Source organism: Agromyces intestinalis, assembly GCF_008365295.1.
Classification (GTDB): Bacteria; Actinomycetota; Actinomycetes; order Actinomycetales; family Microbacteriaceae; genus Agromyces; species Agromyces intestinalis.
In genome coordinates this window covers 1,307,208-1,363,492 of the sequence record NZ_CP043505.1, presented here as the reverse complement: position 1 = coordinate 1,363,492, position 56,285 = coordinate 1,307,208, and the positions used below count along the sequence as shown (strand labels likewise).

52 protein-coding genes (2 of these 52 cut by a window edge) are annotated in these 56,285 nt (G+C 72.6%); 28 read left to right on the top strand and 24 right to left on the bottom strand.

Annotation, left to right across the window (positions count from 1 at the left end; all coding sequences use genetic code 11):
• Positions 1-1,308, bottom strand: partial view of a heparinase II/III domain-containing protein gene (locus tag FLP10_RS06325; protein WP_149160103.1) — the 5' portion only. It extends 684 nt beyond the left edge of the window; only the first 1,308 of its 1,992 coding nucleotides appear in the window; its start codon is at positions 1,306-1,308; its stop codon lies off the left edge, out of view.
• A gap of 159 nt (positions 1,309-1,467) precedes the next feature.
• On the opposite strand from FLP10_RS06325, the gene FLP10_RS06320 reads away from it, so the two are divergent.
• From FLP10_RS06320 to FLP10_RS06270, 11 genes are all read left to right on the top strand, one after another.
• Positions 1,468-3,468, top strand: a complete 2,001-nt coding sequence (locus FLP10_RS06320; RefSeq protein WP_149160102.1) for a DUF2264 domain-containing protein — start codon at positions 1,468-1,470, stop codon at positions 3,466-3,468.
• A gap of 54 nt (positions 3,469-3,522) precedes the next feature.
• A complete protein-coding gene (locus FLP10_RS06315) occupies positions 3,523-4,782 on the top strand; it encodes an ABC transporter substrate-binding protein (protein WP_149160101.1) in 1,260 nt (419 codons plus the stop codon).
• A 76-nt stretch (positions 4,783-4,858) separates the two neighbouring features.
• On the top strand, positions 4,859-5,791 hold the full coding sequence (locus tag FLP10_RS06310; RefSeq protein ID WP_149160100.1) for a carbohydrate ABC transporter permease: 933 nt from the start codon (positions 4,859-4,861) through the stop codon (positions 5,789-5,791).
• The gene (locus FLP10_RS06305; protein ID WP_149160099.1) at positions 5,791-6,699 is read left to right on the top strand and encodes a carbohydrate ABC transporter permease; all 909 of its coding nucleotides are present in this window, start codon (positions 5,791-5,793) and stop codon (positions 6,697-6,699) included. The genes FLP10_RS06310 and FLP10_RS06305 overlap by 1 nt, the downstream gene beginning before the upstream one ends.
• A gap of 3 nt (positions 6,700-6,702) precedes the next feature.
• Positions 6,703-7,356: a DUF624 domain-containing protein gene (locus FLP10_RS06300; protein ID WP_149160098.1), complete on the top strand. Its 654-nt coding sequence runs from the start codon at positions 6,703-6,705 to the stop codon at positions 7,354-7,356.
• 36 nt (positions 7,357-7,392) lie between these two features.
• Positions 7,393-8,571 (top strand): glycoside hydrolase family 88 protein, encoded by a 1,179-nt coding sequence (locus FLP10_RS06295; RefSeq protein WP_149160097.1) that lies wholly within the window; start codon positions 7,393-7,395, stop codon positions 8,569-8,571.
• Positions 8,568-9,443: a fumarylacetoacetate hydrolase family protein gene (locus tag FLP10_RS06290; protein ID WP_149160096.1), complete on the top strand. Its 876-nt coding sequence runs from the start codon at positions 8,568-8,570 to the stop codon at positions 9,441-9,443. The genes FLP10_RS06295 and FLP10_RS06290 overlap by 4 nt, the downstream gene beginning before the upstream one ends.
• Positions 9,440-10,204, top strand: a complete 765-nt coding sequence (gene kduD, locus FLP10_RS06285) for a 2-dehydro-3-deoxy-D-gluconate 5-dehydrogenase KduD (protein WP_149160095.1) — start codon at positions 9,440-9,442, stop codon at positions 10,202-10,204. The genes FLP10_RS06290 and kduD overlap by 4 nt, the downstream gene beginning before the upstream one ends.
• On the top strand, positions 10,201-11,076 hold the full coding sequence (gene kduI, locus FLP10_RS06280; protein WP_342780559.1) for a 5-dehydro-4-deoxy-D-glucuronate isomerase: 876 nt from the start codon (positions 10,201-10,203) through the stop codon (positions 11,074-11,076). The genes kduD and kduI overlap by 4 nt, the downstream gene beginning before the upstream one ends.
• A gap of 8 nt (positions 11,077-11,084) precedes the next feature.
• Positions 11,085-12,077, top strand: a complete 993-nt coding sequence (locus FLP10_RS06275) for a sugar kinase (RefSeq protein WP_246150225.1) — start codon at positions 11,085-11,087, stop codon at positions 12,075-12,077.
• Positions 12,074-12,706 carry a bifunctional 4-hydroxy-2-oxoglutarate aldolase/2-dehydro-3-deoxy-phosphogluconate aldolase gene (locus FLP10_RS06270; RefSeq protein ID WP_149160093.1) on the top strand — a complete coding sequence of 211 codons (633 nt, stop codon included), beginning with the start codon at positions 12,074-12,076 and terminating at the stop codon, positions 12,704-12,706. The genes FLP10_RS06275 and FLP10_RS06270 overlap by 4 nt, the downstream gene beginning before the upstream one ends.
• A 10-nt stretch (positions 12,707-12,716) precedes the next feature.
• Here FLP10_RS06270 and FLP10_RS06265 read toward each other — a convergent pair whose 3' ends face one another.
• From FLP10_RS06265 to FLP10_RS06255, 3 genes are read right to left on the bottom strand one after another with little or no spacing between them, the layout of a single operon-like run.
• Complete coding sequence (locus FLP10_RS06265) at positions 12,717-13,310, bottom strand: TetR/AcrR family transcriptional regulator (RefSeq protein WP_149160092.1); 594 nt, start codon at positions 13,308-13,310, stop codon at positions 12,717-12,719.
• Entirely contained in the window at positions 13,307-15,304 is a 1,998-nt protein-coding gene (locus FLP10_RS17680; RefSeq protein WP_168209116.1) for an ATP-binding cassette domain-containing protein, read from the bottom strand. The genes FLP10_RS06265 and FLP10_RS17680 overlap by 4 nt, the downstream gene beginning before the upstream one ends.
• 11 nt (positions 15,305-15,315) lie before the next feature.
• Complete coding sequence (locus tag FLP10_RS06255; protein ID WP_210418486.1) at positions 15,316-16,458, bottom strand: ABC transporter permease; 1,143 nt, start codon at positions 16,456-16,458, stop codon at positions 15,316-15,318.
• 219 nt (positions 16,459-16,677) lie between these two features.
• On the opposite strand from FLP10_RS06255, the gene FLP10_RS06250 reads away from it, so the two are divergent.
• The 4 genes from FLP10_RS06250 to FLP10_RS06235 all read left to right on the top strand — a co-directional run bounded on the left by FLP10_RS06250 (position 16,678) and on the right by FLP10_RS06235 (position 20,550).
• Positions 16,678-18,117, top strand: coding sequence for an NtaA/DmoA family FMN-dependent monooxygenase (locus tag FLP10_RS06250; RefSeq protein WP_149160090.1), 1,440 nt, complete (start codon positions 16,678-16,680; stop codon positions 18,115-18,117).
• Positions 18,118-18,300: 183 nt separating this feature from the next.
• Complete coding sequence (locus tag FLP10_RS06245; RefSeq protein ID WP_149160089.1) at positions 18,301-19,620, top strand: aminotransferase class V-fold PLP-dependent enzyme; 1,320 nt, start codon at positions 18,301-18,303, stop codon at positions 19,618-19,620.
• Positions 19,621-19,804: 184 nt separating this feature from the next.
• Entirely contained in the window at positions 19,805-20,299 is a 495-nt protein-coding gene (locus tag FLP10_RS06240) for an FBP domain-containing protein (RefSeq protein WP_149160088.1), read from the top strand.
• A 44-nt stretch (positions 20,300-20,343) separates the two neighbouring features.
• Complete coding sequence (locus tag FLP10_RS06235; RefSeq protein ID WP_149160087.1) at positions 20,344-20,550, top strand: hypothetical protein; 207 nt, start codon at positions 20,344-20,346, stop codon at positions 20,548-20,550.
• A 65-nt stretch (positions 20,551-20,615) separates the two neighbouring features.
• Here the strand turns inward: FLP10_RS06235 and FLP10_RS06230 are convergent, their stop codons facing one another.
• The 3 genes from FLP10_RS06230 to FLP10_RS06220 form a co-directional block, all read right to left on the bottom strand.
• On the bottom strand, positions 20,616-21,374 hold the full coding sequence (locus FLP10_RS06230; protein WP_149160086.1) for an SGNH/GDSL hydrolase family protein: 759 nt from the start codon (positions 21,372-21,374) through the stop codon (positions 20,616-20,618).
• Positions 21,375-21,414: 40 nt separating this feature from the next.
• Positions 21,415-21,606 carry a DUF1918 domain-containing protein gene (locus tag FLP10_RS06225; protein WP_149160085.1) on the bottom strand — a complete coding sequence of 64 codons (192 nt, stop codon included), beginning with the start codon at positions 21,604-21,606 and terminating at the stop codon, positions 21,415-21,417.
• A gap of 82 nt (positions 21,607-21,688) precedes the next feature.
• Positions 21,689-22,150, bottom strand: coding sequence for an SgcJ/EcaC family oxidoreductase (locus tag FLP10_RS06220; RefSeq protein ID WP_149160084.1), 462 nt, complete (start codon positions 22,148-22,150; stop codon positions 21,689-21,691).
• Positions 22,151-22,250: 100 nt separating this feature from the next.
• Between FLP10_RS06220 and FLP10_RS06215 the strand changes: the two genes are divergently transcribed.
• Complete coding sequence (locus FLP10_RS06215) at positions 22,251-22,838, top strand: PadR family transcriptional regulator (protein ID WP_210418485.1); 588 nt, start codon at positions 22,251-22,253, stop codon at positions 22,836-22,838.
• A 576-nt stretch (positions 22,839-23,414) separates the two neighbouring features.
• Here FLP10_RS06215 and FLP10_RS06210 read toward each other — a convergent pair.
• Entirely contained in the window at positions 23,415-24,953 is a 1,539-nt protein-coding gene (locus FLP10_RS06210) for a PucR family transcriptional regulator (RefSeq protein WP_246150223.1), read from the bottom strand.
• 198 nt (positions 24,954-25,151) lie between these two features.
• Between FLP10_RS06210 and gabT the strand changes: the two genes are divergently transcribed.
• From gabT to FLP10_RS06195, 3 genes are all read left to right on the top strand, one after another.
• Positions 25,152-26,519 carry a 4-aminobutyrate--2-oxoglutarate transaminase gene (gabT, locus tag FLP10_RS06205; RefSeq protein WP_149160082.1) on the top strand — a complete coding sequence of 456 codons (1,368 nt, stop codon included), beginning with the start codon at positions 25,152-25,154 and terminating at the stop codon, positions 26,517-26,519.
• A gap of 113 nt (positions 26,520-26,632) precedes the next feature.
• On the top strand, positions 26,633-28,102 hold the full coding sequence (locus tag FLP10_RS06200) for an NAD-dependent succinate-semialdehyde dehydrogenase (protein ID WP_149160081.1): 1,470 nt from the start codon (positions 26,633-26,635) through the stop codon (positions 28,100-28,102).
• A 207-nt stretch (positions 28,103-28,309) separates the two neighbouring features.
• On the top strand, positions 28,310-29,302 hold the full coding sequence (locus tag FLP10_RS06195) for a calcium/sodium antiporter (RefSeq protein WP_149160080.1): 993 nt from the start codon (positions 28,310-28,312) through the stop codon (positions 29,300-29,302).
• Here FLP10_RS06195 and FLP10_RS06190 read toward each other — a convergent pair.
• Both FLP10_RS06190 and FLP10_RS06185 read right to left on the bottom strand, forming a co-directional pair.
• Entirely contained in the window at positions 29,228-29,689 is a 462-nt protein-coding gene (locus FLP10_RS06190) for a hypothetical protein (protein WP_149160079.1), read from the bottom strand. The genes FLP10_RS06195 and FLP10_RS06190 overlap by 75 nt on opposite strands.
• A 1-nt stretch (position 29,690) precedes the next feature.
• Positions 29,691-31,448 (bottom strand): PspC domain-containing protein, encoded by a 1,758-nt coding sequence (locus FLP10_RS06185; protein WP_149160078.1) that lies wholly within the window; start codon positions 31,446-31,448, stop codon positions 29,691-29,693.
• Between the two features lie 114 nt (positions 31,449-31,562).
• On the opposite strand from FLP10_RS06185, the gene FLP10_RS06180 reads away from it, so the two are divergent.
• The 5 genes from FLP10_RS06180 (at position 31,563) to FLP10_RS06160 (ending at position 35,759) form a co-directional block, all read left to right on the top strand.
• On the top strand, positions 31,563-32,762 hold the full coding sequence (locus tag FLP10_RS06180; protein ID WP_149160077.1) for an ATP-binding protein: 1,200 nt from the start codon (positions 31,563-31,565) through the stop codon (positions 32,760-32,762).
• Positions 32,755-33,444, top strand: coding sequence for a LuxR C-terminal-related transcriptional regulator (locus FLP10_RS06175; protein ID WP_149160076.1), 690 nt, complete (start codon positions 32,755-32,757; stop codon positions 33,442-33,444). Before FLP10_RS06180 ends, FLP10_RS06175 begins: the two co-directional genes overlap by 8 nt.
• 197 nt (positions 33,445-33,641) lie before the next feature.
• Entirely contained in the window at positions 33,642-34,088 is a 447-nt protein-coding gene (locus FLP10_RS06170) for a MaoC family dehydratase N-terminal domain-containing protein (RefSeq protein WP_149160075.1), read from the top strand.
• Positions 34,088-34,537, top strand: coding sequence for a MaoC family dehydratase (locus tag FLP10_RS06165; RefSeq protein ID WP_168209115.1), 450 nt, complete (start codon positions 34,088-34,090; stop codon positions 34,535-34,537). The genes FLP10_RS06170 and FLP10_RS06165 overlap by 1 nt, the downstream gene beginning before the upstream one ends.
• Before the next feature lies 1 nt (position 34,538).
• On the top strand, positions 34,539-35,759 hold the full coding sequence (locus FLP10_RS06160; RefSeq protein WP_149160074.1) for a UDP-N-acetylmuramate dehydrogenase: 1,221 nt from the start codon (positions 34,539-34,541) through the stop codon (positions 35,757-35,759).
• A 172-nt stretch (positions 35,760-35,931) separates the two neighbouring features.
• On the opposite strand, the gene FLP10_RS06155 is transcribed toward FLP10_RS06160, so the two are convergent.
• Positions 35,932-36,585, bottom strand: coding sequence for an ABC transporter ATP-binding protein (locus tag FLP10_RS06155; protein WP_149160073.1), 654 nt, complete (start codon positions 36,583-36,585; stop codon positions 35,932-35,934).
• The gene (locus FLP10_RS06150; RefSeq protein ID WP_149160072.1) at positions 36,582-39,578 is read right to left on the bottom strand and encodes a hypothetical protein; all 2,997 of its coding nucleotides are present in this window, start codon (positions 39,576-39,578) and stop codon (positions 36,582-36,584) included. Before FLP10_RS06150 ends, FLP10_RS06155 begins: the two co-directional genes overlap by 4 nt.
• 171 nt (positions 39,579-39,749) lie before the next feature.
• On the opposite strand from FLP10_RS06150, the gene FLP10_RS06145 reads away from it, so the two are divergent.
• Entirely contained in the window at positions 39,750-42,446 is a 2,697-nt protein-coding gene (locus FLP10_RS06145; protein WP_149160071.1) for a phosphoenolpyruvate carboxylase, read from the top strand.
• A 120-nt stretch (positions 42,447-42,566) separates the two neighbouring features.
• Here the strand turns inward: FLP10_RS06145 and FLP10_RS06140 are convergent, their stop codons facing one another.
• The 8 genes from FLP10_RS06140 to lysE form a co-directional block, all read right to left on the bottom strand.
• On the bottom strand, positions 42,567-43,226 hold the full coding sequence (locus tag FLP10_RS06140; protein ID WP_149160070.1) for a response regulator: 660 nt from the start codon (positions 43,224-43,226) through the stop codon (positions 42,567-42,569).
• Positions 43,223-44,653, bottom strand: coding sequence for a sensor histidine kinase (locus FLP10_RS06135; protein ID WP_149160069.1), 1,431 nt, complete (start codon positions 44,651-44,653; stop codon positions 43,223-43,225). Before FLP10_RS06135 ends, FLP10_RS06140 begins: the two co-directional genes overlap by 4 nt.
• A 68-nt stretch (positions 44,654-44,721) precedes the next feature.
• Positions 44,722-45,585, bottom strand: a complete 864-nt coding sequence (locus FLP10_RS06130) for an ABC transporter permease (RefSeq protein ID WP_149160068.1) — start codon at positions 45,583-45,585, stop codon at positions 44,722-44,724.
• Positions 45,582-46,568 carry an ABC transporter ATP-binding protein gene (locus tag FLP10_RS06125; RefSeq protein WP_149160067.1) on the bottom strand — a complete coding sequence of 329 codons (987 nt, stop codon included), beginning with the start codon at positions 46,566-46,568 and terminating at the stop codon, positions 45,582-45,584. The genes FLP10_RS06130 and FLP10_RS06125 overlap by 4 nt, the downstream gene beginning before the upstream one ends.
• 121 nt (positions 46,569-46,689) lie before the next feature.
• Positions 46,690-48,060, bottom strand: a complete 1,371-nt coding sequence (locus FLP10_RS06120) for an RNA polymerase sigma factor (protein ID WP_149160066.1) — start codon at positions 48,058-48,060, stop codon at positions 46,690-46,692.
• Between the two features lie 22 nt (positions 48,061-48,082).
• Positions 48,083-48,934, bottom strand: a complete 852-nt coding sequence (locus FLP10_RS17880; RefSeq protein ID WP_342780558.1) for a YciI family protein — start codon at positions 48,932-48,934, stop codon at positions 48,083-48,085.
• 196 nt (positions 48,935-49,130) lie between these two features.
• On the bottom strand, positions 49,131-50,135 hold the full coding sequence (locus FLP10_RS06105; RefSeq protein WP_149160065.1) for an isopenicillin N synthase family dioxygenase: 1,005 nt from the start codon (positions 50,133-50,135) through the stop codon (positions 49,131-49,133).
• Positions 50,136-50,409: 274 nt separating this feature from the next.
• Complete coding sequence (lysE, locus tag FLP10_RS06100) at positions 50,410-51,174, bottom strand: L-lysine exporter (RefSeq protein WP_210418484.1); 765 nt, start codon at positions 51,172-51,174, stop codon at positions 50,410-50,412.
• Between the two features lie 70 nt (positions 51,175-51,244).
• Here lysE and FLP10_RS06095 point away from each other — a divergent pair, with 70 nt between their 5' ends.
• Positions 51,245-52,141 (top strand): LysR family transcriptional regulator ArgP, encoded by an 897-nt coding sequence (locus FLP10_RS06095; RefSeq protein WP_149160064.1) that lies wholly within the window; start codon positions 51,245-51,247, stop codon positions 52,139-52,141.
• A gap of 169 nt (positions 52,142-52,310) precedes the next feature.
• Positions 52,311-52,484: a CsbD family protein gene (locus FLP10_RS06090; RefSeq protein WP_149160063.1), complete on the top strand. Its 174-nt coding sequence runs from the start codon at positions 52,311-52,313 to the stop codon at positions 52,482-52,484.
• Between the two features lie 108 nt (positions 52,485-52,592).
• On the opposite strand, the gene FLP10_RS06085 is transcribed toward FLP10_RS06090, so the two are convergent.
• The 3 genes from FLP10_RS06085 to FLP10_RS06075 all read right to left on the bottom strand — a co-directional run bounded on the left by FLP10_RS06085 (position 52,593) and on the right by FLP10_RS06075 (position 55,709).
• A complete protein-coding gene (locus FLP10_RS06085) occupies positions 52,593-53,639 on the bottom strand; it encodes a zinc-binding dehydrogenase (protein WP_149160062.1) in 1,047 nt (348 codons plus the stop codon).
• A gap of 118 nt (positions 53,640-53,757) precedes the next feature.
• Positions 53,758-54,486, bottom strand: a complete 729-nt coding sequence (locus tag FLP10_RS06080) for a hypothetical protein (RefSeq protein ID WP_210418483.1) — start codon at positions 54,484-54,486, stop codon at positions 53,758-53,760.
• Positions 54,483-55,709: a pyridoxal phosphate-dependent aminotransferase gene (locus tag FLP10_RS06075; RefSeq protein WP_149160061.1), complete on the bottom strand. Its 1,227-nt coding sequence runs from the start codon at positions 55,707-55,709 to the stop codon at positions 54,483-54,485. The genes FLP10_RS06080 and FLP10_RS06075 overlap by 4 nt, the downstream gene beginning before the upstream one ends.
• Before the next feature lie 87 nt (positions 55,710-55,796).
• Here FLP10_RS06075 and FLP10_RS06070 point away from each other — a divergent pair, with 87 nt between their 5' ends.
• Positions 55,797-56,186 (top strand): hypothetical protein, encoded by a 390-nt coding sequence (locus FLP10_RS06070; protein WP_149160060.1) that lies wholly within the window; start codon positions 55,797-55,799, stop codon positions 56,184-56,186.
• 7 nt (positions 56,187-56,193) lie between these two features.
• Here FLP10_RS06070 and FLP10_RS06065 read toward each other — a convergent pair whose 3' ends face one another.
• A protein-coding gene (locus FLP10_RS06065; RefSeq protein WP_149160059.1) for a type II toxin-antitoxin system VapC family toxin crosses the window boundary here: on the bottom strand, positions 56,194-56,285 show its 3' portion. Its footprint extends 325 nt past the window's final position; only the last 92 of its 417 coding nucleotides appear in the window; its start codon lies off the right edge, out of view — the gene reads right to left on this strand; the stop codon is at positions 56,194-56,196.

Genomic DNA, 56,285 nt, shown 5'->3' with positions numbered 1-56,285 from the left:
GGTCAGGCCGTCGACCCGGCCCGCCGCGACGCGCGCGACGAGCACCTCGATCGACGGCAGCCACACGTCGCGCACGAGGGGCGGGCTGCCGGGCCGGGCGGCCAGCCACGCGGCATCCGTCACCCCTCGCAGCAGTCGGCCGAGCTCCTGGCCGGGAGTCGCAGCCGGTTCGCCCGGGATGCGGTGCGATGCGGCGTGCGCCTGCGCGGCGGCGTCGCCGACCGCGCGGGCGGCGCGGTGCAGCGCGTGCCAGGGCAGGGCGTCGGCCGGTCGGGCTTGGCCGTCGGCGAGGTTCAGGTACCAGCCGCCGCCGAGGTGCATGCGATGCGGGAACGCGACCGTTGCACGCAACGAGGGGATGTCGCGGGTCGCGTCGAGCACGCCGCCGGTGGCGTGCGCGAGCACGTCGAGCGCCTCGAGCGCCCGGCAGGCGCCGTTCCACCAGTACCCGTAGCCCTCGTCGACGGCGCCGTCGTCGGGCAGCGCGGCGACGTAGCGGTCGAGGCCCTCGATCGCGAGGGCGACGAGCTCGGCGCGTCGGTCGCGGTCGCCGTCGCCATCGAGCAGGCGCAGCGCGCCGACGAGCACGTTGCCGTGGATCCACGGGTTCCAGTTGTGCACGTCGCCGTCGAGGCCGATCCAGTGCCAGTCGCGTCGGCGGCGGAACGGGTCGAAGACGCGCACGCGGGCCTCGTGCCGGATGCGGGTCCGCAGGCCGGGGTAGCGTCGGTCGAGCTGCGCCCCGAGCAGGTGGTCGACCCAGGCGAGTTGGGCGAGGACATCGCCGGCACCGAGGTCGAGGTACGGGTCGGTCACGTCGGCGAGTACCGAGCCGTGCACGGCGAACGCGTCGTCGTGGGCCGGCCAGCACCAGGACGACTGCTCGCAGAGCAGTTGCACGCCGTCGGCGACCTCGTCGACGAGCCGGTCATCGAGGGTGGCCGCCGCGGCGATCGCCGCGACGCTCAGCCGGTGCTGCCGCCCGAACGCGGCCGCCTCCCAGACGGTGCGGTCGCCGTCGCGGTGCAGGCGCGCGGCTGCGCTCGCGAGGGGCTGCGGCCAGGGCTCGATCGCGCCGGCCTCGGCGTCGCGGAGCGCGGCCCGCAGGGCGGGGCGGTCGGCGGCGCCGCGTTCGAGGTCCCAGGTGTCGCGATCGAGCGCGGATGCCACTGGCAGTGCCGAGTCGGGGGCGATGAGGACTCGCACGAGCTCGTCGCGAAGGTCGTCGCGGTGGATGCCGGCTCGCCGTTCGAGCGCTGCCGCGAGCGGACCCCGAAACGGGGGATGCGCATCTGGTGCGGCGTCCATAGCGGTGTCCTTCCGGTCGGGCGTTCGTTCATTCTGGCACAACTCGATCAAAAACGATCATCGAATCCCCGAGATTCAGGCTTGAAGTGAGCGAAAACGATTGCTAATCTTCGGATGCGGTCGATATGACCGATTGCCCTCGCCCTTCGAAGGAGAAGCGTGTCGCCCCACTCCAGCACCCCGCCCCCCGCGCGGCGTCACGGCGATCGCACCCGCGCTGAGTGGGTCGCGTACGCCGATCGGCTCCTCGGGGGTGCTGCGAAATGGGCCTCACCCGGAAACGCGCTGATCACGCCCCCAGGCGCCGAAGGCGGCTACGGCCGCGCGGTCGACGGCCTCGAAGGCTTCGCACGCACGTTCCTGCTCGCCGGCTTCCGTATCGCCGGCGACGAGGGGCGAGGGCTCACCGAACTGATCGAGTTCTACTCCCGCGGCATCCGCACCGGCGTCGACCCCGACGCGCCCGACCGCTGGGTGCGTCTCGACGAGCATCCCCAGGCCAAGGTCGAGGCCGCCTCGATCGCGCTCATGCTCGACCTCACCCGGCCGTGGATCTGGGAGCAGTTCGACGAGACCACCCGCGCCCGCGTCATCGACTACCTCGCACCCGCCGTCGGCGATCAGACCTATCCGCGCACGAACTGGCTCTGGTTCCGGCTCGTGGTGCAGACGTTCCTGCGGTCGGTCGGCGGGCCGTGGTCGCCCGACGATGTCGCCGCCGACCTCGCCCTGCACGACTCGTTCGCGCGTGCCGACGGATGGATGTCCGACGGTCATGAGCGCTCCTACGACCACTACGTCGGGTGGGCGCTGCACCTCTACCCCGTGCTGTGGTCGCGGATGGCGGGCGCCGCCGAGCTTGCGGGCGGTCGCACCGAGCACGATGTCGTGGCGCTCGACCGCTACCTCCAGGACGCGATCGCGCTGGTCGGCGCCGACGGTTCGCCGCTCATCCAGGGCCGCAGCCTCATCTACCGGTTCGCCGCCGCGGCGCCGTTCTGGGTCGGAGCGCTCGCCGAGGTGCCCTCCCTCTCACCAGGAGCGCTGCGCCATGCAGCCGACCGCATCGTGCAGCATTTCGACGATCACGGGGTGCCCGACCGCGCCGGCCTGCTGACGATGGGCTGGCACGGCGAGTGGCGCGGTCTCGCGCAGTCGTACTCGGGCCCGGCATCGCCGTACTGGGCGGCCAAGGGCCTGCTCGGCATCGCGCTGCCGGCTGACCACCCCGTGTGGAGCGCGCCTGCCGAGCCGCTCCCCGTCGAGTCCGGTGACTTCGTGCGCGTCGTGCGCGCCGCCGGCTGGGCGATCTCCGGCACCCGTGCCGACGGCATCGTGCGCATCGCGAACCACGGCACCGACCACGCGGCGGCCGGCGACCTCGTCGGCGACTCGCCGCTCTATGCGCGCATCGGCTACTCGACCGCGACCGCGCCGCTGCTCGACGACCGCGCGTGGGTGGATCCGCTCGACCAGTCGGTTGCACTGGTCGACGCCGACGGCGAGGCGACGCACCGCGCCGGCATGGAGCTCACCGAGGTGCGGCTCGACGATGACGGGCACTCGCCCGTCGCCGTCGCCGCATCGACGTCGGTGGCGCACCTCGTGCGCCCCGACCACGAGCTGCCCCGCCACGGCTCGGGCCTCGGCGGGGAGGCGGTGCCGCTCGGCCGCATCAACGTGCAGTCGATCGTGCGCGGCCCGTGGGAGGTGCGCCTCGTGAGCGTCGATGCACTCGAAGACGGCGTCTCGCCCGAGTCGCTGCGGCTGCGCATCGGCGGATGGCCCGTGGCCGGCGACGCCCCGGTCGCGGGCGTCACCGACCACGGCTTCGCGCACGCAGCGGTCGGTGGGCGCGTGAGCGCGATTCATCCGCTCCGCGGCGATGCGTCCGGCCGCATCGAGGTCCGCCGTGGCGCGAGCATCCTCGGCGCGACCGCGGTCGTGCCCGTGCTCGAGTACCCCGTCGTTCCCGGCGAGCGCATCGCGGTGCTCGTCGAACTCGGCGGCGCGACGGTCGACGCGGCCACGGCGAAGCCCGCGCAACTCGAACTCATCGACGCCGACGCCGAGTCCGTCGTCGACATCACCTGGCCGGACGGCCGGCGCACCGCCAGCCGCCTCAGCGACCCCCGGCCCGCCACGACGGCGCGCCGGTAGCACCAAGGACCCTTCCGGGTCACCCCCACTGGAATCGCAAAGGAGCACCCACAGATGAAGCGCAAGTACGCAGTCGCGGCCAGCGTGGTCGTCGCTGCCTCGCTGACGCTCGCCGCGTGCAGCGGCAGCCCCGAGGAGGAGCCCGCAGAGAGCAGCGGCCCCGTCACCCTCACCCTGTCCGGCTGGAGCCTCGACATCACCCCCGAGTTCCAGGTCCTCGCCGACGGGTTCAAGGCGGCCACGGGCAACACCGTCGAGCTCGTCGAGTACGACCCGGCCGAGTACAACACCCTCCTGACCGCCGACCTCGGCGCGGGCGCCGGCCCCGACATCATCACCCAGAAGGAGGTCAAGTACGTTCCCGTCTTCGTCGACGGCGAGCAGCTTCTCGACGTCTCCGACGTCGAGATCCCCGACGCGGTCAGCGGCGCCTCGTCCTACGAGGTCGACGGCGCGCAGTACGCGGTGCCCTACCGCCAGGACTCGTGGGTGCTGTTCTACAACAAGGACATCTTCGACGCCGCGGGCGTGGAGTACCCCGACGGCTCGTGGACCTGGGACGACTACGACGCGGCCGCTGCGGCGCTGACGACGGCCGAGCACTTCGGCACGTACGAGCACCGTTGGCAGTCGACGACGCAGGGCTTCGCCAACGCGCAGTTCGACGGCGACATCTTCTCGGGCGACTACGAGTACATGACCGACCTGTACGAGCGACGTCTCGCCCGCGAGGCCGCCGGCTACCAGATCGACTTCGCCACCTCGAGCGCCAACAGCCCGACCTACCAGGGCGAGTTCGGCAAGCAGCACGCCGCGATGCTCCCCATGGGCACCTGGTACGTCGCGAGCCTCATCTCGCAGCAGACGTCGGGTGAGGCCGACACCTTCAACTGGGGCTTCGCTCCGATCCCGCAGGTCGACGACTCGACCGTCGACAAGCCGGTGACCTTCGGCGACCCGACGGGCTTCGGCATCAACGCGGCGATCGACCCGGCGAAGGTCGACGCGGCGAAGGCGTTCCTCGAGTACTCGATGAGCGACGAGGCGGCCTCGCTGCTCGCGGGCATCGGCATCACCCCGGCGAACACGTCGGACGCGGTCGTCGACGCCTACTTCGCTGTCGAGGGCGTCCCGACCGACGACGTGTCGAAGTTCGCGTGGTCGACGCACGAGACGCTGCCTGAGAACCCGACCGACGCCAACACCTCGGCGGTTCAGACGATCCTCGGTACCCTGCACACCGAGATCCTGACGAAGGCGAAGACCATCGAGCAGGCGATCGCCGACGCGGGCGCGGCCGTCGCGGCACTCTGAGTCACCCCTCCCGGCGCCGGACGCGTCAGCGTCCGGCGCCGGGAACCATCCCGCCCCACATGTTCCAGGAGATGTCATGACGAGCGCCGTTGCCGACGGGATCGGCACCCCATCCCCGCGCCGCCGCTCGAAGCTCGTGCTGCGCAACACCCTCCTCGGCTGGAGCTTCATCCTGCCGAACTTCATCGGCTTCGCGCTCATCACGCTCGTGCCGGTGGTGTCCCTGTTCTACGTGTCGCTCACCGACTACAACGTGTTCGGCAAGGGCGAGTTCATCGGCTTCGAGAACTTCCAGAAGCTCGTCGCCGACCCGCTCTTCCACCGCTCGTTCATCAACACCCTGTACTTCGCGGTACTGCATGTGCCGCTGACCATCGTGGTGTCGCTCGGCCTCGCGCTGCTGCTGAACACGAAGCTGCGCGGCGTCGCGTTCTTCCGCACGGCGGCGTTCTTCCCCTACATCACCTCGATCGTCGCGATCGCGCTGGTCTGGAACCTGCTCTTCAGCCCCGACTTCGGCCCGATCAACCAGTTCCTCCGTTTCCTCGGCATCGAGAACCCGCCCGGCTGGCTCACTTCCCAAGACTGGGCGATGCCCGCGATCGTGATCATCAGCACCTGGCGCGACATGGGGTACTACATGATCCTGTTCCTCGCCGGACTGCAGACCGTTCCCCGTGAACTGTACGAGGCCGCGCGCGTCGACGGCGCGAACGCCCTCCAGCGGTTCTGGAACGTCACGCTCCCCGGCATCCGCCCCACGATGTTCCTCGTGACCGTGCTCCTCACGATCGCGTCCCTCAAGATCTTCGACCTCATCATCGTGCTCTCGCCCGGAGGCACCCAGGCGCCGAATCAGGCCACCGTCGTGCTGTCGCAGTTCATCTACCAGAAGGGCTTCATCGAGTCGAAGTTCGGCTACGCCTCGGCCGGAGCGGTCGCACTCTTCCTGGTGTGCATCATCGCCACCGTGGTCCAGTTCCTCATCAACAAGAAGCGGAGTGCCTGATGGCCGTCACCGAACTCGTCGTCGTGCCATCGACCCCGAGCGACGACCCCGGCCCCGGCCCCCGCGTCGACCGTTCCACCCGGCCCGCATCGCGTCTCGGTCGCGTCGTCGGCAGCATCCTGCTCGTCGCCTTCGCGCTCGCGCTGCTCGTGCCGTTCTTCTGGATGGTCTTGAGCTCGTTCAAGAACCCCAACGAGGTCTTCTCAGTGCCCGTGCGTCTGTGGCCCGAGACGTGGCACTGGGAGCACTACGTCGAACTCTGGACCGACACGGGCATGGCGACCTGGCTGCGCAACACGATCTTCCTGTCGACGGTCGTGACCTTCCTCCAGGTGCTCACGGGCTCCTTCGCGGCCTACGGGTTCGCCAAGGTGCGCTTTCCCGGCCGGGACGTGCTCTTCCTGCTGTACCTCGGCACGATCGCCGTGCCGTGGCAGTCGTACATGATCCCGCAGTACATCATGCTGGCCCAGTTCAGACTGACGAACACGCTGCTCGCGATCATCGTGCTGCAGGCCTTCGGCGCCTTCGGCGTGTTCCTCATGAAGCAGTACTTCGAGTCGATCCCCGAGGAACTCAGCGAGGCGGCCCGCATCGACGGACTCAACGAGTACTCGATCTGGGCGCGCATCATGCTGCCGCTCTCGACACCGGCCCTCGCGTCGCTCGCGCTGCTGACCTTCGTGAACACCTGGAACGACTACCTCGGTCCGCTGCTCTACCTGCGGAGCAAAGAGAACTGGACGGTTCAGCTCGGACTCAAGAACTTCGTGGCGAACAACCTCGAAGCCGACTACGCGATGCTCTTCACCGGTCTGACGATCTCGGTCATCCCGATCGCGGTGATCTTCCTGTTGGGGCAGCGATTCTTCGTCGAGGGCATCGCGACGTCAGGTCTGAAGGGCTGATCGATGCGCTTCGAGAAGATCCAGAACGCGTTGGATGCGCTGGGCACAGCCGTCCTCGTGAACCTGCTGCTCGCCGTCACGGCGTCGCCCCTCATCGTGATCGTCATGTTCACGAACGCGTTCGAGACCTGGCCGCTCGCCGCCGCCGCCGCCGTCGTCGCCACTCCGGGTGTGACCGCAGCCTTCACCGTCTTCAGGCGATCGGGCGAGAACCCGTTCTTCGCGTTCTTCAGCGGCTACCGAGCCACCTGGAAGCGCGCTGCGCTCGTCGGCCTGATGCTCGTCGGCTCCGCCGCCGTGCTCATCGTCGATGCGCGCTTCTTCGCCGACGGTCCGTTCGCGCAGGCCGCGATGGTCGTGCTCGTGGTCGTGGGCGTGCTCGTCGCCGGCGCGGGGGTGGTGACCCTGACCGCGGTCGCCGAGAGCCCGGCGGTGCGCATCGGCGGCGCGCTGGCCCGCGCAGCCTGGGCGAGCATCCGTCGCTGGCACCTCACACTCGTGAGCCTCGCGGTGCTCGCCGTCTTCGCGTTGCTCTTCATCAACCTCCCACTGCTCGCGCTGTCGGCGCTCGCCTCGCCGGCGTTGTACCTCGCGTGGGCGAACAGCCGTCACTCGCTCCGCCCCGTGCTCGACATCGAAGAGACGATCGCGGCCTAGCCGCGCGCCGTCACCGAGGAAGGACCAGTTCCGCCCATGACCATGCCCTCCGCTCGCAGCGACCTCGCGGTCGCCGCCGATCGGGCGATCGCGGCCGCACTGCCGACGATCCGCCGCAACATCGCGACGTTCGGCTCCCGGTATCCCGACGACACGACGGCCGATGGTCGCTACGAGGTGCGGCCGCCGGCCGACGGGTTCGCCGCGGGCGCGAACCGAGGCTGGACGACGAGCTTCTGGTCGGGCATGCAGTGGCTGGCGTGGGAGCTCACCTCGGATCCCGAGTTCCGCGATGCGGCCCTCGGACATGCCGCCGACTTCGCCCGCCGGGTGCGCGACGAGGAGGACCTCGAGACCCACGATCTCGGATTCCTGTACACGCTCTCGTGCGTCTCGGCGTGGCGCCTCCTCGGCGACGAGGAAGCACGCGAGGCCGCGCTGGCCGCCGCCGACCATCTGATGCGACGGTTCCTCGAGCCCGCCGGCATCATCCAGGCGTGGGGCGACCTGTCCGACCCCGCGCAGCGGGGACGCACCATCATCGACAGCCTGATGAACATGCCGCTGCTCACGTGGGCTGCCGAGCAGACCGGCGACGAGCGGTATCGCGATGCGGTGCGTCGCCACACCGCACAACTGCGCGAGCACATCATCCGCCCCGACGACTCCACCTTCCACACGTTCTTCTGGGACGTCGAGACCGGCGCACCGCTGCGCGGCGCGACCGAGCAGGGCGCCCACGACGACTCATGCTGGGCGCGCGGTCAGGCATGGGGGGTCTACGGATTCGCGCTCAACCATCGCGCCACCGGCGACCCGGCACTGCTCGACGCTGCGCGCCGCTGCGCCGACTACCTCCTCGCGCACCTGCCCTCCGACCTGGTGCCGTACTGGGACCTCGACTACGGCGACGGCGACGACGCGCCGCGCGACAGTTCGGCGGCGGCGATCGCCGTCTGCGGCCTGCTCGAACTCGCCGACCTCGAGACCGACCCCGAACGCGCTCTGCGGGCGCAGGCGGCGGCCCGCGACATCCTCTCGGCCCTGATCGCCGACTGCACACCCGAGCCCGGCGCATCCGACGCGCTCCTGCTGCATGGCACCTACGACCTGCCGAAGCTCAACGGCGTCGACGAGGGCACGCTGTGGGGCGACTACTTCTTCCTCGAAGCGCTCGCTCGTCTGGCGATGCCCGACTGGAGGCCGTACTGGTGAGACTCGTCACCTTCAGCACCGCGACCGGCCCCCGCCCCGGCGCGGTCGTCGGCGGCGCGCACGTGCTCGACCTCTCGGCCATCGCGTCGTCGGTCGTCGACGTGCTCGGCGATGACGCGCTGCTCGCCGAGGCGCGCGCGGCCGTCGATGCGGCCGCCGCGGTCGCGCGCGACGCGCTTCCGCGCCTCCCCGCCGTGCGCCTGCTGCCGCCGGTGATCCCGGGCAAGCTGCTCTGCCTCGGGTACAACTACCGCGGACACGTGCCCGACGGGGTCGACCCCACCGCCGACGATCCCGAGTTCCCCGACGTGTTCGTGAAGACCGCGAACACCCTCGGCGGCGCCGACGATCCCGTCGTGATCCCGGCGGCTGCAATCGACGTGGACTACGAGGGCGAGATCGCGGTCGTCATCGGGCGACGGGCGAAGGAGGTCCCGCTCGACGAGGCACTCGCGCACGTCGGCGGCTACACGATCCTCAACGACGTCTCCGATCGCGCCTGGCAGCGCCGGCAGAGCCAGTGGGCGCTCGGCAAGTGCTCCGACGGGTTCGCCCCGCTCGGCCCGTGGCTCGTCACCCGTGACGAGATCGCCGATCCGCAGGACCTGCTCGTCGAGGTCGAGCGCGACGGGCTCGTGACCGTGTCGCAGTCGACCTCGACCACGATCTTCTCGGTCGCGTTCGTGGTGCACTACCTCAGCCGGTTCATGACACTCGAGCCCGGCGACGTCGTCTCCACGGGCACGCCGCAGAAACTCCCCGCCGCGCTCGACGCGCACCGGCCGCTCGCCCCCGGTGACCACGTCACCGTGCGGGTCTCGGGCATCGGCGAACTCACCACCCGTTTCATCGCACCCGGAGGCACCACATGATCATCGACCGCTTCCGACTCGACGGGCGCGTCGCCGTCGTCACGGGCTCGTCGCGCGGCCTCGGCCAGGGCGCGGCAGTCGCGCTCGCCGAAGCGGGCGCCGACGTCGCGCTCGTCGATCGCGGCGACGCGACCGAGACCGCCGAGCACATCGCCGGGCTGGGGCGACGCGTGCACCGCATCCGCCGCGACTTCGCGACCGCGGGCGCCGACGACCTGCACGGCGCGATCGACGAGGTGGTCGAGGCCCTCGGGCGCATCGACATCCTCGTGAACAACGCGGGCACCATCCGTCGCGCACCCGCGGCGGAGCATCCGGCCGCCGACTGGGACGAGGTGCTCGCCGTCAACCTCGATTCCGTCTTCCACCTCTCGCAGGCCGCCGGCCGCCGCATGATCGCGCAGGGCAGCGGCCGCATCATCAACGTCGCCTCGATGCTGTCGTTCCAGGGCGGCATCCTCGTGCCCGGCTACACGGCGTCGAAGCACGCTGTGGCCGGCCTCACCAAGGCGCTCGCCAACGAGTGGGCCGCCTCGGGGGTGACCGTCAACGCGATCGCGCCCGGGTACATGGCGACCGACAACACGGCGGCGCTGCGCGCCGACATCGACCGTGAGGCGTCGATCGCCGCCCGCATCCCGGCCGGCCGCTGGGGTACCTCGGCCGATCTGCAGGGAGCCTTCGTCTTCCTCGCCTCGGATGCCGCGGCCTACGTCACCGGCACGGTGCTGCCGGTCGACGGAGGGTGGCTCGTCCGATGACCCCGACGACATCGACCCACGACACCCCGAAGACCCAGGAGGCAACCATGGAGCAGCGTTACGCGACCAACCCGGCGCAGATCCCCGGCATGACCACCGAGGAGCTGCGCGCCCAGTACCTCGTGCCCGAGCTGTTCGTGCCGGGCGAGATCCGCGTCGTGTACACGCACCACGACCGCATCGTGCTCGGCGGCGTCGTGCCGGCGGGCGCCGAGCTGTCGCTGCCGGGCTACCCCGAGATCCGCAGCGACTTCTTCCTCGAGCACCGCGAGGTCGGCATCGTCAACGTCGGCGGCACCGGCACGGTCACCGCCGACGGCGAGGTGTACACGCTCGTCAAGGGCGCGTGCCTCTACCTCGGCCGCGGCATCCGCGAAGTCGTCTTCGCCGACGCCGACGCCGGCGCGCAGTTCTATCTGTTCTCCGCACCCGCGCACACCAGCTATCCGGCCGCGCTCGTCTCACCCGGCGAGGGCACCGTGCGCGAACTGGGCGATCAGCTCACGTCGAACCGCCGCACGCTCAACCAGTACATCCACGAGAACGGCGTGAAGTCGTGCCAGATCGTGATGGGCGTGACCGAGCTGCACCCGGGTTCGATGTGGAACACCATGCCCGCCCACACGCACGACCGTCGCACCGAGTGCTACCTGTACTTCGACGTACCCGAGGACTCCCGCGTCATCCACCTGCTCGGCGAGCGCGACGAGACCCGGCACCTCGTGGTGGCCGACCGCCAGGCGATCATCTCGCCGAGCTGGTCGTTGCACTCGGGCGTGGGCACCGCGGCCTACTCGTTCATCTGGGCGATGGCCGGAGAGAACCAGTCCTTCGACGACATGGACCCGGCACCGGTCACCGATCTGAGATGATCTCCGTCGTGCCTGTCCCCGCATCCGACGAGTCATCCGACTCGACCACCGCGCCCGGCCGCCCTGCGGCGCGCGAAAGTGCGGCCCAGCCCGCCGCTGAGACCGCGGCCGAGCCCGCGGCCGAGCTCCTCGCCGTCGGCGAGACGATGGCGATGGTCGCGCCCGACCGCGCCGAGCCCCTCGACGCGGCCGAGCGGTTCCGCATCGACGCGGGCGGCGCCGAGTCGAACGTGGCCGCGCACGTCGCAGCCCTCGGCGGTCGGGCGGCGTGGTGGAGCCGACTCGGCGACGACGCGCTGGGGCGTCGGATCGCTCGGCAGCTCGCCGAGCGCGGCGTCGAAATGCGGGCCGAGTTCGACACCGAGCATCCGACCGGCCTCTACGTGAAGGACCCGGGTCGCGGCGTGCGGTACTACCGGGCCGGGTCGGCCGCGGCGCACCTCGTGCCTGCCGATGCCGACGCCGTCGACCTGGCCGGCATCCGCGTGCTGCACGTATCGGGCATCACCGCGGCGATCTCGGCATCGGCGGCGGAGTTCCTCGATCGCCTGATCGACCGCGCCCGCGCGGCCGGCGTGCTCGTGAGCTTCGACGTGAACCACCGCGCGGCACTCTGGTCGACCGAGACGGCGGCCGTCGCACTCGACGCGCTCGTGCGCCGGGCTCATCTCGTGTTCGTCGGGCGCGATGAGGCCGAGGCGCTGTGGGGCACGGCGACCGTCGAGACGGTGCGCGAGCGGTTCGCGACGGTGCCCGAGCTGATCGTGAAGGACGGCGAGCACGGCGCGACCGGCTTCGCCGGCGACGCGGTCGAATTCGTGCCGTCGCCGGTGATCGAGGTCGTCGAAGCGGTCGGTGCGGGCGATGCATTCGCGGGCGGATACCTCGCCGCGATGCTGGCCGGGGCCCCGCTCACCGACCGGCTGCGCGCCGGCCACGCCCGCGCGGGCATCACGCTGCAGACCACCGGGGATTTCGCTGAGGAGGCGGTACGGGCATGAGCACGACAGGGAACGAGTGGGGCGGCTGGTTCGAGGGAGCCTTCGCCGGCTCGCCGCTGATGGCGATCCTGCGGGGCATGGGTGTCGAACGATCGGCGCGCCTCGCCACCATCGCGTGGGACCTCGGCATCGACTCGGTCGAGGTGACGCTGCAGTCGCCCGACGACGAGCAGGCGCTGCGCGAGCTCGTGCGGCTCGGCGAGGCGCGCGGCAAGATCGTCGGCGCCGGCACCATCGTGACGGCCGAGCAGGTCGAGGCAGCCGCAGCCGCCGGTGCTCGGTATCTGGTGTCGCCCGGGTTCGACCCGCGCATCGTCGACGCCGCACGGACGCACGGCGTGCCCCTGCTGCCCGGTGTCGCGACCCCCAGCGAGGTGCAGGCGGCACGCACGATGGGGCTCACCTGGCTGAAGGCGTTCCCGGCGCAATGGCTCGGCGTCGACTGGTTCCGGCACGTACGCGGGCCGTTCCCCGAAGTGCGGTTCGTCGCGACCGGCGGGCTCGACGCGAGCAACGTCGAGGCGTTCCTCGACGCCGGCGTTCGGGTCGCGGCGGTGGGCTCGGCACTCGAAGACGAGAGCCAGCTCGAGCGGCTCTCCGAGGTGCTGCGGTCGCGCTCGGTCGGCTGACGCGAGGCGTTCAGTCGGGCAGCGGCCCCGTGAGGTAGTGCTGCAGGGTCGGTCCGATGCGATCGATCACCCACGCGTGATCGGCCGACGCGAGCGGCTCGATCCGCAGCACGTAGCGCGCGAGCACGAGCCCGCCGATCTGACTCGCGACGAGCGAGGCTCGTTCGGCCGCGCGCGCGGCGTCGGGTTCCGGTGCGACCCGGCGTGCGAAGGGCAGAATCGCCCGGTGCACGACGAACTCGCGCGCCTGCGCCGCGAACGCGGGATTGCGCAGCGCGCTGCGCAGCACCGCGAGCAACGCCGTGCCCTTGGGCGAGTCCCACGTGGCGAGCAGGGTCGCCAGCAGGGCTCGCCCCGCCTCGTCGGGCGGCACGTCGCGCAGCGGCGCGATCACCTGCACGGGGTCGAGCGGCAGGTCGAGCACCGCTTGCCACAGGCCGTCCTTCGAACCGAAGTGGTGCGCGATCATCGCGGGGTCGACACCGGCGCGGGCGGCGATGCGACGGGTGGTCGCGCCGTCGATGCCGTGCTCGGCGAACTCGACGCGCGCGGCGGCGATGAGGTCTTCGCGGGTCGTCGATGCGCCGCGCCGGCGGCCGATCACGCCGCGTGCTCCCCGGGTGCGGCGGATGCGCCGGCCGGTGCGGCGGCCGCCGCGGCATCGCGGTCGAGCAGCACCATGGTCTCCTCCAGGGTGGGCTCGACCGGGTCGACGGATGCCGCGACATCCGCCGCAGCGAGCACCTCGCGCACCCGGTCGCCTGGGACGCCGGCGACCCGGATGTCACGACCGCTCAGCATCGTCGGCAGCCCGGCGTCGCCGAGTGCGGTGAACGCCTGCTGCCAGGCATCCGATCGCACCAGTACCGCGGAGGTGCCCGACGTGAGATCGGCGACCGACCCGACGCCGAGCAGCCGGCCGTGCGCCATCAGCGCGAGCCTGGTGCACTGCTCGGCCTCCTGCAGGTAGTGCGTGGTGACGATGACGCCGCGCCCGGCGGACGCCTGCTCGTGGATGACATCCCAGAGCCGGGCGCGCGCGAGCGGGTCGACGCCCGACGTCGGCTCGTCGAGCACGAGCAGCTCGGGCTCGTGGCCCAGTGCGAGCGCGAACGCGAGCTGGCGCTGACGGCCCAACCCGATATCGTTCACGACGGCAGCCGACACGTCGGCGAGCGACGGGGGCAGGGCGATGGGGCCGGTGCCGTAGACCCGCGCCGCGAACTCGGCGTTCTGCGCGACCGTGATGGTGCGGAACAACCCGAGCCCCTGCGGCACGTACCCCATGCGGCGGCGCGCGGCGTCGTCGGGCGGCGTGCCGAACAGCCTGACCTCGCCCTCGTCGGGGCGCTCGAGTCCGATGAGCATGCGCAGGAACGTCGTCTTGCCGGCGCCGTTCGCCCCGATCAGGCCGAGGATCTCGCCGGGCCGCACATCGAGCGACACGTCGTCGACCGCGGAGTCTCCGCCGAACCGCCGGGTGACGTGGCGGGCCGCAGCGACCGGTGCGCCCCCTTCCGCTGGTCGAGGAGCGAGCGACGAAGGAGCACGTTCCCCTTCCGCTGGTCGAGGAGCGAGCGACGAAGGAGCACGCGTATCGAGACCCCGTGAGGTGCGCTGGTTGCGTTGGTCTCGATACGCGTCGTCGCTGCGCTCCGGCGCTACTCGACCAGCGGAGGGTGCGTCGTCGCTGCGTTCCGGCGCTACTCGACCAGCGGAGGGTGCGTCGTCGCTGCGCTCCGGCGCTACTCGACCAGCGGAAGCGGAAGCGACGGTCAGCGCGATCAGCGCGTCCTCGAGGTCGGGCGCCTCGATCGGGGTCCCGTCGGCCGGCTCCGCCGCGCCGGGCGCCACCCACGCATGACGCCGGATGCCTCGCCGCCACGACGTGGGCCCCGCGGAAGCGTCGTCGGGCAGCTCCACGATCGTGCCCGGCACCCCGGCGATGATCGCGTCGGGTGCGCCGTCGGCGATGGCCCGCCCGCCGTCGAGGGCGAGCACCGACGCCGCGCGCTGCGCCTCGTCGAGGTAGGTGGTGGCCATCAGCACCGCGGTGCCGTCGGTCGCGATGCCCGAGATGAGCCGCCACAGCTCGACCCGGCTCACCGGGTCGACCCCGGTCGACGGTTCGTCGAGCAGCACCAGCTCGGGGGAGTGCAGCATCGCGAGCACGAACCCGAGCTTCTGTCGCATGCCGCCCGACAGCGCCCGGCCGAGGCGGTCGCGTGCGTCGGCGAGGGCGGCGCGTTCGAGCAGTTCGCCTCCACGCGAGCGGATGTCACGTGCCGACATGCCGTACGACCGGCCGACGAACTCGAGGTTCTGCCGGACGCTGAGGTTCGCCCACACGCCCGAGGTCGCAGGCTGGTACCCGATGTGCTCGCGAGGCAGGGTCGACACCGATCCGGTGCCGGGGCGCACCCGGTTCGCGAACACCCGCAGCAGCGTCGACTTGCCCGCGCCGTCGCCGCCCACCACGGCGGTCACCTCGCCGCGCGGCACCTCCAGCGAGACCCCGTCGAGCGCGCGCGTCGCGCCGAAGTCGACCGTGACGCCGTCGACCGCGATGCCTGCCGCTCCGGCGCCGCCCCGTGGCATCCGCCGCTGCATCACGCACCCGCCTTCGCGTGCTGCCCGTGCTCGACGTCCGTGCCGCGCTTCGCGCGCGGCGCGACCGGCGAGATGCTGCGCCGCAGCCGCACCACCGCGAGCCCGAAGACCACCACCGCCATCACGGCGAGCACGGTGAGCGGCAGCCACAGCGCATCCCACTCGGCGCCGCGGATCATGACCCCCTGCGACACCATCGTGAAGTACGTGAGCGGCAGCAGGTACCCGATCCACCGCACGCCGGCCGCCATCGCGTCGAGCGGGAAGATCATGCCCGACAGCAGGATCTGCGGCAGCAGCGTCATGAGCGCGAGCTGGATCGCCTGACCGGTGGTCTGCGACACCGACGAGATGAGCACGCCGATGCCGAGCACGACGAACAGGAACAGCGCGGCGCCGACGATGAAGATGAGCACCGACCCGTTGAACGGCACGTCGAACAGCAGGATGCCGAGCACGGTGATGAGCGCCATGTCGAAGCTCGCGAGCAGGAAGTACGGCGTGATCTTGCCGAGAATGACCCCGCTCGCCTTCAGCGGCATCACGGCGAGCTGCTCGAGGGTGCCCGCCTCGCGCTCGCGCACCAGGCCGATGCTCGTGATGACCGTGCCGATGAAGGTCAGGATGAGGCCGATGATCGCCGGGATCATCACCCACGAGGTGGTGAGGTCGGGGTTGAACAGCACCTCGGTCTCCACGGTCGGCACGGCCGCCTGCTGCCCCTGCGCCTGGGCCTGTGCGGCCTGCTGGGCGAACGCCCCTTTCGCCTGGGCGAACAGGGTGAGCGCCGACTGCGCGGCGAACAGGTTCGAGCCGTCGACGAGCACCTGCCACTCGCCGCCGTCGGCGACGATCGCGACGTCGGCGCGGTCGTCGCGCAGCGCCTCCTCGGCGTCGTCGGCGGTGCCGTCGGCATCGGTGTCGATGATCTCGAGGTGGTCGCTCAGGTCGTCGCTGTCGCCGATCAGGTCTTCGGCGTCGGATGCCTCGCTGCCGACGACGACCACCTTCAACGTGTCGACGGTGAAGTTCGCGGCGTAGCCGAAGATCACCAGCAGCAGGATCGGCAGCACGATCAGCATCGCGAGAGTGCGGTGATCGCGGCGGAGTTCCTGGAATTCCTTGAGCATCACGGCGCGCATGGCCGCGATTATTCACCGCGTGATGAATTTCCGCAAGCGGTCATCGCCCACCGGCAGGTCGTGGCGATCGCCTCGCCCCACCCGCGCATCGTCGCACCCCGCGCGGGTATGGCGTCGGATGACGCCGTGTCACGTCGTATGGCGTCGGGTTCCCGCGTGTGACGGGCGGGGGTCGCGCAAGCGGATGCCGCTTCCTACGTTCGGCGGAGGAGGTCAGCCATGCCACGACTCATCATCGGTGCGATGGTCCGCACGATCGGCGCCTACCCGTCGGGGTGGCGGTACCCGGGTGCGCACCGCGACCCGCGCGGCGACGCGGCGGTGCTGCGCCGTACCGCCGAGGTCGCCGAGCAGGCGGGTCTCGACTACCTGTTCTTCGGCGACTGGCTCGCGACGGGGCACGACCTCGAATACCGCGACCCGTACCTCGTCGCCCGCATCGACCCGCTCTCGGCGATCACGTTCCTCGCCGGCATCACCCGGCGCATCGGGCTCATCGCCACGGCGAACACCACCTACTCCGACCCCTACGCGCTCGCCCGAGCCACCGCGTCGATCGACGTGCTGAGCGGCGGCCGTGCCGGGCTCAACCTCGTCACGGGCGCCGAGGCGCGCGCCGCCGGGAACTTCGGCCTCGACTTCCACGCCGCGAACGACGCGCGCTACGACCGGGCGGTCGAGTTCGACCAGGTGCTGCGCCGGCTCTGGGACTCGTTCGAGGACGACGCGATCGTCGCCGATGCCGAGGGCGGGGTGTACCTCGACCCCGACAAGCTCCACCCGACCGACTTCCATGGCGAGCACCTGAGCGTCACCGGTCCGCTCAACGCCGTTCGACCGGTGCAGGGCCACCTGCCGATCGTGCACGCCGGCACGTCGCCGCGCTCGCTGCTGTTCGCCGCGCAATACGCCGACCTCGCGCTCGTGGCGGTGTCGGGGCGCGAGCAGGCGTCGGCGATCCGCGAAGACCTGCGCGCCCTCGCCTTCGAGGCCGGGCGCGACGACCGCACGCTCAAGGTGATCGCCCCGGTGCTGCCCATCGTCGGCGAGACGCGAGAGCACGCTCAGCAGATCGCCGACCGGCTGAGCGAGCTCATCCAGGTCGCCGAGGACTGGCCGGATGCCCCGCCGGCGGCGTTCCCCGCGAACCGCTCGCTCGCGCACCTCGCGGGGGTCGTCGGGGTCGACCTGACGGGGCTCACCCCCGACCGTGCGATCACCGCCGACCTCGTCGCCGGGTTCACGCCCCTCGGGCAGGAGCTCGTCGAGATCGTCACCGAGCGCACCGGGCGACTGATCGGCGGCGAGCGACCGCCGACCCTGCGGCACCTGGTGGCCGCGGCGTCCGTGAGCGCGTCGATGGTCGTCGGCAGCGCGGCCGAGATCGCTGCCGAGTTCGCCGCTTGGGCCGACGCCGAGGCGGTCGACGGGTTCAACGTGCTGAGCGCGACGCAGCCCGCCCAGTTCGAGGCGTTCGCGACCGGGGTGGTGCCAGAGCTCCGCCGGCTCGGTGTGTTCCCCGAGGTCGACGACGAGGCATCCGACGCCGCCGCCGGCCGCGACCTCACGCTGCGCGAGCGGCTCGGCCTCGCCCGCCCCGAGAACGTCCACGTCGCCGCCCGCGCCGGCGACTTCCACACCGGCGTTTTTCAGGCGTAACGGGTCGGATCCCCGTTCGCGACGGCGTGTTCTCCTGAGAAACGCGCGTTTCGGCGGATTGCTCCTGAGAAAGGCAACGGGGCGGGGGATGCCTCGGCGGGCGTGTTGCGGAGTGTGTCGCGGCGTGACGGCGTCAGTCGATCGAGGATTGAGGTCGATGCGGGGCATCCGTACCGTTTCGCCATGACCACCGCCCTCGCAGGTCGACCCGCCGCGCCGACCCGCGTCGACCCGCTCGCCGCGCTCGTCGACGCCGGCCTCGAGGTTCCGGTGCTCGGCGGCCGCCGCGTACGGCACGTCAACCTCGACCTCGCTGCGTCGGCGCCGGCGCTGGCCGACGTCGCTGCGCGTGTCGAGTCGCTCGGTCCCTGGTACTCCAGCGTGCACCGAGGCACCGGCTACCCGTCCGAGCTCGCGACCGAACTCGTCGAGGAGGCACGCCGCACCGTCGCCGCGCGGCTCGGCGCCCGCGACGACGATGTCGTCGTCTTCACCCGCAACACCACCGACGCGCTCAACCTGCTCGCGACCGCGGTTCCCGGCGAGGTCGTGGTGCTCGACATCGAGCACCACGCCAACCTGCTGCCGTGGCGACAGCGACGGCTCGTGGTCGGTGCGCCGACCATCGCCGAGACGCTCGAAGCTCTCGACCGCGAGCTCGGCAGTCGCCCGGCGGCGCTCGTCACCGTCACGGGTGCGTCGAACGTCACCGGCGAGGTGCTGCCGATCGAGCGCATCGCCGCCCTCGCGCACGCGCATGGCGCACGCCTCGCGGTCGACGCCGCCCAGCTCGTGCCGCACCGCGCGATCGACCTGGCCGCATCGGGCGCCGACTACCTCGCGTGCTCGGGGCACAAGGCGTACGCACCGTACGGCGCAGGTGTGCTCGTCGGGCGCCGCGACTGGCTCGACGTCGCCCCGGCGTACCTCGCCGGCGGTGGAGCGGTCTCGCGCGTCGCGGCCGACACCGTGGCGTGGCATCCGTCGCCCGACCGGCACGAGGCCGGAACCCCGAACGTGCTCGGCATCGCCGCCCTCGCCCTCGCGCTCGACGCCCTCGCGGAGCTCGAGACATCGGCACCCGGCGCCCGCGACGCGCACGATGCCGCGCTGACCGCCCAGCTCGCCGAGGGCGTCGCCGCGATCGCGGGCGTGCGCGGTGTACGCGGCTTCGCGGATGCCTCGCAGCACGTCGGCATCGTCACCCTCGAACTCGAACGCGGGTCGGTCGGCCTCGTGGCGGCGGCCCTCTCGGCCGAGCACGGCGTGTCGGTGCGGGCCGGCAGGTTCTGCGCGCATCCGTTCTTCGACCGCATCGCGTCGCGCGGCAACGGGCTGCGCGCGAGCGTGGGTGTCGGCACGTCGTCCGACGACGTCGACCGGTTCCTCGACGCGCTGGCCCGGCTCGTCGCCGAAGGCCCGGGCGCCGAGTACGTTCGCACGCCCGACGGGTGGCGCCCCGCCGCCGACGACCGCCCGCACCCGTCGCTGCTGCACGGCTGACGCTCGCCCGGTGCATCCCGGCCCGCTCCACTCGGGTTGGGCCTGCGCCAAGGTCGATTCATGCGATCGAGTTCACCCCGGGGCATCCTCAGTCGCGCGAATCCACCTTGGCGGCCCGCGCCGTGGGGCGTCAACCCGCTGAGGCCCGTGTCTACACTGGACGGATCGTCGGAAGGGGTGGGGAATGCGACCGCTGGGCGCAGACGAGATCAGGGAATCGTTCGTGAACGCGACCGAGCTCGAGCTCGAACAGCTCGAGCTGCCGCTCGAACACCTCGTGCTCGACTGGGATCGGGTCGACGCGTTCGCCTGGCGTGATCGGCGATTCCGCAACCGCGGGTACCTCGTGACCCTCATCGAGGACCGGGCCGTCGGCTTGGTGCTGCGCGCGGCGAGCGGCGGCGGGTCGCGCTTCCGGGCGGCGATCTGCGACCTCTGCCACACGCAGCAGCCCGCCGACCAGGTGACGATGTTCTCGGCTCGACGCATCGGCGAGGCCGGCGAGCGGGGCGACACCGTCGGCACCTACCTGTGCGCCGATCTCTCCTGCCAGGAGAACGTGCGCCTGCACCCGCCGCTCGCGCCCGCCGAGGTGCGCAAGGTCACCGAGGATATGCGGGTCGCTGGCCTGCGCCGCCGCACGCTGGCGTTCGTCGAGGGCGTGCTGCAGCCGGCGTAGCGGGGCATCCGGTCGGTCGCCCTCGCCGCTGATAGCGTTCCCGAATGGATCAATCGTGGCTCGCCGGCAGCGGCGGCTGGCTGACGCTCGCCCTCGTGAACGCCGGCCTCGCGGAGCAGAAGAATCGCACCCGGCTCGGATGGTTCCTCGGCTCGCTGTTCATCGGGCTGTTCGCGACGTTCTTCATCGTCGTGATGGCTCCGGCACCCGAACCCGTCGCGGCGGCACCGCGCGAACGCGTGGGCGGCTGAGCGCGAGTCGGTCCGCGCGCGGTCGACCCGCGGCCGCGCCGACCCGCGGCCGCGCCGGCCCGCGGCTACGGCTCGACCGGTTCGAGCGTGGCGCGCTTGGCCGTTCTTCCGTCGCCTGATGACCGGCCGGTGAGCCGGCGCCCGATCCAGGGCAGCACGAACTCGCGGTAGTACGCGGCCGTGTTGCGGCTGCGCGGGCCGGGCGGTGCGGCCGCGACCTCCTCGACGCCCCACTCGGGCGGCACCGGCACGCCGATCGCGGTGAGCACGTTGCTCGCGACGCGCGCGTGGCCGAGCGAGTTCAGGTGCAGCTTGTCGGCCGACCAGTAGCGGATGTCGCGGAGCCCGCGATCGTTGAAGTTGTCGACGAACGTGACGCCATCGAGCGAGGCCAGGTCGACGAGCTTCGCGGTGAGGCGGGCGCCGCGCGCGTCGAACACCGTGCCGAGGGGCAGGTGTTCGGTCGGGTTCGCGCCGCTCAGCATGAGCACGTGGATGCCCTCGTCGCGGATGCGGTGCACGGCGGAGCGGAACCGCTCGGCGACCCGCTCTTCGGGCATCCGCGGGCGCAGCATGTCGTTGCCGCCGCCGTTGAAGCTGATCACCTCGGGGCGCAGCGCGATGGCCGCCTCGAGCTGCTCCTCGACGATGGGCCCGAGCTTGCGGCCACGGATCGCGAGGTTCGCGTACACGATCGGCTCGCGTGCGGCGCGCGCGAGGCCCATCGCGACGAGGTCGGCCCAGCCGCGCACGCTGCCGTCGGGCAGCTCATCGCCGACGCCCTCGGTGAAGCTGTCGCCGATGGCCGCGTAGGAGTGGAACATACGCTCCACGCTATCGCTGCGCGAGACGAGGTCGGATGCCTCAGGCCCCCGCCGCGTGCTCGAGCTCGCAGTCCGCGCCGGGGTAGAGCAGCGTCTCGTGGCCGTCGTCGAAGCGCACGAGGTAGGGCGGGCCGCCGCCTTCGCCTCGTACCTCGAGCACCTCGCCGTGTCGGTCGGCCTGGCCGACCTGCTTGCTGTGGATCACGAGTCGATCGCCGATCGTCGCCTGCATCGGGTCCCCCTTTCCCGCTGTTCCCAGCGTACGTCGGGGCGGCATCGCGACGCACGCATGCAAGGCGAATCCCGGGCGGCCGTCAGCGGGCGGCGTCGAGCGCGCGGCGGTTCACAGCGATGAACAGGCGGTTCTTCTTCGTGTTCTGGAACGACGCGCACGACCACGTTTCGCCGTCGCGCACCATGACGAAGGTCTGCACCTTGTCGTGCGGGATGCGCGCGCCCGTGCCGATGCCCCCGTCGGTGACGGCGATCGCGACGTCGGGCGTCGGGAACCGCAGGTCGAGCATCCGAATCGACATGCGGCTGCCGCGCTGCCACTTCGCGAAGACCGGAACATGGGCCTCGCGGATCTCGTCGCGGCCGATCGAGACGATGCCGGCGAAGATCACATAGGTCGCGTCGGGGGTGAACTCGGCGGCGTAGGCGGTGGCGTCGCCCGCGTCCCAGGCGGCGCGGATACGGGCGAGGGCGGCTTCCACGCCCACGCGATCGGATGCCTCGTCGGCATGGTGCGCGGTGAAGTTCTGCGATTCGGTCATGGCGGATGTCTCCCTGCGACGATCATCGGATGTAGTTGCACCATGCACTATAGCAAACTGCAATAATGCACGAGGGACCCGTCGCGTAGACTCCGATGTCGTGACCTCCGCCCGCCACCGACTGCAGCGTGCCGACCGCGACCTGGCCGCGCTCGCCGTGCTCGCGCTGCTGACCCAGGGCCCGAGGCATCCGTACGACCTGCACCGCTTCATGATCGACACCCGCAAGGATTTCGTGACGGGTCTGCCGCGCAGCATCTACCACGCCGTCGACAAACTCGCCCGCGACGGCCTCATCGCCGTGCACGGCAGCGAGCAGCAGGCGGGCCGACCCGAGCGCACGACCTACGAACTGACCGACGCGGGGCGCGCCGAACTGCGTCGTCGCGTGAGCCTGCTGCTCGCGACCCCCGAATCCGACGCGACGCTCTCGTACGCGGCGCTGTCGTTCATGGGTGCGCTCACCCGCGACGATGCGCTGGTCGCGCTGCGTGCCCGCATCGCCGCGCTCGACGTGCAGCGCGCGACGCTCGCAGCCGACCTCGCCGAGGCGTCGGGCGTACCGCCCATCCTGCTCGTCGAATCGCGGCTCGAGCAGGCGCGACTCGACGCCGAGCGGTCGTGGTTCGCGGGCCTGGTCGACGACCTCGAGTCGGGCGAGCTCGCCTGGCTCGACACCCGGGCCTGACCGCGCCTCCCCGCTTCCCGCTTCCCGCTTCCGGCTCCCCGCTTCCCGCTCCCCGCTTCCCGCACCCCGCTCCCGGCACCCCGCTCCCGGCTTCCCGTACCCCGCTCCCGGCTCCCCGCACCCCGCACCCCATCGTTTGGACGCGATTCGGCGGCGTCTCGCGACAGCACCAGCCGAATCGTGTCCAAACGGTGGGGTGCGGGTGTGGGTGGGGTGCGGGTGGGGTCTGGGGTGCGGGTGGGGTCTGGGGTGCGGGTGTGGGTGGGGTGCGGGTGGGGTCTGGGGTGCGGGTGGGGTCTGGGGTGTGGGTGGGGTGCGGGTGGGGTCTGGGGTGTGGGTGGGGTGCGGGTGGGGTCTGGGGTGCGGGTGGGGTCTGGGGTGCGGGTGTGGGTGGGGTGCGGGTGTGAGTGGGGTGCGGGGTGTGGGTGGGGTGCGGGGTGCGGGTGGGGTGCGGGGTGCGGGGTGCGGGTGGGGTGCGGGAAGCGGGGTGCGGGGAGCGGGGCGGCCGGGGGCGGGCGACTGGAGGAGAGAGGGGGAGGGGGACGGGGACGGGGACGGGGACGGGGTTGCGTCCGCTCAGTCGACGGCGAGCAGGGCGGCCCAGAGGTCGGCCTTCGCGTGGAAGCCCGAGAGGTCGCGGCCGAGGAGTCGTTCGGCCAGCGCGATGCGGGCGCGCACGGTGTGCCGGTGCACGCCGAGCTCGTGCGCGGCACGGTCGAACTGCCCGCCGCAGGCGAGCCAGGTGCGCACGGTCTCCACGAGCGCGGTGCCGTTCGCGGCGTCGTGAGCGACCAGGGGGTCGAGGGTCGCGAGGGCGACCGCGCGGGCGTCGGTGCGTGCCAGGAACGCGAGCACGCCCTGCCGGCTCACCTCGTCGAACCGCACGATCGTGCCGGGGCCGGCCTCGACGGCGCGCTCGCGCGCTCGCTGCGCCTGCTCGTGTGCGACCGGGATGCGGTCGTACCCGACCGGGTCCGAGAGTCCGATCGCCGCCTCGAACTCGGCGGCGAGGTCGGCGGCGACATCGGCCGCATCGGCGTCCTCGACGAGCACGACGAACCCGTCGGCGATGCGGCCGAAGAAGAGCCGGCCGCCGCGGGCGTCCGCCCGCAGCTCGAGCCGCTCGGCGAGCCGCTCGGCGTGCTCGGCGGCGGCGTCGACGACCGCGACGCGCACCGGCGCGGTCGGCAGCGGCCCCCACATCTCGGCCGCGACCTGGGCGGCGAGGTCGAGGTCGCCGGCGAGGATGCTGCGCACCAGCCCCGAGCGCAGGTGCCCCCTCGCCCGGTCGAGGTCGCGATGCTGCTCGAGCGCGAGCCCCGCGAGCGCGAGCACCGCTGTGACGACCTCGCGGCCGGCCTCGTCGAGCTCGGGGGAGTCGCCGACCGCGAGCACGCCGCGCAGCGACCCGCCGCTGCCGAGGGTCTGCAGGGTCACGCGTTCGCCGGCGTCGACCGACCGGCTCGCGCGTCGGCCTCGGCGCAGCAGATCGCGCGCGGCGCCGAGCACGGCGTCGAGCGGCGCGGTCGAGGATGTCTCGCTGCCCGCGCGGGCCGCACCGAGTCCGCCGGGCGGGAACTCGCGGTCGAGGGCGCCCGCCGCGTCGATGAGGCCCACCCATGTGCCGAGCCGGTGCGAGAGCTCGGCGAGGATCGCGCTCAGCCCGTCGGGGCGCAGGGCCGCGAGCGAGATCGCCCGCTGCGCGGAAAGCGCCCACGCCTGGCGCGCGTACGTGTCCTCGGCGACGAGGTCGGCCACCAGTCTGGCGATGGCGATGAACGGGGTACGGTACGGCACCTCGAACAGCGGCAGCCCGTGCGCGGTGCACGCGGCGACGAGCGGCTCGGGCGTGCCCGCCCGGATCACCTCGGTGCCGAACCCGAGCCCCACGACCCCGGCCTCGACGAGCCGGGCGACGTACTCGGTCGCGAACCCGTCGGATGCGCCGTCGAACTGGGTGCCGGTGGTGAGCAGCACCTGGCCCGCGCCGAGGAACGGCGTGGGGTCGGGCAGGTCGGAGGAATGCGCCCACCGCACCGGCGCCTCGCGCGCGGCGGGGTCGCCGGGCACCAGCAGTCCGAGCGCGAGCTCGCGACGGTCGAGCAGGGTCTGCACGGTGGGAAGGATCGTCGGCCTCCGGCGGGCGTGCGCACGATGCTGTACGCGGTGTCGATTGATGTGGGCCCGAGTGTACACGCTGGCGCTGAGGCATCCGGTGTCGCCCGACCTAGCATGGCCCGCGTCCCGCAGTGCCGGCGGGAAGTCCGCGCCCGATCCGCACCGAGCACGATCCGCCCCGAGTTTGGAGCCGCCATGACCCTCGTCGAAGCATCCGTCATCGCCAGAGTCGAGACCGGAGGGCCGGCGCTGCCGCAGGAGCGCCGGCTCGTGACCGCCATCCCGGGCCCGCGCTCGCAGGAACTGCTCGCCCGCAAGGCCGACGCCGTCGCCGCGGGCGTCGGCACCACCATCCCCGTCGCCGTGGTCGCCGCGGGCGGCGGCGTGGTCGTCGACGCCGACGGCAATTCGCTCATCGACCTGGGATCGGGCATCGCGGTCACCGGCGTCGGCAACGCGCACCCGCGCGTCGTCGAGGCGGTCGTCGCCCAGCTCGCCGCGTTCACGCACACCTGCTTCACCGTCGCGCCCTACGAGGGGTACGTCGCCGTCGCCGAACGGCTGAACGCCCTCACCCCGGGCGACCACGCGAAGCGCTCGGCGCTGTTCAACTCGGGCGCCGAGGCGGTCGAGAACGCGGTGAAGATCGCGCGCCGGTTCACCGGCCGCCAGGCCGTCGTCGCGTTCGACCACGCGTACCACGGCCGTACCAACCTCACCATGGGCCTCACCGCGAAGAACATCCCGTACAAGAGCGGCTTCGGCCCGTTCGCCCCCGAGGTGTACCGCGCGCCGATGTCGTACCCGCTGCGCGACGGCGGGCTCACCGGCTCCGAGGCCGCAGCGCGCGCCATCACGCAGATCGAGAAGCAGGTCGGCGCCGAGAACCTCGCCGCGATCCTCATCGAGCCCATCCAGGGCGAAGGCGGGTTCATCGTGCCGGCGCCCGGGTTCCTGCCCGCGCTCGCCGACTGGGCGCGCGCGAACGACGTCGTCTTCATCGCCGACGAGGTGCAGACCGGCTTCGCCCGCACCGGCGCCTGGTTCGCGAGCGAGCACGAAGGGCTCGTCCCCGACCTGGTCGTCACCGCGAAGGGCATCGCCGGCGGCCTGCCGTTGTCCGCGGTCACCGGCCGCGCCGACATCATGGACGCCGCGATGCCCGGCGGTCTCGGCGGCACCTACGGCGGCAACCCGCTCGCCTGCGCCGCGGCGCTCGCAACCATCGACGCCTACGAGCACGACGGGCTCATCGAGCGCGCCCAGCGCATCGGCGACCTGCTGCACGACCGGCTCGGCCGGCTCGCCGCCGACGACCCGCGCATCGGCGAGGTGCGCGGGCGCGGGGCGATGGTCGCGATCGAACTCGTCGACCCCGAGACCGGCGCGCCCGACGCAGCGCTCACCGCGAAGGTCGTGGCCCATGCCCACGCGAACGGCGTCGTGCTGCTGAACTGCGGCACCTACGGCAACGTCATCCGGTTCCTGCCGCCGCTCACCATCCCCGACGAGTTGCTGCTCGACGGCCTCGGCGTCATCGCCGATGGGCTCGCCGCGGCCTGAGCGCCGGCCAGCACACGTCGCGGGCGCAAGCCCGTGGCATCCGACCTTCGCCCGGAGCAGACTGGGCGCAGACGTCCTCGACCGGAACCACCCCTCCCACCGAACGGAACAGCATGAGCAACGAAGCCACCGAAACCGACGTCCTCGACCGGGTCGCCTCCGGCCTCTTCATCGACGGCGAATGGGTCGACGCCGAGGGCGGGCGCACCCTCGAGGTGCGCGACCCCTCCACCGGCCGCATCATCAAGCAGATCGCGGATGCCACGCCCGACGACGGCATCCGCGCCCTCGACGCCGCCGTCGCCGCGCAGGCGTCGTGGGCCGCGACCGCGCCACGCGAGCGCGGCGAACTGCTGCGCCGCGCGTTCGATACCCTCATGGCGCGCAAAGAGGAGTTCGCGCTGCTCATGACGCTCGAGATGGGCAAGCCGCTCGCCGAGGCGCGGGGCGAGGTCGCCTACGGCGGCGAGTTCCTGCGCTGGTTCGGCGAGGAAGCGGTGCGCATCCACGGCCGGTACGGGCTCAACCCCGAGGGCACCGGGCGCATGATCGTCTCGCAGCGGCCGGTCGGGCCGTGCTACTTCATCACACCGTGGAACTTCCCGCTGGCGATGGCGACGCGCAAGATCGCGCCGGCGCTCGCGGCCGGATGCACCGTGGTCGTCAAGCCCGCAGCCCTCACCCCGCTCACCACCATCGCGTTCGTGCAGCTGCTCGAGGAGGTCGGGCTGCCCCAGGGCGTCGTGAACGTCGTGACCACGTCGAAGTCGGGCGCACTGTCGGCCCCGATCATCGCCGACCCCCGCCTGCGCAAGCTCAGCTTCACCGGGTCGACCGAGGTCGGACGCACCCTCATGCAGCAGGCGGCGCAGGGGATTCTGCGCACCAGCATGGAGCTCGGCGGCAACGCGCCGTTCGTGGTCTTCGACGACGCCGACCTCGACAAGGCCGTCGAGGGCGCGATGGTCGCGAAGTTCCGCAACATCGGGCAGGCCTGCACCGCCGCCAACCGGTTCATCGTGCACGAGTCGGTCGCCGACGAGTTCGCGCGCCGGGTCGCCGAGCGGGTGCGGTCGATGAAGGTCGGGCGCGGCACGGACGAGGGGGTGCAGATCGGCCCGCTCATCGACGACGACGCGGTCGCGAAGGCCCAGGAGCTCGTGGCCGACGCGGTCTCGCGCGGAGCATCCGTCGCCGTCGGAGGCAACCGCGTCGAAAGCGAGGGCTCGTTCTACGAGCCGACCGTCGTCACCGGCGTCGTGCCCGGCAGCGAGATCCTGCGTCAGGAGATCTTCGGCCCGGTGCTGGCGATCACCACGTTCGCCGACGAGGACGACGCGGTGCGCATCGCGAACGACACCGAGTACGGGCTGGTCTCGTACGTCTTCACGCAGGACCTCGCGCGCGGCCATCGCATGATCGACCGGCTCGACACCGGCATGATGGGGCTCAACGTCGGGGTGCTGTCGAACGCGGCGGCGCCATTCGGCGGGGTGAAGCAGTCGGGCCTCGGCCGCGAGGGCGGGTTCGAGGGCATCCACGAGTTCCTCGACACGAAGTACACCCTGATCCCGGTCGACTGAGCACCGCGCGCCGCGCGGTGCGCGCCGCGCGTGCCCGGCCTGCCGCCCCTCGCGCGTGCGGCCCTGGTGCGCAATTCAGGTTCGGAGGTGTGTCGCGGGGCATCCAGCCCGCATTTCGCACGCGAGATGCCCTCCCGACCTGCATTGCGTGCCGGGGTGGGGTGGGAGGGGGTGAGTCGACCGGCTCCCGCCCAATAGTCTTGGCGCATGCCGCCCGTCGTCTGGCTCATCCTGGGCCTCGTGGCCCTCGTGATCGGGGCGGAGCTGGTCGTGCGCTCGGGCGCGCGCCTCGCGAGGCGGCTCGGCATTCCGCCGATCGTCGTGGGGCTCACGGTCGTGTCGATCGGTACGAGCCTGCCCGAGCTGGCGGTCGGCATCGACTCGGTGCGGGTGGGCGCGGGTTCGCTCGCGGTCGGCAACATCGCCGGCACGAACGTCGTGAACATCCTGCTCATCCTCGGGCTCTCGGCGGCGATCCGCCCGCTCGCGGTCGGGCTGCAGACGCTGCGCCTCGACCTGCCGATGATGGGCGGCGCGGCGCTGCTGCTGTACCTCTTCGCCGTCGACGGTGTGCTCGACGTGTGGGAGGGCGTGCCGCTCGTGCTCTTCGCGATCGTCTACACGCTGCTGCTCGTGCGCTGGACCCGGCGCGAGAGCTCCTTCGTGGCCGCCGAATTCGCCGAGGAGTATCCCGCCGAGCCCGAGGCATCCGGTTCGGCCCGCACGGTGCACACCGTGCGGGCGACCGTGATGCAGGCGATCGTGCTCGTCGCGGGGATCGCGGTGACCATCCTCGGCGCCGACTGGCTCGTCGACGGCGCGGTCGAGGTGGCGAGCGCGCTCGGGGTGTCCGACGCGCTCATCGGCCTCACCATCGTCGCGATCGGCACGAGCGCGCCCGAGCTGGCGACCACGATCATCTCCACGATCCGCGGTGAGCGCGACATCGCGATCGGCAACCTGATCGGCTCGAGCATCTACAACCTGACGATCATCCTCGGCGTCACACTGCTGGTGGCGCCGGGGGCAGTGCCGATCGAACCCGAGCTGGTGCTCATCGACCTGCCGATCATGGTGGCCGTGTCGTTCGCGTTGGCGCCGATCATGCTGTCGGGCCGGCGGGTCTCACGACTGGAAGGATCGCTGATGGTGACGGCGTACCTGATCTATCTGGGGTTCCTCGTCGTGGCGCGCACGTGAGGCGCGACGGGCGAGGCCCGCGACGCCGGCGATGAGCAGCACCGCGCCGAGCACCACGAGCGCGGCGAGCAGCATGCTGCCGGGCGACAGCGCGAACCACCACGCCGACACGGCGTCGCGCATCGCGGGATCGAGCAGGATCCAGAGCACGCCCGCCGCGACCGCGGCGAACACCAGCCCCCAGATGATCGCGCCCCAGCGCACGCGCGGTCGGGGCAACGGGGCGGATGCCGCTGGCGCGAGCCGCACGTCACGGGCTGCCGCTTCGGCGGGCGGGATGAGCTCGGTGACGGAGGTCTCGGTGACAGGGGTCTCGGATGCCGCGGGCGGCTGCGTGCCGTCGGGCGCAGGGTCGAACGGGGTCGTGGGTCGGGTGTCGTCGGCCATGTCAGTTCTCCTCGATGTCGTTGCCGGTGCGCGGATCCACGGGGAACTCGACCACCTCGATGCGCGTCGCGCCCGCGCGGATCGCGAGGATGGCGTCGGGCGTGCCGGGCTCGAGCCCGGGGCCGATCACGCGCTCCCAGCTCGACGCGCTGCCGACGCCCGCGGTGAGCTGGATTCCGTCGTAGTACTCAAACGAGAGTCCGTCGGCTCGCGCGAGCGAGATCGAGCATGATCCGCACTCGACCTCGAGCTGCAGCCGGGTACCGTCGCGGACCTCGACGGAGATGCCGCCCGCGCCCTGGAGCACGCGCATCGTCGGGGTTCCGGGCTGCGAGGCGACGCGATGGTCGAGCGAGACCCGCACGTCTCCGACCGGCTGGATGATCGTGACCGGCTGCAGTCTCCCCCCGGTCGAGCCGAACGCGAACTCGCTCGTGCGCGGCACAGCCGCCGATCCGAGCGTGCCGACGAGCAGCACGATCGTCACGAACGCGAGGAACCCGCTGCGCCGGCGCAGCGCCCCGGCGAGCACCATCGAGAGCGCGCAGACGATGGTCGCCACGGCGAGCCCGATGGGTGCGGCGTACGCCGACTGCGATCCTCCGCCGAGGGCGTACGCCGAGGCGATGCCGCCGGCCACGAGGGCGGCCCCGAAGGTCGTGACCACGTACGCGAAGCTCGTGCGCGGGCGAGTCAGCCGGCGGATGCGCCGCGCTTCCTCGGCCTGCGCCTGGAACGCGGCGGCCCTCGCTCGGTTCTCGGCGGCGACCTGGGCGCGGGCGGCCCGGTTCGCGGCGGCCTGATCCTGCTTCCAGCGGTCGTGCTCGACGCGCCACGCGTCGTACTGCGCGCGCCACGCATCGTAGTCGTCGGCGCCGGCCGGGCGTGCGGGTGCCAGGGGTTCGCCGGGTGCCAGGGGTTCGCCGGGTGCCGAAGGTTCGCCGGGTGCCAGGGGTCCGCCCGGTGCCGGAGGTTCGCCGGTCGGCGGGGCCGGTGCGGATGCTTCGCCCGGCGCCGGCACGGTGGCGTCGGCGATCGCGGCGGCGGCCGGTGCGCTCGTGGCGGGATCCGTGGCATCCGTGGCGGCCGCGGCATCCGGAGCATCCGTGGCATCCGAACCCGTGGAAGCCGGCCCACCCGCCCGGCCGGTCGCCTCGTACGCCGCGAACGCGGCCTCGGGGCCGGTCTCGCCCTCGGGGCTGCCGGCCGCGCGTCGCACCAGCCAGATCACGAGCGCGACGATGCCGCCGATGAGCAGCAGCGTCCACAGCACAGGCAGCAGGTTGATGCCGAGCGGGTTGAACCACGGGCCCGTCCAGAAGTTGCCGGCCCACACCGCGCCGAACACGCCCTGCACGAACGACGGCACGCCGAACGCGAACGGGGCGAGCCCCACCAGCAGGAACAGCGCGATGCCCACGATCGCGCTGTCGAACGTGCCGCGCAGCAGTCGCTCGAGGTGGATGCGCCCCTGCAGGTCGGGCAGCAGCAGCCACGCTGCGCCGTAGGCGAGGAACGCGAGCGGCGCGAAGAGCGCGAACACCACGAGCACGCCGCGCACCAGGATCGGGTCGATGCCGAGCCGGGCGCCGACGCCGGCGCAGACGCCGCCGATCCAGCCGGGGGTGCGAGGAATGCCGATCGAGCGCAGCCAGCCGTAGAAGCCGGGGCCCGTCGGTGCAGCGCCGGGCGAACCGGTCGCACCCGGCGCGCCCGCCGCGGGGCCGTCGGTATCGGGAGGGGTCGAGGTCGATGCCATGCTCCGATCGTGGCCGACGAGGCATCCGATCGGCCATCCGGAACCTCCCTGACGCGACCCTGAATCCCGGCTCGACCCCGTGCCGCGGCCGGTGCTGTCTGATTGGATCGGAGCATGACCGCCGCCCCGCCCGTCCGCAGCTCGCCGGCGCTCGCGCGCCGTCGCGAGTGCCTCGTCGCGGGGGTCGCGGGCGGGCTCGCCGACCACCTCGGCTGGCCGGTGCCGCTGGTGCGCGTGGTCTTCGTCGCGACCGCGCTGCTGGGCGGCGCCGGTGCGCTGCTGTACGCGTGGCTGTGGGCGTTCACGCCCTGGGCGGATGCCTCGGGGCCCGACGATCGGGTGCACCGCCGTGCGCCCGTGGCGGTGGTGCTCACGGTCGGGGCAGTGCTGGCCGCCCTCGTCGCGATCGTGCTGAGCCTCGCCGCGTACTCGTGGTCGGTGCCCGGTGCGCCGCCCTGGCTCGCACCAGTCGTGCTCGCGGTGCTGCTCGCGCTCGCCGCCGCCGCCTGGGTCGGCTTCATCGACCGACCCGACCCCGAACGCGGCCGGCGCACCGAGACGGCCGTGCGCGCGGCGCTCACCGTCGCGCTGGGCGCGCTCGCGATCGCACTGCTGCTCGGCCCGGCGCTGCGCTGGTGGCCGTACATCGCGGTCCCCGCGGCACTCGGCGTGCTCATCGGGATCGGCCTCGTCTACGCGCCGGGGCTCGTGCGCGTGTGGCGCGACTTGAACGACGAGCGCGTGCGTCGCATCCGCGACGAACAGCGCAGCGCGATGGCCGCGCACCTGCACGACTCGGTGCTGCAGACGCTCGCGCTCATCCAGAACCGGGCCGGCGCGTCGAGCGAGGCCGGGCGGCTGGCCCGCGCCCAGGAGCGCGAGCTGCGCAGCTGGCTGTTCGAAGGGGAGGCGCCCGCCGACAGCGACCTCGCCACCGACCTGCGCGACTACGCCGCCGCGCTCGAGCTCGACTACCCCGTGCGCATCGAGGTGGTCGCGGTCGGCATGAGCGACGAGCGAGCGAGTGGCGAGGTCGCCGCCGCGGCGCGCGAGGCGATGCTGAACGCCGCACGCCACGCCGGCGGCGAGGTGTCGGTGTACCTCGAGGGGTCACCGACCGCGGTCGACGTGTACGTGCGCGATCGCGGCCCCGGATTCGACCCGACGACGCTGCCCGACGACCGGCTCGGCGTGCGCGAGTCGATCATCGGCCGCATGCGCCGGGTCGGCGGTCGCGCGACGGTGCGCCCCGGCGCCGACGGCACCGGCACCGAGGTGCACCTGCGATTCGAGACGGAGCCCGCCCGTGCCTGACGAGTCATCCGCGCCGACGCATCCCGCCCTCCGCGTCGTGGTCGTCGACGATCACTCGATCTTCCGCTCGGGCCTGCGGGCCGGCCTCGACCCGGCGATTCACGTCGTGGGCGAGGCATCCGATGTGCCCTCTGCGGTCGCCGTGGTCGCCGAGACCCGACCCGATGTCGTGCTGCTCGACGTGCATCTGCCCGGCGGAACGAACACCTCCGCCTCGGGCGGTGCCGAGGTGGTGCAGCGGGTCGCCGCCGAGGTGCCCGACACCCGGTTCCTCGCGCTCAGCGTGTCGGACTCCGCGGAGGACGTGGTCGGCGTGATCCGCGCCGGTGCCCGCGGCTATCTCACGAAGGGCGCGTCGGCCGACGAGGTGAGCCGCGCCGTGCACGCGGTCGCGGGCGGCGACGCGGTGTTCTCGCCGCGGCTCGCCGGGTTCGTGCTCGACGCGTTCGGCGCCGCGGTCGGCGAGATCGCCGCGGCCGACGACGAACTCGACCGGCTCTCGGCGCGCGAGCAGGAGGTGATGCGGCTCATCGCCCGCGGGTACGCCTACAAAGAGGTGGCGGCGACGCTGTTCATCTCGGCCAAGACCGTCGAGTCGCACGTGTCATCCGTGCTGCGCAAGCTGCAGCTCTCGAGCCGGCACGAGCTGACCGCCTGGGCGACCGCCCGCCGCCTGCTGTAGACGCCCCCACCCCCCACCTCCACCCGCCCGCCACCTCCTCCCAACCCCGGGGCCACCCTTTGCCGGGGACGCTCGTTGCCGCATCACGCACCGCGGAGCGACGACAAGCGACCCCGACGCAGGGAAGGGGTGCGGCGGCGCCACCGTGGCGGCACCGGGGCGGGCGAGGCATCCGACCGTTCCGTAGACTGGCCCGCATGCCAGTGAACCCCGAGCTCCAGGGGCGCGCCCTGCCGCCGAGCGAGCCGTACCTCGTCGGCCGCGAGAAGGTGCGCGAGTTCGCGCGGGCGGTGTTCGCGACGAATCCGATCCACCTCGACGTCGACGCCGCGCGCGCCGCAGGCCACACCGACGTGGTCGCCCCGCCGACATTCGCGGTCGTGCTGCAGGCCCTCGCCCTCGACGAACTGCTCGCCCAGCCCGACACCGGCATCGACTTCTCGCGCGTGGTGCACGGCGATCAGCGGTTCACCGCGTCGCGCGCGATCGTCGCGGGCGACGAGCTCACCGCACAGCTCACGGTCACGAGCGTGAAGACGCTCGGCGCCCACTCGATGGTGTCGGCCGCGACGGCCGTCACCGATGCGTCGGGCGACCACGTCGTGACCGCGATCTCCACCCTCGTCGTGCGAGGAGACGACTGATGAACGCCAGCTCCGTAGCATCCGTGCCCGCGCCCGACTTCGACGCCCTCGCCGTCGGCGACATCGTCGCCGAGCAGTCGTTTCCGCTGACCCGCGATGCGCTCGTGCGCTACGCGGGGGCATCCGGCGACTTCAATCCCATCCACTACCGCGATGACATCGCGAAGGCCGTGGGCCTGCCGGGCGTGCTCGCCCACGGCATGCTCACGATGGGCTTCGCGGTGCAGCCGGTCGTCGACTGGGTGGGCGACCCGGGGCGCATCCGCGACTATCAGGCCCGGTTCACGCGGCCGGTCGTGGTCGACCCCGAGGTCGGCGCGGTCGTCGCCGTGATCGCGAAGGTCGGGCAGCTCGACGCCGACGCGCGCACCGCGCGCATCGACCTCACGGTGAAGGTCGGCGACGAGACGGTGCTCGGCAAGACGCAGGTCGTGGTTGGCCTCGGCTGACATGGGCGACGCTTCACGATTCAGCGACCTCACGACGCTGCGGGTCGGCGGACCGATCGGTCGGCTCGTCACTGCGACCACCCAGCGCGACCTGGTCGACCTCGCATCGGCAGCGTGGGGGTCGGGTGAGCCCTGGTTGGCGCTCGGCGGCGGGTCCAACCTGCTCGTCGGTGACGAGGGCTTCGAGGGCACCGTCATCAGGGTCGCGACGCACGGCATCGAGGTGCTTCCGGATGCCTCGCCCGGCGGTCTCGCGGCGACGGATGCCTCGGTGCACCGCGTGCGGATCCGGGTGCAGGCGGGCGAGACGTGGGACGACCTCGTCGCCTGGACGGTGGCGCAGGGGTTCTCGGGCATCGAGGCGCTCAGCGGCATCCCGGGGTCGGTCGGAGCGGCGCCGGTGCAGAACATCGGCGCGTACGGGCAGGAGCTGTCGTCGACGCTGGTCGCGATCGAGTTCCTCGACGAGGGCGCGTCGACGCCTCGGCGCATGACGGCCGACGAGCTCGAGCTCGGCTACCGCACCTCGGTGCTGAAGCAGGGCCTCGCGGGCATCGTGGTGTCGGTCGAGCTCGATCTGCACGACACCGCCGCCGAGCGCGAGGTGCTCGGCGTGGCGATCGGCTCGCCCGTGGCGTACGCGCAGCTCGCGGGCGCGCTGGGCGTGCAGCTCGGCGACCGGGTGCCGCTCGCACGCGTGCGCGACGCGGTGCTCGCGCTGCGGGCCTCGAAGGGCATGGTGCTCGACCCCGACGACCCCGACTCGGTGAGCGCGGGCTCGTTCTTCACGAACCCGATCGTCACCGAGCGGTTCGCGCGCACGTTGCCCGCCGACGCGCCCCGCTGGTACCTCGAGCCCGACGAGCCCGACGAGGTGACCCCGTTGGCCGAGCTCGCGAGCGGGTCGCCGCTCGACGCGTTCCTCGCGCATCAGGCCTCGCTCGAGGCATCCGCCGTATCCGAGCCGGATGCCGCGCCCGCCGAAACCCTCGTCAAACTGTCGGCCGCCTGGCTGATCGAGCACGCCGGGATCCGCCGCGGGTTCGCGCTGCCGGGCTCACGCGCGGCGATCTCGTCGAAGCACACGCTCGCGCTCACGAATCGCGGCGGCGCGACCGCGGAAGAGATCGCGCAGCTCGCGCGCTTCGTGCAGGGCCGTGTGCAGGCCGAGTTCGGCCTGCTGCTGCGCCCCGAGCCGGTGCTCGTCGGCATAGAGCTGTAGCGGCGACCCGAGCCCCCCGCCCGCCCCGTCGCGCGGGTACCGAATTCCTTTTTCAGGCGTAATGGGTCGGTTCGCCGCCGATCACGGCGTGTTCTCCTGAAAACGGGGCGGATTCGGCCGTTCCTCCTGAGAAAAGCACTGTGCGGCGGGGAAAAGCACTGTGCGGCGGGGGTCAGGCGAGGTCGGTGCGGGTGTCGGCCGCGGCGATGAGGCGGGCGTCGTGCGATGCGACGAGCACCGAGATGCCCGTGGCGGCGAGGCCGGTGAGCAGGGCGATCACGCCGTCGGCGGTGGTGCGGTCGAGGCTCGCCGTCGGTTCGTCGGCCATCACGATGCCGGGTTCGAGCAGCAGCGCGCGTGCGAGGGCGACGCGCTGGCGCTCGCCGCCCGAGAGCCGGTCGGGCGTGTGCGCGAGCCGGCCTCCGACTCCGAGTTCGTCGAGCAGAGCCGCGGCTCGTGGTCGCAGCTCGGCGACCCGGTGGTCGGGCACGGCGGGCAGCAGCACGTTCTCGAGCGCGGTCATGCCGTCGACGAGCGCGCCGCCCTGGTCGAGGTAGCCGACCTCCGAGCGCCGCCGGGCGGTGATGCGGTCGTCGGGCAGGTCGGCGAGTCCGTCGCCCGACCATCGCACCTCGCCGGCCGCGGGGCGGGTGAGACCGGCCGCGACCCGCAGGATGCTCGTCTTCCCCGACCCGCTGCGCCCCGCGAGGCAGTGCATCGTGCCGGCCGGCACGCCGAGCGACCAGTCGGCGACCACCTCGAGGTCGGTGTCGCCGTCGCGCGGGTGCCGGATCGTGACGGAGTCGAGTTCGAGTCGTGCGGTCATCGTCGGTTCCGTTCGGTTCGAGAGGATGCCCCGTGGCGCGTGCGCCGACGGGTGGCGAGGGTGGCGGTGCCGGCGAGCGTCGCCGAGGCCGCGGTGATGCCGGCGAGCAGCACGGTGTCGCCGGGCCGCACGGCGGCCGTGATCGCGGCGGCGACGGTCGTGACGACCACGGCGGCGGGACCGATGATCGCGAGCGATTCCGCCCGCCAGGCCCGACGTCGTTCGGCCCCGGTCCAACCGATGGCGCGTAGCACGCCGTCTTGAGCCGCACGCCGCCGGATCTCGAGCCGCCGGCTCAGCACGCCGAGCACCGCGGCGGCCACGAGCGCGACGCCGGCCAGCAGCAGCCGTGCCGCGAGCGCCTGCCCGAGCGCGAACCCGGCGAGCAGACTCGCGCCGGCCGCGTCGCGCTCGGCGAGCACGATCGTGGTGATCGACACGGCGGCTCCGGCGGCGGTCAGCATGGTGAGCACGACGCTCGCGGCGAACAGCGGGTGGATGCGCACCTGCCGCACGCCGAACCGTGCCGCGGTGAGCGGGCGCAGCGCGGTTCGCCCGCGTCGGCCGACCCGGGCGACGGCGCTGCGCCGGCCGCGCGGGCGGGTCTCGCCCTGCGATCCGGCGATGACGGATGCCGCGCCGAATGCCGCGACGATGGTCACCGCTGCGGCGGCGCCGATGAGGGTGAGTCCCCGGTCGCGCGCGACGAGCACGGCGGCGGTGCCGGTGGCGGCGATCACCCCCACGGCGATCAGTTCTTCGAGCCCGAACCACTGCACGATGCGTCGTCGGCGCCAGCCGATCATCCGAAGCGTGCTCGCGACCCGGCGCCGGCCCGGGATCGCCACGAGGGTCGACGCGCCGACGAGCAGGGCGGCCGCGCCGAGGCCCGCACCGAGCGCGATCGTGGTGGCGGTGCTGATCGCACTACCGACGCGCGACGCCGCCTCGAGCTCGGTCCAGCGCTGACGCACGACCCCGAGCGCGCCGACGCGCTGCGGCGATGCGGCGTCGAGGGTGCCGAACGCGTACCCGCCGACGGCCACGTCGACGTCGATCGGGCTCGAGCCCGCGGCGTGCACGACGTCGAGTCCGAGCGCGCGGATCCGCTGCGCGACCCCGTCGATGCGCGCCAGCGCGTCGGCGTCGAACTCGTCGATGCCCGCGACACGGACCCGCACCGCCTGGATCGGCACGTCGGCGGCGTCGGGGTCGACGGAGGCCAGATCGGCGACGAGCGTAGTCGCGGCGTTCACGAGCCCCGTTCCGCTGAGGTTCGGCCGCAGCTCGGTCGGGTCGACGGGTTCGCCGTCGCCGTCGGCCACGAGGATCGCACCCGCCGACTCGTACGCGCCGAGGGGCGCGGCCGCGAGCGGGTCGGCGAGGGCCGACACCCCGTCGAGGTCGAGCTCGCCAACCGGCACGAGCTGTTGCGCGACCGGTTCGCCCTGGTCGAGGGTCGGGATGTCGCCGAGCGTGCCGTAGACGGATTCCGAGCCGACCGCGCCGCCGCCGGGGCTCGTTTCGAGCACCGGGCTGCCGACCTCGTAGCCGAACAGCAGGCTGCGGTATCCGGGGGAGTAGCGCTCGGCGTCCAGGCGGGGGCCCGCCTCGGTCGGGCGGTAGTGGGGTGCGGCGAGCGGCACGCCACCGTCGAAGGCCGGGAAGTCCGGATGCAGCGGATCGAGCGCCGGCGCCTCGGTGCCGGGCCAGGGCAGCACGATCCTGGCGTCCGAGAGCGGGTCGAGCAGCGCACCGGCATCGGCTTCGATGCGGCCCGCAGGTTCGCCCGGCAACCCGTCGATCAGCGCGTCGGGGAACGCGTAGCCGCCCGCGATCCGATCCGAGACGGCGGTCGGCCCGAAGTCCTCGAGGTCGACCTCGAGCCGCAGCGTTTGATCGGCCGTCGGGCCGACGAGCACCGGCAGCCCGTCGGGCAGTCCGGAGGGCAGCGCGTCGAGCGGCAGGCCGCGCGCAACCCATGTCGTCGCGAGGTCGTCGGCGCGCTGCTGCATCGCGGCGTACGTGCCGACGCTGTGCGCGGCGACCTCGCCCGGCTGCTGCTCGAGCCACGACCGCAGCCGCGAGGCATCCGTGCCCGCCGATCGGGCCGCGACCAGCGGATCGAGGAACGCCCCCGCCTCGCCCAGCAGCTCGCGCTCGGCCGCCGCGTCGACGAGGGTGAGCACGGGGTTCGCGCGCGGCGTGTCGATCACGTCGAACACGAGGCGCCCGTCGACGACCTCGCCGCCCGCCGTGACCTGCGACCCGGTCCGCACCGCCACCGTGTGCACGTCCCGCCACCGGCACGGATCGGCCTCGGGTGAGTCCATCGGGTACGACACCCCGTCGAGGACGCAGAAATCATCAGGCCGCACCTGGTCGGGGCGCAGGTGCACGACCCGGTCGACATCGGCGTCGTCGACGACGAGCGCGACGGACTGCTCGGTCACCAGTCGCGGCCCCAGCCCGTCGTCGGTGAGCACCCGCACCGTCGCCCGCCAGGCGCGCGGGTCGGGCGTCGTGCGCCCCGCGTCGATCGGCACCGAGAAGCGCAGCGTGCCGCCGCCGATGCGGGGCAGCAGCACCCGGGCGAGCGGCGCGGCCACGTCGACGCCCGCGATCGCGCGGATCGCTTCGAGCTGATCGGAGGTCACGCCCGCTTCGGGATCGGCGGCCAGCGCGTTGGGCGCGAGCAGCGGGGCGGATGCGGGCCCGCCCGCGACCGGGGCATCCGTCAGGTCCGAGGCGCCCGGCGCGCCCGACGCACCCGCGGCGAACGCGACCGTGCCGCCTCCGTCGCCCGCGTCGGCGGTGACGATCAGGTCGTACGCGCCCCGCCAGTGCTCGTCGAGGGTCTGCTGCAGGGTCGCCGCCGCGCCGGCCTGCACGCCCGCGATCGCGGCGGTCGCGGCGGCGTTGAGCGCGAGCGCGCCCAGGCGCAGTCGGTCGCGCGCGAGTCGGCGCAGGGGCCCCGGGATGCCGCGGTGCATGGCGATCCTCTCTGGTCGGCTGGATCGTGACGAAGGTCGAGCCGGGTGACGCCTGCACCGCACCACTGCGGACTACTCTCTCCTGATCGCCCCTGTTCGCGCCACCCCCTGCCGACACTGTGTGACGTACGCGTCATCCGGTCGTGACATCGAGCGGGTACGGTCGATCGGGTGAGCCTTCCCGCAGCGCCATTCGCGGCATCCGCCCATTCCGCCTCCGAAGCCGACCGCGAGGCCGTTCGAGTCGAGGTCGACGCGGCCCTGCGCGCCGACGTGAGCCTCCTCGGCGGCCTGCTCGGTCGCGTGCTCGTCGAAGCCGGCGGCGCCGAACTGCTCGACGACGTCGAACGGCTGCGCGGGCTCGCGATCGCCGGCTACGAGGGCGATCCCGAGGCGTTCGGCATCGCCGAGGGGCTCGTCGAGGGCTTCACGTCCGAGCGCGCCGAGCAGGTCGCGCGGGCCTTCACCGTGTACTTCCACCTCGCGAACCTCGCCGAGGAGCACCACCGGGTGCGCGTGCTTCGCGAACGCGACGCGGCCGGCACCGGCAGGTCCGACGGGCTCGCCGACGCGGTCGCGCGACTCGAGCACGAGGTCGGTGCCTCCGAGGCACGTCGCCGGCTCGACGCACTGCGGTTCCACCCGGTCTTCACCGCTCATCCGACCGAGGCCCGCCGCCGCGCGGTCGCATCCGGCATCCGGCGCATCGCCGACCTGCTCGCCCGGCGCGACGGCGCCGCGCCCGGCGCGCTCACCACCGCCGACCTCGACCGCCGCCTGCTCGAAGAGATCGACGTGCTGTGGCGCACGTCGCCGATCCGCACCACTCGGCCCACCCCGCTCGACGAGGTGCGCACGGCCATGAGCATCTTCGACCAGACCGTCTTCGAGATCGTGCCGCGCGTGTACCGCCTGCTCGACGACTGGCTGCTCGGCGACCGGGCCGGGGTCGACGCGCCGCAGGCGCCCGCGTTCGTGCGGTTCGGCTCGTGGATCGGCGCCGACCGCGACGGCAACCCGTTCGTCACGGCCGAGGTCACCGAGCTGGCCGCCGCCGTGCAGGCCGAGCACGTGCTGCTCGGGCTCGAACGCGCCGCGACCCGCATCGGCCGCACCCTGACTCTCGACTCGTCCGACACCCCGCCGTCGCCCGAGCTCGTCGACCTCGCCGCCCGCCAGGCCGCACTCGCACCCGACGTCGCGTCGCAGATCGGCGTGCGCGCGCCGCACGAGCCGCACCGCCGTGCGGTGCTGGTCATCGCGGCACGCATCGCGGCGACCCGTGAGCACGGCGCGGGCGGTGCCGCGCACGGCTCCGCCCTCGCGTACGCGAGCCCCGAGGACCTGCTCGCCGACCTGCGCACCGTGCAGGGCTCGCTGCGCGCGAGCGGCGCCGCCCGCAGCGCGAACGGCGAGCTGCAACACCTGATCTGGCAGGTCGAGACGTTCGGATTCCACCTCGCCGAGCTCGAGGTGCGCCAGCACTCGAAGGTGCACCGGCAGGCGCTCGACGAGGTGCGAGCCGGCGGCGAGCCGAGCGATCAGACCCGCGAGGTACTCGACGTGTTCCGCACGATCACACGGCTGCAGCAGCGGTACGGCGTGCGTGCCGCCCGCCGGTACATCGTCTCGTTCACCCAGTCGACCGCCGATCTCGCGAATGTGTACGAGCTCGCCGCCGCGGCGCTCGGATCCGCCGAAGACGCCCCGGTGCTCGACGTGATCCCGCTGTTCGAGACGTTCGCCGACCTCGACGCGGCGACCGGGATCCTCGACGGGCTCATCACGCTGCCCCAGGTGCAGGCGCGACTCGCGGCATCCGGTCGCAAGCTCGAGGTCATGCTCGGCTACTCCGACTCCTCGAAGGACGTCGGGCCCGTCTCGGCGACCCTCGCGCTGCATGCCGCGCAGGCGCGCATCGCCGAGTGGGCGGCGCGCAACGATATCGAGCTCACGCTCTTCCACGGGCGCGGCGGGGCGCTCGGACGCGGCGGCGGCCCCGCGAACGAGGCCGTGCTCGCCCAGCCGCCCGGCTCGGTCGACGGCAGGTTCAAGGTCACCGAGCAGGGCGAGGTGATCTTCGCGCACTACGGCGATCAGGCGATCGCGGTGCGGCACGTCGAGCAGATGGCCGCGGCGACGCTGCTCGCGTCGGCGCCGTCGAACGAGGCGCGCACCCGCGAGGCCGCCGACCGCTTCGCCGAGCTGGGCAGCCGCCTCGACGAGGTGTCGCGAGCGCGGTTCTTCGAGCTCGTCAAGGCCGACGGCTTCGCGCCATGGTTCGCCCAGGTCACACCGATGGAGGAGGTGGGTCTGCTCGCCCTCGGCTCACGGCCCGCCCGCCGCGGGCTCTCGGTCGAGTCCTTGGAGGATCTGCGGGCCATCCCCTGGGTGTTCGCGTGGACGCAGGCGCGCATCAACCTGACCGGATGGTTCGGGCTCGGGTCGGCGCTCGCGGCCGTCGATGACGACGCGCTGCTGCACGAGGCGTACGCCGAATGGCCGCTGTTCGCGTCGATGATCGAGAACGTCGAGATGTCGCTGGCCAAGACCGATGTGCGGCTCGCCGAGCGGTACCTCGCCCTCGGCGACCGCCCCGAGCTGGCGAAGCTCGTGCTCGACGAGCTCGCGCTCACCCGCGAGCAGGTGCTGCGCACCGCCGGCCACGCCGAACTGCTCGCCGGGCGCCCCGTGCTGCGCCGCGCGGTGCGGCTGCGCAGCCCGTACGTCGACGCGCTGTCGTTGCTGCAGCTGCGTGCGCTGCGCTCGGTTCGCGCCGACGGCCGGGTGGACCCGGTCGACGCCGATCGACGCCTGCTGCTGCTCACCGTCAACGGCATCGCCGCGGGTCTGCAGAACACGGGCTGATCGCGGGCGGGCCCGACCCGGGCGCGACCCGAGCACGACCCGGGTGCGCCGAGTGCGTCGGGTGCGCCGAGCAGGTCGAGCGCGCCGAGCGCCCGTCAGCGCAGGCCGACCGAGCGCCCGTCAGAGCAGGCCGAGCTCCATCGCGCGGGTCACGGCGCGGGTGCGGTCGCTGACGCCGAGCTTCTCGAACGCGTGCGCGAGATGCGTCTTCACGGTCGCCTCGCCGAGGAACAGCGTTCGGGCGATCTCGGGGTTCGACGCGCCCGCGGCGACGAGCCGCAGCACCTCGAGCTCGCGCGGCGACAGCGCGGGCGGCGGGGGAGCCGACGAGCCCGCCCCGGCCGCCGCCTCGGCGCGTACCCGCCGAACGAGTTGCGCCGCGACCGACGGCGCCAGCACCGTCTCGCCCGCGACGACCGCGCGGATTCCCGCGAGGATCTCGTCCTGCGGCGCCGCCTTCAGCAGGTATCCGCTCGCGCCGGCCTCGATCGCGGCGACGATGTGCTCGTCGGTGTCGTAGGTCGTCAGCACCAGCACCCGCGGGGCGTCGCCCGCGGATGCCCGGATCCGCGCGGTCGCCTCGGCGCCGTCGAGCCGGGGCATCCGCAGGTCCATCAGCACCAGATCGGGCCGGGTCGATTCGGCGAGCGCGACCGCCTCCTCGCCGTCGGAGGCCTCGCCGACCACCTCGAGGTCGCCCGCGGACTCGAGCAGCCCGACGATGCCGGCGCGCACGATCGGATGGTCGTCGGCCACGACGATGCGGATCGGCCCGGTCATGCGGTCGCCTCGCCGCGAACGGGGGCGGATGCTTCGGGCCGGCCGCGTTCCGCGGGGTCGCGATCGAGCGCGGTCGGGGGCGTTCCGGATGTCTCGGGCCGGGCGCAGGCCGCTGCATCACGGGCCGACGCGGCCGACGGGGCCGGCTGCGGCGCCGAGGCATCCGTCGGTGCGTTCGCGACCGGAGACGGCTCGGAGCCGGTCGGGCGCTCCGCACGCTCCGCGGCGTCGGGGCCCGTCGCACCGGCCGCGCCGTCCGAACCCTTCCCGCCCCGCGGCACCTCGACCGACAGCAGCGCCCCGCCGCCGGGTGCCGCGCCGAACGCGATGCGTCCGCCGGCGAGCCCGACCCGATCGCGCAGCCCCGCCAGCCCGAACCCGAGTTCGCCGAGCGCGTGCCCCTCCGAGGGGCCCGGGCCGACGCCGTCGTCGCGTACGCTGAGGCGCGCGGCATCGGGTGCGGCCCTGAGCTCGATCCACGCGTTCGCGGCGCCGGCGTGCTTGCGCACGTTCGCGAGTCCCTCCTGCGCGGCCCGCAGCAGCACGACCTCGAGCTCGCGCCCGAGCCCCGGAGCATCCGCTCGCACCGTGACCTGCACGCCGGTCTCGCGCTCGAAGCTCGATGCGAGTCGCCCGAGCGCGTCCGCGAGGGTGGTGTCGACCTCGACGGGGGCGAGCGAGGCGACCAGGCCGCGCGCCTCGGTGAGCGCGTCGCGCGCCATCTCCTCGATGAGCGCGACGTCGCGGCGGGCGAGCTCGGCGGACTCGCCGGGGACGCCGCCGAGCCGGTTGCCGGTGCGCTGCGCGACCATGACCAAACCGGTGAGGCTCTGCGCGATCGTGTCGTGGATCTCGCGGGCGAGGCGGGCGCGTTCCTGGGTGACGCCGGCGTCGCGGTGCAGTGCCGCGAGCTCGCCCTGGGCGGCCTGGAACTCCTCGAGCAGACGGGCGTGCTCTTCACCGACCTCGGCGATGTGCGAGATCCAGAGGCCCAGCGCGATGCTGAACGCGAGCGACAGCACGGCGATGCCGATGCCGGGCAGGATGCCGTCGACCCCCGAGTGCACCGGGTACCCGAGGGCGACGGCGAACGACAGGGCGACGCTCGCCTCGACCGCACGCCGAGTCGACGGCGCGGTGATCCACACGAAGGGGTACGCGATCGCCTGCAGCACGGCGAACGACGGCTCGATCGCCGTGCCGGCGAAGATCAGCGCGCTCAGCACGAGCGTGACCGCGATGTGGTGCCCCGGCGAGGTCGAGCCGATGCGTCCGCGCAGGTAGACCGCGTACGAGAGCAGGAACGCCGCCGCGACCGCCCACGTGCCCCACGTGTGCGGGCCGTACGGCGTGTCGAGCGCGTTGATCACCGTGACGACGAGCGCGACGGCGACTGCCGCAGCGTCCCACCATCGCCGATTCAGCATGTCGTCATCGTCTCACGCGGCCCCGCAGCATCCGACCCCTCGTCATCCGACCGCTGGGAAGCCGACGATCACGCGTCGCGACGGATCCACCGGAACGTCACCCGGCTGATCACCAGCCCGACGACCAGCCACACCGCCAGCCAGATCGCGACCCAGCCCAGATCCCACGTGCCGTGCTGCTCGAGCGCCGCGAAGTCGTCGGGCAGGAACGCCGCCCGCATGCCCTGCGCCATCCACTTGAGCGGGAACGCGCTCGCGATGTTCTGCATCCACTCGGGCAGCATGTTGAACTGCAGGTACACGCCCGAGATGAACTGCAGCACCAGCACGATCGGGATCACGACGGCGGTCGCGCTCTTGCCCGTGCGCGGCAGCGCCGACAGCGCGATGCCGAGCAGCGCCGACGCGGTCAGGCCGAGTACGAACACCCACGCGAACGTCATCCACGACTCGGCGTCGGTCGGCAGCGCGATGCCGAACACGGTCGCTGCCACGACGAGCAGCAACGCGGCCTGCAGCACCCCGGTGACGAAGACCTGGCCGATCTTGCCGAGGAAGTACGACACCGGCGACAGCGGCGTGCCGCCCAGGCGCTTCAGCGTGCCGTCGCCCTTCTCGGTCGCGATGTCGACCGCGAGGTTCTGCACGCCCGACAGCAGCACGCCCGCGGCGAGCATGCCCGGCAGGTAGTACGCGCCGATCGTGATGCCCTCGGCGCCCGGCCCGGGCACGATGTCGCCGGCCGAGCTGAAGGCGGCGGTGAAGATGCCGAGCATCACGAGCGGGAACAGGAACGTGAAGAACACCGCATCGGGCGAGCGGAAGTAGCCCGTCACCTCGTAGCGGATGCGGGACAGGCCGAGCGCGACGATCCCGGGCCGGGCGGTGCGACCGGTGGCCCGATGGGCGGGCTCGGTGACGAGGGCGGTCATGCGCGAACTCCTTCGATGTCGGATGCCTCGGGGTCGGCGGATGCCTCGGGCTCGGGCGGTTCGGATGCCTCGGGGTCGGCGGATGCCTCGGGCTCGGGCGGTTCGGATGCCTCGGGCTCGCTCTCGGCACCCGCTGCCGCGCCGACCAGCTCGAGGTACACGTCCTCGAGGCTCGGCCGGATCACCTCGAGCTCGGCGGGCTCGCCGCCGATCGCCGCGACGACGGCTGCGACCAGCTCGGCCGGCCGCTCCGTGCGCTGCTCGTGCCGCACGCCGGCGGCGTCGCGCCACCTCACGATCGGTACGCGGGCTTCGCGCCCGCCGAGCTCGTCGATCGCTCCGAGCGCGACGAGCCGCCCGCCGAGGATGACGCCGGCCCGGTCGCCGAGTCGTGCCGCCTCGTCGAGGTAGTGGGTGGTGAGCAGGATCGTGGTGCCCTCGCGCTTCAGCCGCTCGATCAGCTGCCAGAACTCGCGACGCGCCTCGGGGTCGAATCCGGTCGTCGGTTCGTCGAGGAACACGAGTTCGGGGCGCCCGATGATGCCGAGCGCGACATCCACCCGGCGACGCTGCCCGCCCGAGAGCTTGCCGATGCGGGTCTTCGCCTTCGCGGTCAGCCCGACGGCCTCGATGACCTCGTCGACCGGTCGCGGGTCGGGGTAGAAGTGCGCGAAGTGGGCGAGCTGCTCGCGCACCGTCATCTGCGCCGCCTCGGCGGTGGACTGCAGCACGATGCCGAGCCGCGCCTTCCAGTCGAGATCGCCGCGCGCCGGGTCGACTCCGAGCACCGCGACCTCGCCCGAGGTGCGGGTGCGGTACCCCTCGAGGATCTCGATCGTGGTCGACTTGCCGGCGCCGTTCGGCCCGAGCAGCGCGAACGTCTCGCCGCGGTGCACGTCGAGGTCGATGCCGTCGACGGCGGTGAGCGCCCCGTACGTCTTGCGCAGTCCGCGCACGCGGATGGCGGGTTCGTTCTCGGTCATGGCTCCAGCGTGGCATCCGCCCGGATGCCACGACAGCCGTCACCCGGCTGGTTCCCGCATCCCCCGATCGGCGGACCCCCGGATTCGGGCCGGGGCTCCTGAACAGGCATCGGGGGAGGGGTCAGGCGAGCTCGGCGAGGCGGCGCTCGAGGTAGCGGCGCTCGGGCGCGGTGCGGGCCAGCGCGATGGCCTCGCGGTAGCGGGCGGCCGCGGCATCCGCCTCGCCCGCCCGTCGCAGGAAGTCGGCCTGCGCGGCCGGCAGCAGATGGTAACCATCCAGCGAACCGGATGCCTCGAGCGCCGCGAGCGCGGTCAGCGCCGCCTGCGGCCCCTCCGCGAAGCCGTGCGCGATCGCCCGATTGAGCTCGACGATCGGCGAGTGGCCGAACCCGGCGAGCTCGTCGTAGCGGGCCGCGATCTGTGCCCAGTCGGTGGCCGCCGAGGTCGCGGCGCGCGCGTGCACGGCCTGGATCTCGGCCTGCAGCCGGTACGGGCCGCGGTCGGGCGTGCGATGCGCCACACGAGCGGATGTCTCGAGCAGCCGCAGTCCCTCGGCGATCTCCGCGGCATCCCATCGCGATCGGTCCTGTGCGTCGAGCGGAACGAGCTCGCCGTCGGCACCGGCGCGCGCATCGCGGCGAGCGTGCTGCAGCAGCAGGAGCGCGAGCAAGGCCCGAGCCTCGGGGTCATCGGGCACGAGCTGCGTGACCAGCCGTGTCAGCCGGATCGCCTCGGCCGCCAGGTCGAGTCGCTGCAGCCGGTCGCCCGACGACGCGAGGTACCCCTCGTTCGCGATCAGGTAGAGCACCGCGAGCACGCCGCCGAGCCGCTCGGGCAGGGCGTCGGGCGGCGGCACCCGGTAGGGAATGCCCGCGTTGCGGATCTTGCGCTTGGCCCGCACGAGGCGCTGCGCCATTGTCGCCTCGGGCACGAGGAACGCTCGCGCGATCTCGCCGGTCTCGAGCCCGCCGACGGTGCGCAGGGTGAGCGCGACGCGCGCCTCCATCGGCAGTGCGGGATGGGCGCACGTGAAGACCAGCCGCAGCCGGTCGTCCCACCCGGGCCCGTCGCGGTCGGCGATGACGTCGGCCGGGTCGGGCGGGCCGCCCGTGCCGCCCTCGAACTCGCGCTCCACGATCCACTCCTTCACCTTCTCGGCCTCGACGCCGCGCCGCCGCAGCCGGTCGAGGGCGAGGTTGCGCGCGGTCGTCGTCAGCCACGCGCCCGGTGTGCGCGGCACGCCGTCGCGAGGCCAGGTCACGGCGGCCCGTTCGAACGCGCCCGCTGCCGCCTCCTCCGCGACATCCCAGTCGCCCGTCACCCGGATCAGCGTCGCGACGACCCGCGCCCACTCGCCCTCGAACGCGGTGCGCAGCGCCGCGTCGATCTCCGGGGCCGCGGCTTGGCGGCCGCCGGTCGGGAACACATTCGACGATGCGGAACGCGACGCGCCCGGCGGCTCCTCCCGATCCTCGAATGCGTTCCCGATCATCGATGCCCTACCCTGTCCAGGCTCAGCGCGTCGCGCCGGCGAGCGTCGCGAGCACCTCATCGGCGCTCGGTTCGAGCCGCCGGTCGCGGTCGGCCGCTTCGGCGGCGGTGCGCGCGACGTGGTCGGTGCTCGGGTCGAACTCCCAGAGCGGGCGCAGCTCGAGCGTGCCGCCGCGGGCCATCGGATGCTTCGCCGCGATCTCGACCGCGTCGGCCAGGTCGCGCGCCTCGAGCAGGTCGAAGCCGGCGATCCACTCCTTCGCCTCGCTGAACGGCCCGTCGGTGACGATGACGCGCCCGTCGCGACGGCGCACCCCGGTGGTGTCGGCGGGCGGGCGGAGCACCTCGCCGAACAGCCGCGCGCCGCGCGTGCGCATCTCCTGCACCCACGCCTCGGGGTAGTCGTCGTCGCCGGCGTCGCCGGCCACGTCCGTGGCCTCCTCGCGCGCCGCCGGATCGGAGACCACTGCGAGGAAGTACCGCTGGCCGCGGACCGGCCGCTCCTCGAGCCCGGCCGGAACGACGCGCTGACCCGGGACGGCGTCGGGCCACTGCATGAACGGCCGCACTTCGACCTGCCCGAGCCTCGCCGCCGGATGCCGCGACGCGATTTCGATGGCTTCGTCGAGGTCGGCCACATCGATGATGTCGAACCCGCCGACGGATTCCTTCGACTCGGTGAAGGGTCCGTCGGTCACGAGCAGCTCGCCGCGGCGCACGCGCACCGTCGTGGCATCCTGCTCGGGGCGCAGACGCACCCCGTACTCGATGACCCCGCGGGCCTCGAGGTCGGCGACCCAGTCGGCGATGTCGTCCTCGGCGGGGTCGTACGGCTGCGGGTCGGTTCCTGCGGCGTAGAACAGTGCGTATTCCATTGGGGGATCCTCTCTCTCGGTCACGCTACGCAGGTGCGACGAACGGAGGAACCCCGAATCGACACTCCGCCCGCACACCTCCGCCGCCGCCCCGACCGAACCGCATCCCATCGCCACGGGAACACATTCGAGGTTCAGGAGGAGCCTCCGTCGGAATCGTGTTCCGCATCCTCGAATGTGTTCCCGCGCGCGCGTCTCACGCGCCGACGAGCAGGTGCGGGTGCTGCGCCTCGACGACGTTCGGGTGCGCGCGCAGCCGGCTCTTCAGCCAGTTCTCGCCGAACACCGCGTGCAGCGGGTTCGCGGGGTCGTCGGTCGCCCCGGGGGCGTCGGCGGCGAGTGCCGGCGGCAGCTCGATCGAGGGCACGCGCGCGTCGAGCGCCGGACCGTGGAAATAGGGGATCGAGATCCGTTCGGTGCCGGGCGCCGGCGAGACGACCCGGTGCAGCGTGGCCTTGAGGTATCCGTCGGTCGCGATCTCGAGCAGCTCGCCGATATTGACGATGAACGCACCGGCAGGGGCGACCACGTCGATCCACTCGCCGTCCTTCTCGACCTGCAGGCCGGCCTTGCCGTCCTCGACCGAGAGCAGGGTGAGCACGCCGAGGTCCTTGTGCGCGCCGACGCCCTGCGCGGGCTGCTCGGCGTCGACGCCGGGGTACCGCACGATCTTCAGGTACGGCGAGGGGCGCTCGAACGCGGCGTCGAAGGTGTCGGCGGGCGCGCCGAGCGCCTCGGCCCACGCGGCGAGCAGCCGGGACGCGACGACGTCGAGCCGGGCGATCCAGTCGTCGGCGACCTCGCGCAGCTCGGGCAGCGACTCGGGCCACAGGTTCGGGCCCTCGAGCACCCAGTAGTCGGGGGTGTCGTCGGTGAGCGGCACGGCCGGCCGCTCGGCGCCGATGTCGATCTGCTCACGGATGTCGACGCGGCCGAGCGTGCGCTCGCCGCCCATGCGCGTGTAGCCGCGGAAGTGGGGGCTGGTCACGTTCTCGATCGCGAGCTTGTGCGACTCGGGCAGGGCGAAGAACGCGCGGGCCACATCGTACGCCCGGTCGATCACCCGCGTGGGCACACCGTGCCCCACGAGCGAGAAGAAGCCGACCTCGTGGGTGGCGCGTCGCAGGTCGTCGCGGAACGCGGCCTGCTGCTCGGGCGTGCCGTTGAGCTGCGAGAGGTCGAGCACGGGGATGCCGGTCATGGGATGGGTCCTTTCGTGGATACCGGGGGTGCGCCGACGAGGCGGCCCCGGCATCCAGGACGTCGGCTGCGAGGCATCCGATCGATCCGAAGGTGCGGTCGATGGGCGGATGCCGCGGAGCTGACGCGGACGCGTCGGATGCGGCGTGAGCACGGGGCTGCGGTCGGCGGCGCGGAGGATTCGCGCCCTGGGGTCGTCGGGGAGACGACCGCCTAGCGGCGACAGCAGCGACAGGTGTTGGTGCTCACGATGACGGCAACGCTAGCACAGCGCGTCAGTGCGGCAGCACCAGCGAGATGCCGAGCGCGATCATCACGACCGCGATCACCGCGTCGAGGATGCGCCAGGCGCGCGGCGTCGCGAGCCAGCGGCCGAGCCAGCGTGCGCCGTACGCGAGCGAGAAGAACCACAGGATGCTGGCGATGCCGGCGCCGACCGCGAACGCCCATCGCCCGGAGTCGCCGTGCGTGTTCGCCACCGACCCGAGCAGGAACACCGTGTCGAGGTACACGTGCGGGTTCAGCCACGTCAGCGCGAGGCACGTGAGCACGACCCCCGCTGCCCCCGTGCGCTTTTCAGGAGATCTGGGTGCTGCAGGCGCGTTCGACGGCGTGTTCTCCTGAGAACGGCGGCTTACGCGCGATTCCTCCTGAGAACGGTGGGTGGCGTGGGCGGGGATGCGGGCGGCGGATGTCTCGGATGTCTCGGATGTCTCGGATGTCTCGGATGCCACGAGGGCGTCGCCGCTCGGGCGCCAGGCGCGGCGCGCCGCGAGGAGGCCGTAGCCCACGAGGAACGCCGCGCCCGCCCAGCGGATCGCGTCGATGAGCCAGGGCACTGCGGCGAGCACGGCGCCGATGCCCGTGACCCCCACGACGATGAGCACGAGGTCGCTGAGCGCGCAGATCGCGGCGACCGCGAACACGTGCTCACGCCGGATGCCCTGCCGCAGCACGAAGACGTTCTGCGCGCCGATCGCGATGATCAGCGAGAGGCCGAGGCCGAGGCCGGCGAGGAGCGAGGAGGTGGAGACGGGCACGTCTTCGACGGTAGGACGCGTCCGACATGCAGTCCACTTCAGGTTTCTTCCGTTCCATTAGCATCGCTTCATGGAGATTCCACTCGATCTCGCCCGCACGCTCGCCGCGGTCATCGACGCCGGCACGTTCGAGGCGGCGGCGCACGAGCTCGCGATCACTCCGTCGGCCGTGTCGCAACGGCTCAAGGCCCTCGAGACCCGGCTCGGTCGCGTGCTCGTCGTGCGATCACGCCCGGTGCAGGCGACCGAGGCGGGTGCTGCCGTCGTGCGTCTGGCCCGACAGCTCGCCCTGCTCGAGCACGACGCGCTCGCCGCGCTCGACCTCGACGCGGCGGACGCCGCGCGCCGAGTTCGCATCCCGCTCGCGGTCAACGCAGACTCTCTCGCGACGTGGATCCTGCCGCCGCTCGCGCGGCTCGCGGCGGAGCATCCGATCGTCTTCGACCTGCACCGCGACGACCAGGACTTCACCGCGGGCCTGCTCGAGTCGGGCACGGTGATGGCGGCGGTCACCTCGCAGGCCGAACCGGTGGCCGGATGCATCGTGCGACCGCTCGGCGTGCTGCGCTACCGGGCGGTGGCGACGCCCGAATACGTCGCGCGCCGACTGCCCGACGGCGCAACGCCCGCGGCGCTCGCCCTCGCGCCAGTGGTCGACTTCGACCGACGCGACGATCTGCAGAGCGAGTACCTCGAACGGGTCGGCGCCGATCCGGCCGCGCCGCCGCGGCACTACGTGCCCGCCTCGAACGACTTCGCGACCGCGATCAAGCTGGGGCTCGGGTGGGGGCTGCTGCCGGCGTTCCAGTCGCAGGCCGAGCTCGATCGCGGCGAGCTCGTGCCGCTCGGCGGTCCGCCGATCGATGTGCCCCATCACTGGCAGCAGTGGAACCTGCGCTCGCCGCTGCTCGACGCGATCGCCGACCAGGTGGTCGCCGAGGCGCAGCGGCACCTCCTGCGTGTGTAGGGCCGGCGTGCCGGTCGTTCGTCGGACACCAGCGGCGCTGTCCTACAAACTCCGATCGCGCAGCGAGGGCGTAGCCGCGCGCAGCCTCGGATGCAACCCCTATCGCCCGCCACGCCGTCGGCGTTGACTGGTGGTCGTGGCGGTGATCCCGCCCGGGAAGGAGTTCGACATGGGTGCCGAAGAACGCGCCGACGCGACTGGCGACGACCTCAAGGGCAAGGCCAAGGAGGCGTGGGGCAACGTGACCGACGACGAGGGACTCGAGGCCGAGGGCAAGGTGGATCAGGCCAAGTCCGATCTCAAGAACGCCGTCGAGGACGTCAAGGACGCCTTCAAGCACTGACCGGGGGAAAGGCTGAGCCCGGGGGCGGGCTCAGCCACGCGGGCCGGTGAGGATGAGAGGGATCCCACCGGCCCTTTCCCCTGCCCGCTCGCGCGCCCGATCAGCCGGTCAGCGCGCGATGACGACCTTCAGCGCGTTCGTCTCGCCGGCGTTCGCGAACGTGTCGTACGCGTCGAGCACTTGATCGAACGTGAAGTGGTGCGTGGCGAACTTCTTCACGTCGAGCCGCCCCGACTGGATCAGCTTCAGCAGGGCCGGCACCGTATTGCCGTTCACCAGGCCGGTCGTGAACGTGATGTTCGAGATCCACAGGTCGTTGATCGGGAACTCGACCGGTGCGCCGTGCACCCCGACGTTCGCGACCGTGCCCCCGGGTCGTACGACCTGCGATGCGAGCGTGAACGTGGCCGGGATGCCCACCGCTTCGATCGCGACATCCGCCAGCCGCCCGTCCGTGAGTGCCTTCACGCGCTCGACGACGTCCTCGCTGCCGCTGTTGATCGTGACATCCGCGCCGAACTCGGTCGCGGCCTGCAGCCGCGAGTCGGCGAGGTCGACCGCGATGATGCGCGCCGCGCCCTTGAGGGCCGCGGTCGCGATCGACGCCAGCCCGACGGGGCCGGCCCCGACGACGACCACCGTGTCGCCGACCTGGACGTTGCCGTACAGCACGCCGATCTCGAACCCGGTGGGCAGGATGTCGGCGAGGAAGATCACGTCTTCGTCGGTGACGCCCTCGGCGAGCTTGTGGGTCGACGTGTCGGCGAACGGCACCCGCACCTTCTCGGCCTGGGTGCCGTCGATGAGGTGGCCGAAGATCCAGCCGATGCCGCCGACCGTCTCGCAGTGCGACGGCAGGCCGTTGCGGCACGGTTCGCACAGCGCGCACGTCGTGATCGCGGGCACGAGCACTCGGTCGCCGACCTGCAGGTTGTCGATGCCGGAGCCGACCTCTTCGACGACGCCGACCGCCTCGTGCCCGAGGATGCGCCCGGGAGTCACCGCGGGCACGTCGCCCTTCAGGATGTGCAGGTCGGTGCCGCAGATGGTGGTCGTCTCGACCCGCACGATCGCGTCGCGCGGATGCTGGATGGTCGGGTCGGGCACCTCCTCCCACGCCTTCTGGCCGGGACCGTGGTACACGAGCGCCTTCATCGTCTCTCCCCCCGAGAGTGATCACCTTGCCCGGCCGCGACGGCGCGAGCCCGGTGACGACGCTACCGCCTCACGGCCCGGGCGAACAGGGCCGCCGTGTCGGGTCGACGGCTCGCGGTCACCGCACCCAGACCCGCATCGGGCCGACGACGACGAATCCGGCGGCGGCGGGCGATGCGAGCAGGTCGGCGGGTTCCCATCCGACCACTGGTCGGCCCTCGGCGCGCACGGTGGCCGCCGTCGCGATCGCCGCGTAGGTGCCGGGCCGGCCGAACACGTTCGAGACGCCGACGGCATCGTCGCCGAGGGAGAGGATGCCTCCGGCGACGACGGCGCCCGACTCGTCGGAGGCGGCGAGCACCACGACCGCGGGATCATCCAGGAGGGCCGGATGACCCGCCGCCACCGCTCCCGACGCGAGCGCCCAGTCGGCGAGCGCGCGGGCGGTGCGCACAGGCTCGAGCGGCGGCGCTCCGGCACCGGCGAGGGACGCCCCGGATGCCCCGGATGCCCCGGACAGCTCGCCCCCGCCCTCGCGCTCGAGCGCGATCCACCCGCCCTCGAGCAGCACCTCGAATCCGGCGTCGTGCAGGTCGAGATCGGCGAAGGAGTCCTTCACGCTCGCAGGCCCCGGCGGCACGGCTGCCGCGACCTCGGCCGCCGCGGCGCCGGGACCGAGCGTCACGGCCTCGGGGTACCCCTCGGGCATCGCTGCGCGCGCCCGCCAGCCCCACGGGGTCGACGCCGCGGCGATGCCGTGCGCCCGGGCGACCGCGGCGCACCATCGGGCGTTGTCGTTCGCGGCGATCACCGCGAGCGGAGCCGGGTGCGCCGCGTCGGAAATCACCCGAAGAGCTTCTGCAACCGCTGGACGCCCTCCAGCAGCGGCTCGTCGCCGAGCGCGTAGCTGAACCGCAGGTACCCGCTCGGCCCGAACGCCTCGCCGGGCACCGCGGCGACCTCGGCCTGCTCGAGGATGAGGTCGGCGAGCTCGAGCGACGTGGTCGGCGTGACGCCGCCCCACGATCGCCCGAGCAGCCCGGTCACGTCGGGGTACACGTAGAACGCGCCCTCGGGCACCGGCACCGTGAGCCCGTCGATCTTCGACAGCTCGGCGACGATGGTGCGGCGGCGGCGGTCGAACGCGCGGCGCATCTGCTCGACCGGCTCCTGCGGGCCGGTGAGCGCGGCGATCGCGGCGCGCTGCGAGATGTTCGACACGTTCGAGGTGAGGTGGGATTGCAGGTTCGCGGCGCCCTTGATGACATCGGCCGGGCCGACCATCCAGCCGAGCCGCCAGCCCGTCATCGCGTACGTCTTCGCGACGCCGTTCACGAGGATGGCCTGTTCGGCGAGCGCCGGCACCGCCTCGACGATCGACAGAGCTCGCGGAGCGGGGGCATCCGCCTCGCCCTCGATCGGACCGTACGTGAGGTTCTGGTAGATCTCGTCGGAGATCACCCAGATGCCGTGCTCGAGCGCCCACTCGCCGATCGCCTTGACCTGCTCGGGCGGGTAGACCGCACCGGTCGGGTTCGACGGCGAGACGAACAGCAGCACCTTCGTGCGCTCGGTGCGCGCGGCCTCGAGCTGCTCGACGGTCACGAGGTAGCCCTGGTCGGCGCCGGCGAACACGTCGACCTGCACGCCGCCCGCGAGCTTGATCGCCTCGGGGTATGTCGTCCAGTAGGGGGTCGGCACGAGCACCTCGTCGCCGTCGTCGAGCAGCACCTGGAACGCCTGGTAGACGGCCTGCTTGCCGCCGTTGGTCACGATCACCTGCGAAGCGGATGCCTCGAGCCCCGAGTCGCGGAGCGTCTTCGCCGCGATCGCCTCACGCAGTTCGGGCAGGCCGGCCGCCGGCGTGTACCGGTAGTTCTTCGGGTCGTGCACCGCGGCGAGCGCGGCCTCGACGATGTGCTCGGGCGTCGCGAAATCGGGCTCGCCCGCCGCGTACGAGATGACCGGCCGACCCTCGGCCTGGAGGGCCTTCGCCTTGGCATCGACCTTCAGGGTCGCGGACTCGGCGATGGCGGCGATTCGGGCGGACAGGCGGGGCTTTTCGGTCACCCTCACAGCCTAGAACGGTCGGATGCCGCGTGACAGCGCGGCGACGCGATCTCACGCGGGTTCGCGCATCGGCGGTAGCGTTCGGTCATGGATGCTCCGCAGCCGATCTTCGCCGGGGTCGAGGGGGTCTGGAACGCCGATCCGGTCACGGTCGCCACACTGCTGTTCCGGCAGGTGTTCGCACCGCTCGCGGCCGAGTCGTTCCCCGCGCGGCGCAGCGACCTGCTGCCCGACGACCTCGGCGCGCTGTGCGGCGTGCGCCTCGGCATGTTCCGCACCCCGGGCGGCGAGCCCGGCGCGACGCTTACCCGGCTCACCCTGGAGTACGTGCTGCTCTGGGAGCGGGCGGGCATCGCGGCGCGCATGATCTGGGGCGCCGACGTCACGATCCCGCAGGTGGTCATGCTGCGGATGGGTCTCAGCGTGCTGCAGTCGCCCGACCCCGAGGCATCCGTTCGCGCCCTGCTCGCCCGCTGAGGTCGTCTCAGCCCACGAGGTCCTCGTACGTGCCGAGCGGGATGATCCCCGAGGCTGCGGCCGCGATCTGTTCGTCGCCGGCGACGAGCACATCGGCCT

Bases quoted from the DNA above. Each gene is read 5' to 3' on its own strand.
- FLP10_RS06295 (WP_149160097.1), top strand. From the start codon at position 7,393: ATGACCATGCCCTCCGCTCGCAGCGACCTCGCGGTCGCCGCCGATCGG.
- FLP10_RS06170 (WP_149160075.1), top strand. From the start codon at position 33,642: ATGCCAGTGAACCCCGAGCTCCAGGGGCGCGCCCTGCCGCCGAGCGAG.
- FLP10_RS06270 (WP_149160093.1), top strand. From the start codon at position 12,074: ATGAGCACGACAGGGAACGAGTGGGGCGGCTGGTTCGAGGGAGCCTTC.
- FLP10_RS06310 (WP_149160100.1), top strand. From the start codon at position 4,859: ATGACGAGCGCCGTTGCCGACGGGATCGGCACCCCATCCCCGCGCCGC.
- FLP10_RS06195 (WP_149160080.1), top strand. From the start codon at position 28,310: ATGCCGCCCGTCGTCTGGCTCATCCTGGGCCTCGTGGCCCTCGTGATC.
- FLP10_RS06220 (WP_149160084.1), bottom strand. From the start codon at position 22,150: ATGACCGAATCGCAGAACTTCACCGCGCACCATGCCGACGAGGCATCC.
- kduI (WP_342780559.1), top strand. From the start codon at position 10,201: ATGACCCCGACGACATCGACCCACGACACCCCGAAGACCCAGGAGGCA.
- FLP10_RS06305 (WP_149160099.1), top strand. From the start codon at position 5,791: ATGGCCGTCACCGAACTCGTCGTCGTGCCATCGACCCCGAGCGACGAC.
- FLP10_RS06120 (WP_149160066.1), bottom strand. From the start codon at position 48,060: ATGATCGGGAACGCATTCGAGGATCGGGAGGAGCCGCCGGGCGCGTCG.
- FLP10_RS06085 (WP_149160062.1), bottom strand. From the start codon at position 53,639: ATGAAGGCGCTCGTGTACCACGGTCCCGGCCAGAAGGCGTGGGAGGAG.
- FLP10_RS06090 (WP_149160063.1), top strand. From the start codon at position 52,311: ATGGGTGCCGAAGAACGCGCCGACGCGACTGGCGACGACCTCAAGGGC.
- FLP10_RS06135 (WP_149160069.1), bottom strand. From the start codon at position 44,653: ATGCTGAATCGGCGATGGTGGGACGCTGCGGCAGTCGCCGTCGCGCTC.
- FLP10_RS17880 (WP_342780558.1), bottom strand. From the start codon at position 48,934: ATGGAATACGCACTGTTCTACGCCGCAGGAACCGACCCGCAGCCGTAC.
- FLP10_RS17680 (WP_168209116.1), bottom strand. From the start codon at position 15,304: ATGCCACGGGGCGGCGCCGGAGCGGCAGGCATCGCGGTCGACGGCGTC.
- FLP10_RS06225 (WP_149160085.1), bottom strand. From the start codon at position 21,606: ATGCAGGCGACGATCGGCGATCGACTCGTGATCCACAGCAAGCAGGTC.
- FLP10_RS06155 (WP_149160073.1), bottom strand. From the start codon at position 36,585: ATGACCGCACGACTCGAACTCGACTCCGTCACGATCCGGCACCCGCGC.
- FLP10_RS06130 (WP_149160068.1), bottom strand. From the start codon at position 45,585: ATGACCGCCCTCGTCACCGAGCCCGCCCATCGGGCCACCGGTCGCACC.
- FLP10_RS06245 (WP_149160089.1), top strand. From the start codon at position 18,301: ATGACCACCGCCCTCGCAGGTCGACCCGCCGCGCCGACCCGCGTCGAC.
- FLP10_RS06160 (WP_149160074.1), top strand. From the start codon at position 34,539: ATGGGCGACGCTTCACGATTCAGCGACCTCACGACGCTGCGGGTCGGC.
- FLP10_RS06235 (WP_149160087.1), top strand. From the start codon at position 20,344: ATGGATCAATCGTGGCTCGCCGGCAGCGGCGGCTGGCTGACGCTCGCC.
- FLP10_RS06125 (WP_149160067.1), bottom strand. From the start codon at position 46,568: ATGACCGAGAACGAACCCGCCATCCGCGTGCGCGGACTGCGCAAGACG.
- FLP10_RS06140 (WP_149160070.1), bottom strand. From the start codon at position 43,226: ATGACCGGGCCGATCCGCATCGTCGTGGCCGACGACCATCCGATCGTG.
- kduD (WP_149160095.1), top strand. From the start codon at position 9,440: ATGATCATCGACCGCTTCCGACTCGACGGGCGCGTCGCCGTCGTCACG.
- FLP10_RS06070 (WP_149160060.1), top strand. From the start codon at position 55,797: ATGGATGCTCCGCAGCCGATCTTCGCCGGGGTCGAGGGGGTCTGGAAC.
- FLP10_RS06185 (WP_149160078.1), bottom strand. From the start codon at position 31,448: ATGGCATCGACCTCGACCCCTCCCGATACCGACGGCCCCGCGGCGGGC.
- FLP10_RS06315 (WP_149160101.1), top strand. From the start codon at position 3,523: ATGAAGCGCAAGTACGCAGTCGCGGCCAGCGTGGTCGTCGCTGCCTCG.
- FLP10_RS06095 (WP_149160064.1), top strand. From the start codon at position 51,245: ATGGAGATTCCACTCGATCTCGCCCGCACGCTCGCCGCGGTCATCGAC.
- FLP10_RS06150 (WP_149160072.1), bottom strand. From the start codon at position 39,578: ATGCACCGCGGCATCCCGGGGCCCCTGCGCCGACTCGCGCGCGACCGA.
- FLP10_RS06190 (WP_149160079.1), bottom strand. From the start codon at position 29,689: ATGGCCGACGACACCCGACCCACGACCCCGTTCGACCCTGCGCCCGAC.
- FLP10_RS06180 (WP_149160077.1), top strand. From the start codon at position 31,563: ATGACCGCCGCCCCGCCCGTCCGCAGCTCGCCGGCGCTCGCGCGCCGT.
- FLP10_RS06240 (WP_149160088.1), top strand. From the start codon at position 19,805: ATGCGACCGCTGGGCGCAGACGAGATCAGGGAATCGTTCGTGAACGCG.
- gabT (WP_149160082.1), top strand. From the start codon at position 25,152: ATGACCCTCGTCGAAGCATCCGTCATCGCCAGAGTCGAGACCGGAGGG.
- FLP10_RS06200 (WP_149160081.1), top strand. From the start codon at position 26,633: ATGAGCAACGAAGCCACCGAAACCGACGTCCTCGACCGGGTCGCCTCC.
- FLP10_RS06105 (WP_149160065.1), bottom strand. From the start codon at position 50,135: ATGACCGGCATCCCCGTGCTCGACCTCTCGCAGCTCAACGGCACGCCC.
- FLP10_RS06250 (WP_149160090.1), top strand. From the start codon at position 16,678: ATGCCACGACTCATCATCGGTGCGATGGTCCGCACGATCGGCGCCTAC.
- FLP10_RS06230 (WP_149160086.1), bottom strand. From the start codon at position 21,374: ATGTTCCACTCCTACGCGGCCATCGGCGACAGCTTCACCGAGGGCGTC.
- FLP10_RS06165 (WP_168209115.1), top strand. From the start codon at position 34,088: ATGAACGCCAGCTCCGTAGCATCCGTGCCCGCGCCCGACTTCGACGCC.
- FLP10_RS06300 (WP_149160098.1), top strand. From the start codon at position 6,703: ATGCGCTTCGAGAAGATCCAGAACGCGTTGGATGCGCTGGGCACAGCC.
- FLP10_RS06255 (WP_210418486.1), bottom strand. From the start codon at position 16,458: ATGCGCGCCGTGATGCTCAAGGAATTCCAGGAACTCCGCCGCGATCAC.